Origin of the sequence: Niastella vici (assembly GCF_002077945.1) — a bacterium.
Classification (GTDB): domain Bacteria; phylum Bacteroidota; class Bacteroidia; order Chitinophagales; family Chitinophagaceae; genus Niastella; species Niastella vici.
In genome coordinates this window covers 1-44,156 of record NZ_LVYD01000084.1, presented here as the reverse complement: position 1 = coordinate 44,156, position 44,156 = coordinate 1, and the positions used below count along the sequence as shown (strand labels likewise).

General features: G+C 44.6%; 35 protein-coding genes. 19 read left to right on the top strand and 16 right to left on the bottom strand.

The window, feature by feature from the left end; genetic code table 11:
• Nucleotides 1-257: 257 nt before the first annotated feature.
• Entirely contained in the window at nucleotides 258-719 is a 462-nt protein-coding gene (locus A3860_RS33440; RefSeq protein WP_081154877.1) for an FKBP-type peptidyl-prolyl cis-trans isomerase, read from the bottom strand.
• Nucleotides 720-868: 149 nt separating this feature from the next.
• On the opposite strand from A3860_RS33440, the gene A3860_RS33435 reads away from it, so the two are divergent.
• Entirely contained in the window at nucleotides 869-1,306 is a 438-nt protein-coding gene (locus A3860_RS33435; RefSeq protein ID WP_245843686.1) for a Crp/Fnr family transcriptional regulator, read from the top strand.
• 381 nt (nucleotides 1,307-1,687) lie between these two features.
• Nucleotides 1,688-2,107 carry a nuclear transport factor 2 family protein gene (locus tag A3860_RS33430; RefSeq protein WP_081154876.1) on the top strand — a complete coding sequence of 140 codons (420 nt, stop codon included), beginning with the start codon at nucleotides 1,688-1,690 and terminating at the stop codon, nucleotides 2,105-2,107.
• 1,094 nt (nucleotides 2,108-3,201) lie between these two features.
• On the opposite strand, the gene A3860_RS33425 is transcribed toward A3860_RS33430, so the two are convergent.
• Nucleotides 3,202-3,732 (bottom strand): hypothetical protein, encoded by a 531-nt coding sequence (locus A3860_RS33425; protein ID WP_143774393.1) that lies wholly within the window; start codon nucleotides 3,730-3,732, stop codon nucleotides 3,202-3,204.
• Nucleotides 3,733-3,961: 229 nt separating this feature from the next.
• On the opposite strand from A3860_RS33425, the gene A3860_RS33420 reads away from it, so the two are divergent.
• The 6 genes from A3860_RS33420 (at nucleotide 3,962) to A3860_RS33395 (ending at nucleotide 10,917) form a co-directional block, all read left to right on the top strand.
• Nucleotides 3,962-5,047, top strand: coding sequence for a cobalamin-independent methionine synthase II family protein (locus A3860_RS33420; protein ID WP_081154874.1), 1,086 nt, complete (start codon nucleotides 3,962-3,964; stop codon nucleotides 5,045-5,047).
• Nucleotides 5,044-6,228, top strand: coding sequence for a DUF3179 domain-containing (seleno)protein (locus A3860_RS33415; RefSeq protein WP_081154873.1), 1,185 nt, complete (start codon nucleotides 5,044-5,046; stop codon nucleotides 6,226-6,228). Before A3860_RS33420 ends, A3860_RS33415 begins: the two co-directional genes overlap by 4 nt.
• A gap of 157 nt (nucleotides 6,229-6,385) precedes the next feature.
• Nucleotides 6,386-6,961 carry a hypothetical protein gene (locus A3860_RS33410; protein ID WP_081154872.1) on the top strand — a complete coding sequence of 192 codons (576 nt, stop codon included), beginning with the start codon at nucleotides 6,386-6,388 and terminating at the stop codon, nucleotides 6,959-6,961.
• Nucleotides 6,962-7,056: 95 nt separating this feature from the next.
• Nucleotides 7,057-8,895: a glycoside hydrolase family 15 protein gene (locus A3860_RS33405; protein WP_081154878.1), complete on the top strand. Its 1,839-nt coding sequence runs from the start codon at nucleotides 7,057-7,059 to the stop codon at nucleotides 8,893-8,895.
• A complete protein-coding gene (locus A3860_RS33400) occupies nucleotides 8,892-10,004 on the top strand; it encodes a glucose 1-dehydrogenase (protein ID WP_081154871.1) in 1,113 nt (370 codons plus the stop codon). Before A3860_RS33405 ends, A3860_RS33400 begins: the two co-directional genes overlap by 4 nt.
• 124 nt (nucleotides 10,005-10,128) lie before the next feature.
• Entirely contained in the window at nucleotides 10,129-10,917 is a 789-nt protein-coding gene (locus tag A3860_RS33395) for a hypothetical protein (RefSeq protein WP_081154870.1), read from the top strand.
• 173 nt (nucleotides 10,918-11,090) lie between these two features.
• Here the strand turns inward: A3860_RS33395 and A3860_RS41350 are convergent, their stop codons facing one another.
• The gene (locus tag A3860_RS41350; RefSeq protein WP_158085441.1) at nucleotides 11,091-11,234 is read right to left on the bottom strand and encodes a hypothetical protein; all 144 of its coding nucleotides are present in this window, start codon (nucleotides 11,232-11,234) and stop codon (nucleotides 11,091-11,093) included.
• A gap of 280 nt (nucleotides 11,235-11,514) precedes the next feature.
• Complete coding sequence (locus A3860_RS33385) at nucleotides 11,515-12,186, bottom strand: class I SAM-dependent methyltransferase (protein ID WP_081154868.1); 672 nt, start codon at nucleotides 12,184-12,186, stop codon at nucleotides 11,515-11,517.
• Between the two features lie 69 nt (nucleotides 12,187-12,255).
• On the opposite strand from A3860_RS33385, the gene A3860_RS33380 reads away from it, so the two are divergent.
• Nucleotides 12,256-13,182: a polysaccharide deacetylase family protein gene (locus A3860_RS33380; RefSeq protein ID WP_081154867.1), complete on the top strand. Its 927-nt coding sequence runs from the start codon at nucleotides 12,256-12,258 to the stop codon at nucleotides 13,180-13,182.
• Here the strand turns inward: A3860_RS33380 and A3860_RS33375 are convergent.
• The 3 genes from A3860_RS33375 to A3860_RS33365 form a co-directional block, all read right to left on the bottom strand.
• Nucleotides 13,173-13,598, bottom strand: coding sequence for a hypothetical protein (locus tag A3860_RS33375; protein ID WP_081154866.1), 426 nt, complete (start codon nucleotides 13,596-13,598; stop codon nucleotides 13,173-13,175). The genes A3860_RS33380 and A3860_RS33375 overlap by 10 nt on opposite strands.
• A 27-nt stretch (nucleotides 13,599-13,625) precedes the next feature.
• On the bottom strand, nucleotides 13,626-14,078 hold the full coding sequence (locus A3860_RS33370; protein WP_081154865.1) for a GNAT family N-acetyltransferase: 453 nt from the start codon (nucleotides 14,076-14,078) through the stop codon (nucleotides 13,626-13,628).
• Nucleotides 14,079-14,183: 105 nt separating this feature from the next.
• Nucleotides 14,184-18,338: a sugar-binding protein gene (locus tag A3860_RS33365; protein WP_081154864.1), complete on the bottom strand. Its 4,155-nt coding sequence runs from the start codon at nucleotides 18,336-18,338 to the stop codon at nucleotides 14,184-14,186.
• 678 nt (nucleotides 18,339-19,016) lie between these two features.
• On the opposite strand from A3860_RS33365, the gene A3860_RS33360 reads away from it, so the two are divergent.
• From A3860_RS33360 to A3860_RS33350, 3 genes are read left to right on the top strand one after another with little or no spacing between them, the layout of a single operon-like run.
• A complete protein-coding gene (locus A3860_RS33360) occupies nucleotides 19,017-19,577 on the top strand; it encodes a hypothetical protein (RefSeq protein WP_143774392.1) in 561 nt (186 codons plus the stop codon).
• Between the two features lie 46 nt (nucleotides 19,578-19,623).
• Complete coding sequence (locus A3860_RS33355) at nucleotides 19,624-20,817, top strand: FecR family protein (RefSeq protein WP_081154862.1); 1,194 nt, start codon at nucleotides 19,624-19,626, stop codon at nucleotides 20,815-20,817.
• A gap of 13 nt (nucleotides 20,818-20,830) precedes the next feature.
• On the top strand, nucleotides 20,831-23,905 hold the full coding sequence (locus A3860_RS33350; protein WP_081154861.1) for a SusC/RagA family TonB-linked outer membrane protein: 3,075 nt from the start codon (nucleotides 20,831-20,833) through the stop codon (nucleotides 23,903-23,905).
• A 9-nt stretch (nucleotides 23,906-23,914) separates the two neighbouring features.
• Here A3860_RS33350 and A3860_RS33345 read toward each other — a convergent pair whose 3' ends face one another.
• A complete protein-coding gene (locus A3860_RS33345) occupies nucleotides 23,915-24,238 on the bottom strand; it encodes a hypothetical protein (RefSeq protein ID WP_081154860.1) in 324 nt (107 codons plus the stop codon).
• Between the two features lie 340 nt (nucleotides 24,239-24,578).
• Between A3860_RS33345 and A3860_RS33335 the strand changes: the two genes are divergently transcribed.
• From A3860_RS33335 to A3860_RS33320, 4 genes are all read left to right on the top strand, one after another.
• Entirely contained in the window at nucleotides 24,579-26,210 is a 1,632-nt protein-coding gene (locus A3860_RS33335) for a DUF6377 domain-containing protein (protein ID WP_216823568.1), read from the top strand.
• A gap of 233 nt (nucleotides 26,211-26,443) precedes the next feature.
• Nucleotides 26,444-29,593 carry a SusC/RagA family TonB-linked outer membrane protein gene (locus tag A3860_RS33330; protein WP_081154857.1) on the top strand — a complete coding sequence of 1,050 codons (3,150 nt, stop codon included), beginning with the start codon at nucleotides 26,444-26,446 and terminating at the stop codon, nucleotides 29,591-29,593.
• A gap of 23 nt (nucleotides 29,594-29,616) precedes the next feature.
• Nucleotides 29,617-31,419, top strand: a complete 1,803-nt coding sequence (locus A3860_RS33325; RefSeq protein WP_081154856.1) for a RagB/SusD family nutrient uptake outer membrane protein — start codon at nucleotides 29,617-29,619, stop codon at nucleotides 31,417-31,419.
• A gap of 153 nt (nucleotides 31,420-31,572) precedes the next feature.
• Nucleotides 31,573-33,681, top strand: a complete 2,109-nt coding sequence (locus A3860_RS33320; protein ID WP_081154855.1) for a glycoside hydrolase family 97 protein — start codon at nucleotides 31,573-31,575, stop codon at nucleotides 33,679-33,681.
• A 164-nt stretch (nucleotides 33,682-33,845) separates the two neighbouring features.
• Here the strand turns inward: A3860_RS33320 and A3860_RS33315 are convergent, their stop codons facing one another.
• The gene (locus A3860_RS33315) at nucleotides 33,846-34,424 is read right to left on the bottom strand and encodes a hypothetical protein (protein WP_081154854.1); all 579 of its coding nucleotides are present in this window, start codon (nucleotides 34,422-34,424) and stop codon (nucleotides 33,846-33,848) included.
• A 171-nt stretch (nucleotides 34,425-34,595) separates the two neighbouring features.
• Nucleotides 34,596-36,125 carry an aldehyde dehydrogenase family protein gene (locus A3860_RS33310; RefSeq protein WP_081154853.1) on the bottom strand — a complete coding sequence of 510 codons (1,530 nt, stop codon included), beginning with the start codon at nucleotides 36,123-36,125 and terminating at the stop codon, nucleotides 34,596-34,598.
• Between the two features lie 160 nt (nucleotides 36,126-36,285).
• On the opposite strand from A3860_RS33310, the gene A3860_RS33305 reads away from it, so the two are divergent.
• On the top strand, nucleotides 36,286-37,224 hold the full coding sequence (locus A3860_RS33305; RefSeq protein WP_081154852.1) for an AraC family transcriptional regulator N-terminal domain-containing protein: 939 nt from the start codon (nucleotides 36,286-36,288) through the stop codon (nucleotides 37,222-37,224).
• A 58-nt stretch (nucleotides 37,225-37,282) separates the two neighbouring features.
• Here the strand turns inward: A3860_RS33305 and A3860_RS33300 are convergent, their stop codons facing one another.
• A complete protein-coding gene (locus A3860_RS33300; protein WP_081154851.1) occupies nucleotides 37,283-37,678 on the bottom strand; it encodes a DoxX family protein in 396 nt (131 codons plus the stop codon).
• Between the two features lie 161 nt (nucleotides 37,679-37,839).
• Here A3860_RS33300 and A3860_RS33295 point away from each other — a divergent pair, with 161 nt between their 5' ends.
• Complete coding sequence (locus tag A3860_RS33295) at nucleotides 37,840-38,109, top strand: hypothetical protein (protein ID WP_216823567.1); 270 nt, start codon at nucleotides 37,840-37,842, stop codon at nucleotides 38,107-38,109.
• An 18-nt stretch (nucleotides 38,110-38,127) separates the two neighbouring features.
• On the opposite strand, the gene A3860_RS33290 is transcribed toward A3860_RS33295, so the two are convergent.
• From A3860_RS33290 to A3860_RS33270, 5 genes are all read right to left on the bottom strand, one after another.
• Nucleotides 38,128-40,875 (bottom strand): carboxypeptidase-like regulatory domain-containing protein, encoded by a 2,748-nt coding sequence (locus tag A3860_RS33290; RefSeq protein ID WP_143774391.1) that lies wholly within the window; start codon nucleotides 40,873-40,875, stop codon nucleotides 38,128-38,130.
• 74 nt (nucleotides 40,876-40,949) lie between these two features.
• Entirely contained in the window at nucleotides 40,950-41,438 is a 489-nt protein-coding gene (locus A3860_RS33285) for a hypothetical protein (protein ID WP_143774390.1), read from the bottom strand.
• Nucleotides 41,439-41,780: 342 nt separating this feature from the next.
• Nucleotides 41,781-42,089 (bottom strand): hypothetical protein, encoded by a 309-nt coding sequence (locus A3860_RS33280; RefSeq protein ID WP_081154847.1) that lies wholly within the window; start codon nucleotides 42,087-42,089, stop codon nucleotides 41,781-41,783.
• Nucleotides 42,090-42,181: 92 nt separating this feature from the next.
• Nucleotides 42,182-42,691: a hypothetical protein gene (locus tag A3860_RS33275; protein WP_081154846.1), complete on the bottom strand. Its 510-nt coding sequence runs from the start codon at nucleotides 42,689-42,691 to the stop codon at nucleotides 42,182-42,184.
• 2 nt (nucleotides 42,692-42,693) lie between these two features.
• Entirely contained in the window at nucleotides 42,694-43,155 is a 462-nt protein-coding gene (locus tag A3860_RS33270; RefSeq protein WP_143774389.1) for a hypothetical protein, read from the bottom strand.
• A 117-nt stretch (nucleotides 43,156-43,272) separates the two neighbouring features.
• Here A3860_RS33270 and A3860_RS33265 point away from each other — a divergent pair, with 117 nt between their 5' ends.
• On the top strand, nucleotides 43,273-44,076 hold the full coding sequence (locus A3860_RS33265) for a hypothetical protein (RefSeq protein WP_081154844.1): 804 nt from the start codon (nucleotides 43,273-43,275) through the stop codon (nucleotides 44,074-44,076).
• Nucleotides 44,077-44,156 lie beyond the last annotated feature (80 nt).

Genomic DNA, 44,156 nt, shown 5'->3' with positions numbered 1-44,156 from the left:
AATCCCCCAAAATTTCAACCTGATCCCTTTTGCCATGGATGAATTTAAATTGGCGACTCTATATTTGTTTATACCGAAATGCACCCAGCGAAAGCGGATGCATACAAGCGTGAGCGAGAAATAAAAGGCTGGAAAAGTCGTAAAAAGATAGAGCAGTTAATCGCAAGTCAAAAAGAAATTTAGCTCAGTTGGTTCAGCGCATCCCGACTTACGGTCGGGAGGGGCGGTCAGCCTGCATTTTGGGTCTCCCTGTTGATTTACCTGACTTCCAGTAATTCTACATCGAATATCAATACGGAATTGCCTGGAATACTCATGTAATCATTACATCCATAAGCCAGGTAAGGTGGAATGATCAATTTTACCTTTCCGCCCTGCTTGATAAGCGGGATACCTATTTGCCAGCCCTCAATTACACCTGTCAACGGAAAACTTGCCACTCCTCCATCGAAGGAAGTGTTGTTTGTGAATTTACCTGTATAGTTTGCTTTTACAGTTGAATTAATTGTGGGAGTAGCACCGCTGCCCGGCTCAATGATCTGGTAATAAATTCCACTGGCATGTTTGGTAGCTGTAATGCCATTGGCACTAATATAATTCTGCATTTTGGCATCATCTTCTGCCGCTGTGGTGCATCTGTTATCTTTATCCTTTTTACTACTACATCCCGTCAGCACCAGGGTCAATATCATACTAAAAACAAGATTAATTAAACGCATGTATATTATAAGTTTAGGGGGCAAATATAACGTGGAGTTAGGTATTTTTCACCAATTTAAGTCCATACAGAATGGTAATTGTATGCAACTATGAGTGAATATGAATTGCTTGCACTTTGTTTTATTAGTAGTTTTTGTAACATTGTAATATGTTCGAATTCTTCCGCAAATATCTCGAAGATAAGGTTAGTCTTACTGAGGCTGATTATGAGCTGATTGAGCCTGTCTGTATTATTAAAAAACTTCGGAAGCATCAATTTCTTCTGACCGAAGGAGATGTTTGTTCCTATAGCGGTTTTGTATGCAAAGGGTTTCTGCGCAAGTATAGTGTAAATGATAAAGGTATTGAGCATACTGTATATTTTGCGACTGAAAACTGGTGGATATCCGACCGGCAAAGCTTAATGGATGGTAAGCCTTCCAGATACAATATTGACGCAGTTGAAAATAGTGTAGTGCTGCTTATTAGCAAATCTAACTTTGAAATGCTGAATGAAAGGATCCCTGCATTTAAGGATACGGTCAACCTGGTCTTACAACGCAGTTTAAATGCTACTCAGGAACGAATCAATGAAACCTTACAATAAACAGCGGAAGAAAAATATTACTACTTTTTAAAAACCTTTCCCAACCTGGCCAACCGGGCGCCCCGGCATATGGTCGCTTCTTACCTGGGTATTACACCCGAAACCTTAAGTCGAATCCGAAAACAGATCTCCTCTAAATAATCTGCTTCTCTTGATATTTATCAAGAATTTTTGAATCAAATATCAAATTTATCCTCAATGGTATGGCTGAGCTTTGCATTAAAGCTTAAAGGTCATGTAAAAAATAATTTTAATACAGGCACCAGTCCGGGCTCCGGTAGGCTAACCGCCACCACGCTTGTTGCAGCGAGGACCAGGATCAAAATATAATGGGCCGCCAAATACGACTTCGGTATCTAATTACAAGTCAACTTAAATAAAATGGAATTATCAACGCAAAGCCAGGAAACCCAGCAGGTGCTGAACGGTTTTTTCCAGGGCACAGGTAACAACGACACAGAAGCTATTGCAGTTTTTTTAGCAGAGGACATAAACTTCTATATAGCGGAGTCCCCGTATATGCCCTGGACAGGGAAGAAAAACGGCAAGCAGCAAGTTATAACCGCTTTACAACAACTGATCGCAGCTCATCACACTAAAGAGGATGATTTTGAAATGGATCACATATTTATTGATGGCACAGAAGCTGCTGTTTTTGGAAAGGCCGGCAGAACGGTAAAGGCAACGGGCAAAAAATTTAAAGAGCCCTTTGTTATGCGGTTCACTGTTAAAGATCGATTAATTACCAAACTCTTGATGCTGGAAGATTCACATCAGATAGAAAAAGCTTTTATAAAATAATATCAACAACATGAATTGCAAAATAGTAAAACAATAGGGGGCTGCTGTCTCTGAGTAGTTTACAACAGGCATCAGCACAGGCTCCAGGTGTTTTGGGGTTGGAACATGTAGGGTTTAACGTTCCGATCCCTACTTCATTCCAGTAAATGATTGCTAATTAATTATTTAAGATGATAGACGCGTTAAAAGAAACCTTTATATGGTTCGCCCGGTTGGTTAAACCCTATCTACTCCCACCGCACTCGCCGAACCTTTAGCAAAGGCAGGCAAAAAATATGGAAGGTCTCCGATATATCGGTGGCCTTTTTTATTGGTTTAATTAAATGCGAGGTATAAGTAATTAATTATGAGACTTCTATGGCTAATTGCGCGGCATAAATAACCCAGGATGTCGCGTCTCTGCTCAATTTTCTACCATTGCTCGCAGGCATTACACCATTACTCGTTAACTATGCACCATTACATAGCGACAATGTTCTATTACTCGCTAACAATGCATCATAACTAGCTGACTTTGGTCTTTATCTCCGGTACTTTTGATTAGAAGTACGTGACTTCTCGGCTAAAGTCAGCGACTTTGGCCATGAAGTCACGTAGCTGTGATTCAATGTTGCTGAGCATTGCTCCAATGTTGTTGAGTAACGTACCGTTGTTGGCGAGCAACATACCATTGTTAGCGAGCAACGCATCAATGTTGGCGAGCAATGCGCCATTGCAAGTTACTTACTATGCAAAGTCAGTGACTTTTGAACCATTGTCAATGACTTTCGATCCAAAGTCAGCGAGCAACGCATCAATGTCAGCGAGTAACGCACCATTGTCAGCGAGCAACGCACCAATGTTTGTGAGTAATGCAGCAATGTTGCTGAGCAACACACTATTGTTAGCGAGCATTGATCCATTGCAGGTAACTTATGTTGCAAAGTCGGTGACATACGAGCCAAAGTTGATGACTTGCCTTTCAGTGTCGTGTAGGGATAACATCTGGTTAGCAACTTGCGCAGCAGAGGGGGAGCGGCTTATGGAAGAATGGGGAACAAATATTCCTGTCCCACGTATTTGAGGGAATTGTCAATAATGGGAAGAAGCGTTTATCAGTAGTTCAGTTTATTATTCCGCACCATAGGAGAATTGCCCGGCGCATAAAAGGGGGAATGGCCATAATAGCTGCTAACGCCAATGCTACCGGAAATCGAAAATGTTCTGTCGCTATTGATATACATCAGGCCCATATGTGCAGAAGAATAGGCGCCGAAGTTATTGGAATTCATGAAATTATTGTTCTTGTTGACCCCCGGTTGATAAAACGCGCCGTTAAAATTGAAAATGGAAGGCGCCACAGAAACGCCCGCAAAGGCATATACGTTGTCATTCAATCGCCGGTAAAGCTGGATCCCCACGGGAGCCGATAAAAAGCTGCCACTTCCACCTTTAAAAGCCATAAAACCAGTGGATATACCGGCATATTTCGAAACAAACCATTTCTTTTGACCGGTATTGCTGTCGCCCACCTGGCGAAAATGTTGAAAGGCAGGTTGATTCATAGAACCAAAGGTCAAAGGCATCTGTGCCTTCGCCACCACAGTGGATATCAGTATCGCGGCAAAAAGGATTGTCCGTTTCATCTCCATAAAGATAAGGTTCCTTTTTTATAATACTATAGCCCTTAACAATTTAACATCCTGGCCTTTTTCCTCTCCCGAATAAAATTTTTGATCCCGATCCCGAAATTTTTTAAATTCAGGAAATTTCCCACCGGGAACATCTGTTTGATTACTGTTTATTCTCTCTTTTTAACTACACGCTTCAGCATGTGGTTCCATCCTTATTTTACTCATTTGTAAATTATGTTATATGAAAATTCAAACAGAGCCCATCGGCAGTATTCCCCGTCCGCAATATTTGATCGAAGGCATGACCGCCTTTGCAAAAAACGAATTACCCCTGGATGAATTGAGCAAACTTTTTGAGATTGCCCTGACCGAAACGATCCGTCAGTTCGAAAAAACCGGTTCGCCCGTCATTACCGATGGCGAACAAACAAAACCCAGCTTTGCTACGTACCCGGTGCATGGGTTACAAACCCTGGCGCCGGATGGCGTTATTATTCCTTTTGCGGATGGCCATACCCGGCAATTACCTAAACTAACGGCAGGGCCGTTCAGGTATCAAACCTATGCGGGTAGTTATGTACAGAAAGCCAGATCGCTTACACAGCTACCGGTAAAGCAGGCGGTCATTTCGGCCTCTGCGCTCAGTTTGCTGTATCCACAGGAAGGGATCAGCGGGTATTCCCGGGAACAATTTATCAATGACCTGTTAAACGAAGCGGAAAAAGATATCAGGAGTTGCTTTGATAACGGCGCCTGGTGTGTGCAGATCGATTTTACCGAAGCCCGGCTGGCTGTAAAGTTAGACCCATCGAAAGGCTTATTACAATCGTTTATTGATTTAAATAACCAGGTGTTGAACCGGTTCACTGCCGAAGAAAGAAAGAGAATAGGGGTGCATTCCTGCCCGGGCGGCGATCACGACTCAACCCATAGCGCCGATATAAATTATGCCGAATTACTGCCTTATCTTTTTCAATTGAATGCGGGCAGCTTTTACCTTGAATATGCTGCAGAAAAAGACAAACAGGCCGTGTTACAAAAGATCAAAGAAACAATACAGCCATCGCAACGGGTTTTCATCGGGGTTACCAATGTGCTTGACCCCCGGGTTGAAACAGCTGAAGAAATAAGGGACCTGATATTGGAGGCTGCAGAAGTAATACCTGTTGAACAATTAGGCACCACAGATGATTGTGGTTTTTCTCCATTTGCCGATGATACCTCTACTTCCAGGGAAACTGCTTTTGCAAAAATAAGCGCCAGGGTTGCAGGCACTGCGCTGGCTGAAGAAGTGTTGAACAATTCATATATTACGAGCAATACATGAGAACGTCTTTATTAATTACCGGACTGCTACTGCTGCTGGCAATTGAAATATTGCATATATACTTTATTATGCCCTTTCCCGGCAGCCAGCATAACAATACCATTGATTTCGCTTATTGGTTAGATAATAACATCTGGTGGATCAGGATTGTTATACTGGCTGTGCTGGTTTATCCTGTTGTGCGGGTTTTCAGGTATTCATTCGTTTGGAAGAAAGTGCTGTTGCTTGTTGGTTTGTTACTATATGCAGTGGTTTTTTACTTTTTTAATTTTCGGTTCAAAGCTGATAAAATGTTTTATCAACCGGTGCATAGAAGTTTTGCTGCTGCGGCAACCAATACAATGCCCGGCAATAAATTAATTATAGGGGTGGCAATAAATGGCGAGGCTAAAGCTTATCCCGTTCAGTTGATAGGCTATCACCATCAGGTACGCGATACGGTTGGTAATATGCCGGTAATGGTTACCTATTGCACTGTTTGCAGAACCGGCAGGGTATTTAGTCCGGTAATTAATGGTAAAAATGAAACGTTCAGGTTAGTAGGCATGGATCATTTTAATGCTATGTTTGAAGATAAGACTACCAAAAGCTGGTGGCAACAAGCTACAGGGGTGGCTGTTGCCGGTCCCTTAAAGGGCGCCTCCCTGCAGGAATTGCCTGCTGAGCAATCAACACTGGCTGTTTGGTTACGCCGGTATCCTTCTTCATTGATCCTTCAGCCCGACACGCCTTTTGCAAAACAATATAAAGACCTGGCCAATTTTGATAATGGGACCATTAAAAGCAGCCTTGAAAAAAGAGATTCGGGGTCGTGGCAATTTAAATCGTGGGTCATTGGCGTTGCTTATAACAAGGTGGCCAAAGCTTATGACTGGAATAAACTCATAAGCGCCGGAATGATCCAGGATTCATTGCCCGGGTTGCCAATTGTATTGGTGCTTGAAAAAGACAGCGCTTCCTTTCATGTTTGGGACCGGCTGGTGAATGGCCATGCGCTGCAGTTTGTTCATGACCGTTTATCTGGTGAGTTGAAAGATGTTAATACAGGATCAACCTGGAATATGAATGGCCAATGTATTGAAGGACTACTTACGGGTTCGCAACTGAAACCGGTGCGGGCATCACAGGAGTTCTGGCATTCGTGGCGAACTTTTCATCCGGGAACTGTAATGTACCGGTGAATAACAGGTGATATTCATTGGGAACGATCGCCTTTCCGGACAATTGCCTTTCACACTTATCGCTAAAATTTGCACGCTTTTTGTCCAAAACTGCACACTTATCAATTAACAATGTTAAACCCTCTTTTGATGTAAACAACTCTTTTTAAATTCCCTTATGAAATGGGGAATTTTTATTACGCTCTTATTGTTCGGTACATCATCCTATGCGCAAAAAAATATCCTTTATTACAAAAAGGGAAGAAAAACGGTTTCCAGTTATTTTGTGGGCTCTACCATATCCTTCCTGTTAAAAGACAGGGAATGGGAAAAAGGCGTCATTAAAAAGATCACCAGCGATTCTATCTATATTCAGCCTTCCCTGTTTAATTATTACCTGATGGGTACAGATACCGTTACATTTAATACTATAGGCTTTCCAATAAACGACATATACGCTATGCCTAGGCGGGGTTATTTAATAGATTATAAAAATGGGCGTTTTCAGATAAACGGGGCAGGGGGGCATCAACACTTTTACTGGATAAAGAGCGGTTGGTTGTTCAGGTGGGGCGCGGCTGCCTATTTGGGCGTGGCGGTGTTTAACGGGCTTACCAGTAAGAATAACAAAGTAACGGGTGAAGATGTGGCTTATAGCGCCGGTGTATTTGCTTTCGGCTGCCTGTTAAAATATACCTATAAGCCCTGGCATAAAATAGGGAAAAAATATCATTTTAAAGTGCTGAGTTATTGAATGGAATACCTGGTATGAAAATGGTATCTTTATAGTATAGCTTCTTACCTGAAAAAGGTTAAATGCCTGCCGTAGCGATCCCCAAATGAATGGTTATGGCATACCTACCAATAGAAAATTACGGAATAATCGGTGATCTCAATACCGTGGCATTAGTTGGTCTTAATGGCTCCGTTGATTTCATGTGCTTCCCTAATTTTGATTCTCCTTCTATTTTTGCAGCCTTGCTCGATGACAAAAAAGGTGGTTATTTTCAAATAAGCCCCGTGTTTTCAGAAGTGAAAACCAAACAATTGTATTTGCCCGATACCAATGTGCTGCTGACCCGCTTTCTGTCACCCGACGGTGTAGCCGAAATTGCCGATTTTATGCCCGTTGAAGAATTGCAAAATGGCAGGGAACTGGTGCGGCGGGTAACTACCGTACGCGGCGATGTACAGTATAAAATGCATTGCCTGCCCGCCTTCGATTATGGCCAAAGCGAACACCGGGTAAATATAATTTCTGATAAGGAGATCATTTTGGAAAGTACCGGGGCCAACAAAACCGTATTACGGCTTATGTCAACGGTGCCAATGGAAATAGATAGTGATAAGGGAATGATAACAGCCCTCTTTAAACTGTCGCCTAACCAAACCGCCGATTTTTTGTTGAAGCATATTGATAAAAAGCATGAAGACAAAATAGAGCTTAAAACATTTGTAACGAAAAGCCTTTTTGAGACTGTTAACTACTGGAAAGATTGGGTAGCCCAATCTACTTATAACGGGCGGTGGATGGAAATTGTGAACCGTTCGGCCCTGTTGCTTAAATTACTCACTTCTTACCACTATGGATCAATAGTAGCGGCGCCTACTTTCAGCTTACCAGAAAGCATTGGTGGCGAACGGAATTGGGATTACCGCTATACCTGGATAAGAGACGCTGCATTTACCACGTATGCCTTATTACGGCTTGGCTACAAAAAAGAAACCGGCGCTTTTATTAACTGGGTCGAAAAGCTTTGCCAGGATATAAAAGGACACGACAGGCTGGGTAACATGTATTCAATTGATGGCGGAAGACAGTTAAAAGAAGGGGTGATCAAAAATTTTGAAGGCTATAAACTATCTTCCCCCGTTAGGGTGGGTAATAATGGGTACAGACAATTACAGCTCGATATTTATGGCGAGCTGCTTGACTCAGTATACCTGTACAACAAGTATGGGGAACCCATTTCCTATGATTTCTGGAAAGACCTGGAACTGCAGATCAACTGGCTTGCAAAAAACTGGGACCAGCCCGACGAAGGCATTTGGGAAGTAAGGGGTGGAAAACGAAAATTTTTATACTCCCGCTTGTTATGTTGGGTGGCCTTTGACCGGGCTATAAAAATTGCAAAAAGAAGATCGTTCCCACTCAATAGCGCCTGGCGAACAGAACGGGATAAGATCTACAGCAGTATCTACAGTGAATTTTGGGATAGCAGTAAAAAGGCATTTGTTCAGTATCCCAAAGCGCCTACCGTTGATGCTTCTACCTTATTAATGCCATTGGTGCGGTTCATCAGCCCAAAAGATCCCCGCTGGTTGTCTACTTTAGCATGTATAGAAAATGAGCTGGTGTCCGATTCATTGGTTTACCGTTACCGGCCCGAGCTGGCGGCGCCCGATGGGTTGGTAAGTCATGAAGGAACCTTTTCCATGTGCACCTTCTGGTATGTAGAATGTCTTTCCCGTTCGGGCCAGTTGGAAAAAGCACGATTCTATTTTGAAAAAATGCTGGGCTACGCCAACCACCTCGGTTTATATTCAGAACAGTTGGGTTTTACCGGAGAGCATCTCGGCAACTTTCCCCAGGCATTCACCCATTTAGGATTGATCAGTGCAGCTATCAATCTCGATAAGCAATTAAACGATAGCAGGAACAAGAACGTAAATCAACTCTTTATATGAAAGCAGTGTCGTTAGTGCCGCATACAACTAATATTTCTCTGAAGGATATTGATGAACCACAAATTAGTTCACCCAACGACATCAAAATAAAAGTATTGCAGGGGGGTATCTGTGGAACCGACAGGGAAGAGGCTGAAGGCGGCCGTGCCGACGCGCCTGCAGGAAAACATGAGCTGGTGATAGGACATGAAATGTTCGGAGTGGTGGTGGAGACGGGAAGCGAGGTAAAGGCTGTCAGCCCCGGCGATTACGGACTTTTTACCGTTCGTCGGGGTTGTGGTGCGTGTGAAGCCTGTTTAAAAGACAGGCCCGATATGTGTTTCAGTGGCCGGTATACAGAACGGGGGATCAGAGGGGCCGATGGATTTCAAACCGAATTTGTTGTTGATCAGGAAAGGTATTTTATAAAAGTGCCCGGCGAAATAAAACACCTTGGGGTATTGACCGAGCCCATGTCGGTAGCCGCCAAAGCTATTGATGAAGCGTTGATCATTCAGCAGGCAAGGCTGCATGGCATTATACCCGCAGAAAACTGGTTAAAAGGCAGAAAGGCGCTTGTTGCCGGGCTTGGACCCATTGGGCTGCTGGCGGCCTTTGCACTCCGCTTACAGGGCGCCAATGTCATTGGTTTGGATATAGTGGATGAAAATTCTTTACGGGCGAACATCCTGAAAGAAATAGGAGGCATATATATCGATGGCAGAGTGGTGAAAACCACTGATGTCGATGACGCCTGTGGTGAAGTTGATTTTGTATTTGAAGCAACCGGAATAACCCAATTGCAGCTGCAGCTGATCGATACGCTGGCTGTTAACGGAATTTATGTGGCAACCGGAATTCCGGCCGGCGACAGGCCTTTAACCATTATGGCCGGTGAAATTTTACAGCAGTTGGTGCTTAAAAACCAGATCCTGCTGGGAAGCGTAAATGCGAGCATGCTGCATTATAGGATGGCCGTTGACTATTTGCAGAAAAGCAGGGAAACCTGGCCTGGCGTTATAGAAAAGGTTATAACTAACAAGATCCCATACAGCCGTTTTCAGGAGGCGATATTTTCTCATACGACCAACGAGATAAGAGTGGTAGTTGATTGGGCAGATGGAATGTGAACTTCTTTAATATGTACTGAAATACCGTGATTTTTCATTTTTTAACACCAATTATTTCATTCAGGAAGGAGAGTGGTATAACTTTATAGAGGTATTCTATTCGTGTTAGCCAAATACTACTGTTATGAAAATAATATCTACACTCTTCATCAGTTGTTTATTGTACTTCACCGCCACCAGTCAGCCAGTTAAATTATTCGGTAATTATAGCCTGAGTTTACCGCAGCAGCAAATGGCCTCAAATATTCAGGCTATTCATAGTTTGCATATAGGTGGCTTATACCAGTTGCCGGGTCAGTTAAAGAACCTGAATGTTGGGCTTGAATTTGGCATTGGGATGTATGCGCATAAAAAGATCGATCAAACTTTTAACTTCGATGCCAATACCTCCACCGTGGTGCCGGTTAATTACAACAGCAATGTGTTTAACTTCAACCTGCAAACAAGGTATATGTTCCTTGATGAAACAAAACATTTGATCGTGCCGTATTTCACTGCAAAAGCGGGCGTATATGATTTCTTCAGCAACATCTATATTGAAGATCCCAGCGATCCCGACGGTTGCCACCCGCTTGATAAGAAAAATTTGATCAGCGATAAAGCCTTGTACTGGGGCGCAGGCGTTGGTTTTCAGGTAGACCCCTCGTTGTTCTCAAAACATAAAAAAGATCTACCCGTTAAGTTTGATGTCAGCGTAAACACCATTCGCGGCGGCAAGCTTGATTATATCAATACCAAAGACCTGAAAGATGAACAGGATGTTCCTTCAACGAACGGCAAGCCGCTGTTGGTGAAATTCATCAATGTAGGTACGCAGGATATTCATGAGCATAAGGTGGCGCAGGTATATACTTCACCGCTAAGACTAATAGAGATAAAAGCAGGGCTTTTATTCAGGTTAGGGAATTGGTAGGATGACAATAACATTATTTGTACGAACCCCGGCTATTTGGTCGGGGTTTTCTTATTGCTATCAAACTACCCAACCTGATCGCTATAATCAGTTCATGGTAGTAAACTGTTATAACGCCCAGGCCGGAGGATATACTTATAGGTTATGTCTGTTTGGTAAAGAGCAGGAACAAATTAGCAAATAGCAGCTATATACTCTTGCAGCGTGATCTTTCCGCTGATCAATTGTACATATAATACATTGCTGTCGAGCTCTGATTCTTTGATCTTGTTAACTAATTCTTTGTCAAAAAACAGGGAACTAATAAAAGTAGTCATAATTGTATGTTTTTAAGTTTGTTATACTTCCTTTAGCTGGAACTATAAATTCGTTTGTGAGGCTAAACAATCAGGTAGTAGCTGTTGAATCGGGGGATATATCCTTTGTTTGACAGTACAAAGATAGCACCCCTTTTGTAAGCGTTTAATCAACTTAAGCGGCTTTCTATTATCCCAAAAAGCGGGTATTTTTCGTGAAACGCCTGCTGCTGCTGTGTTTCACGGATTTTAGCCATTGACGCCCAAGCCCTGATCAGCCACTATTTATTGTGTCAGGTATTTATATCTTAAACAAATCCTGTTTCAATACATAAATACTAACGCCGGTTTCATCAATGTGCACGTTTTCCTGTTGTATACACCTGGGCATCAGCCGGCTGATGAATGGTTTGGCCATCAATCGTTGTGGCGTGCTTAAGATAATAAGGGTGCCTTTTTGTAAGAAGTTGGTGAGTATCCCGAAGAGGATCTCAAACTCAATGGGGTCATAATTGATATCGCTTAGCAATAATACATCGGGGTGTAAATCGTTGGGCAGTTGATGCCAGTTGAGCCGGCGGCTTTCCAGATTGTTAAAGCGGTTATGGTTGATGGCCTGTTGCAATACCTGTACGGCCTCTTCAGCATGATCGCTCACGCAAATTTTTTTAGCGCCTGCTGCCGCTGCTACCAGCGATGGCAAACCGAGCCCTGCCGCCAGTTCCAGGATCTCTTTATCGATAATATAATCGTTGTGATCGTCTAAAAAATTGCTGAGTGCAATAGCAGCCGGCCATATCTGCGCCCAGTAGGGAAAAGATACGGCATACCCTTGCTGCAGCAGCCGTTCGTAATTTGCTTTCAGTACTGCCGGTTCAGGTATTAACAACGCCAGGCTGCCGCTTTTGAATGTGCGATGATGCACTTCGAGTGGGGCGTTGATAAATGGTATGTTCTCAGCAGGTGTTTGCATACAATGGGCATGGTTACCTGGCGGCAATTTAGCCAGTAAATTGAATATCTTTGCTTCTCAAACCTTCATATGAAAAAAATAATGCTGCTTGCCACGGCAGCCCTCCAGCTGACCATTGCCTGCGCTCAGGAAAAAACGATTGCCGAACGGCTCGGGTATCCAAAGAATACAAAGCTATTGATCCTGCATGCAGACGATCTGGGCGTTTCGCACTCCGAAAATGAGGCCTCCATCAACATCATGGAAAAAGGCTGTGTTAATTCTGCGAGCATTATGGTGCCCTGTCCATGGTTTACCGAGATCGCTGCCTACGCCCGCGAGCACCCCGGTAAAGACTTTGGTTTACATATTACGCTTACCAGCGAATGGACGAATTACAAGTGGGGACCGGTAACCTCGTCGCAGGTTGTACCAACGTTGATCAATAAACAGGGCTATTTATATGCAAGTGTCGACAGTGTACTGCAGTTTGCCAGTGCTGCCCAGGTAGAGGTAGAGATTAGGAACCAGGTTAAAAGGGCCATCCAGTTCGGCATCGATCCCACGCATCTCGACACGCATATGGGTACCGTTGCCAGAAAGCTTGATTTTCTAAAAGCTTACATTAAAGTTGGCCGGGAATTCAAAATACCTGTTTTTGTTCCCCGTCAAATAGAAAGCGGTTTGAACATACGATTGGATACGTTAATGTCAAAAGGGGAGGTGGTTGTTGAATCACTGGTAACGATCTTGCCCCAACAGATGCAATCGAATGCGGTCGATTTTTATACCAACGCGCTCCGCAATTTGCCATCCGGTCTCACTTATTTTATTATACATACTGCTTACGATACAGAGGAAATGAAGGCCGTTACCAAAGGATTCGTTGATTGGGGATCGGCCTGGCGGCAGACTGATTACAATTTTTTCTCGAGCCCGCAATGTGCGAAACTCCTGAAAGAAAATAACATTCAGCTGGTAACCTGGCGCGAGATCAGGGATAAGCTTTACCGGTGATCCTGGTTATTCGTAGCTTCCTTAAATGTAAGTTTGTTGTAAGCTGTTAAAACAAGCCGGTATATTACCCATAACACAGAGTAGGCAATCAATCCTCTGAGGTTGTATTTCACGTCTTCAGGATCATAACGGCCGTGTATTCGTACATGAAAGTACCTGTTTGAATATTCCTGTGCATACTCAATTGAAATACTAAAAAAGTACAGCAGGGCAAAAATGATAATGTGCCTGCTGAGCTTTCCATTGGTGACGAGTATATTCAGGAAAGCTGCTGCGAGAAAATAAAAGGCGGCGTGCAGCTCCTTGTCATAATGCCTGAAGCCGGAGGGAAGTTTAACCAGAAATCCAATAACGGATGCTATTAACCAGATAATGATCAGGAATGCTTTTGTCCAGTTATTCAATTTTAATTGCATGGGTTGTCGCAGGTAATTAGATCACAATCATACGATTTCTTTCATCATGCACACACTATTTTCAACGTTTTCGTACTGACCGAAATTTTTGATGAGTTTATACCCTGCTTTTTGGTACAACCTGATGGCTTCGGGTTGTCTTTTACCGGTTTCCAGCACCGTACTCGAATAGTTTAATTCGGCGGCCCATTTTTCCAGTTCTGTCAAAATGACCAGGCCAATTCCGTTGCCCCTGTATTCCGGTTTAACATACATGCGTTTTACTTCAACCTTATCCTGTTCAAACTCCTTGAAGGCGCCACAACCGATCGGCTGCCCGTTTGCGTAGCAAACAACCACGTGTTTGATGTTTACGATCTTATTGTATTGCGCATAGAACGAATGTTCATCCCCATCGCGTTTAGCGAGGTCTGCATCCAGCAGCCTTACAAGGTCCTGAAAGTCGGAATTGTCGGATGTTGTTCTTTGAAGGGTTGTCATAACAATTAAAAATACAAAATATTTTCTGTTCGAACCCCGGCATAATGTAAAAACTGCGTCCCGCAAACCGGGACGCAGTTGTAAATGACAGGTCCGTTCTTCTGCCTATTGGATCAATAGTTTTTTGTTGATCAGCAGGCTGCCGCTTTCGTATTGCACCAAATACATTCCTTTAGGCAATGCCTGTACGGGCAATGGTATCCTTGACCCACCTTTGGTGGTATAAACCAGGTGGCCGGTCAAATCAAACACTTTCACTGTTCCTGTTGGGGAGGTGCCCCATACTATTACTGTTGCGTTTCCATTGCTAACCGGGTTGGGTACTACCTGTATGCCGTTTTCATGCATGGCTGTACGCAGGTGCTCCTCGATCTCGTTGCTCACCCGCGCCGTTGACGTGCTTTCAAGCACCAGGGTGCCGAAGGCCGACGTGTTCGTATAATTGTTAATGGTTCCCTGCCATACTGCCTGGGCATCGCGGTCACCGCCATTATCGTCATCATCGTTGCCCATATCGAACCCTATTTGCAAGCCCGCTGCGGGCGTTAGGCCCAGTTGCGACCAGGGAATGCTTAATTCCACCGTATAGCCGCCGCTGATGGCTGCCCAGGCATGCTGTACGCCGCTAACGGCCAATTTGCTGAAGAGACTGCTGTTGTTCCAGCCCTTTATAAACTGGTTATCCCTTCCATCGTAAGTCGCCAGCTTATTGTTATTGGCATCAATGAACACTTCAATACCATCGTTGTTCCAGCCATCGGGTGAGTCGTTGTTGAGGGTAGCATCCAGCACTTTGGCGGCTATGTACAAATTGTTATTATCCCATAGTACACCAAAGGTGACCGTATTATTTGCTGTGCCGATCACATTTTTGGTAACGGTGCAATTCAGTTTCCAGGCAGTTTCGTTTAGCGCGCCATCAATAGTGATGGTACCGCCGGCGGGGTAACCATGTACTACACCCGCTGCCGAAAGCACGCTTACCGTTACATCGTCTGTTGCGGTTAAGGTACCATCGCTTACTGTTAACCGGAATATACAGGTATTGCCATCGGCTAAACCTGAGATGGCCGGATTAGCCGTAGTAGCGCCGGAAATGGTTACGGCAGGGCCACTCACTTGCGTCCAGCTATAGGTAATGGCATTGCCTTCAGGGTCATTACCGGTTCCATGTAACGTAACACTTGTTGTGCCTGCATTCAGCGAAACATCGGCGCCGGCATTGGCAACAGGCGGCTGGTTACCGCTTCCACTACAGGTGGTCATATACACAGTGCCAAATACCGATGGGTTCTGGAAGGCTGTGGTATTGGTAGCGAAACTGGTTGTTTGCGCATCACGTGTGCCGCCATTATCATCATCATCAATTTGTACATCCAGGCCAATGGCTTTACCGATAGCCGGCGTGGTGCCGATGGTTGTCCAGGGAATGGCAATTTCTGCAGTATAGCCCGAAGCGGTGGCATACATATTGAAATTGATGCCGCTGGTATTGGCCACTGAATTGCCGCCGGTATGTACGGTATTGTCGTTCCAGCGGAAACCAAACTGAAAATCGTTTGTACCATCGTAGCTGGTACCCTTGCTGTTATTACCATCGATAAATACTTCCACTACATCGTCTTCCCACCAGTTGCCGCCCGAGTCGTTGATGCGGGTGGCGTCACTCACTTCTACCAGCAGGTAGAGGTAATTGTTATCGTACAGGGCGCGCCATTTTCCACTGTAATCGGCAGGGCGGCTTCCCAAAACCACATTGTCTATGCTTTTTGCTGGCGCCGGCGCCCAAACGCTTTCTATATTCTGATCAATGACAGGTGCGGTACCGTTCACCAATGCAATAACAGGTGATGAACAGGGTGGATTGTCGTTATCGGCAATGCTGATCACCGCTACTGTATCGGGGCCCAGTTTAAAACCGCTGCCCGGTAACAGGGTAAGCCGTATGGTTTCGGTTCCTTCAAATATAGCGTCGTTAACCGGGGTTATGGTAATGGTTTGCGAAAGCTGTGAAGGCGTAAGTGTTACAGAACCGCTCAGGGCCGGACTGGCCGTATAATCGGCCGGGGTAGCCGTACCACTAACGGTGTAGGGTATAGTAACCGGCTGCGTAATGCCTGCTGTGCTAATGGTGAAGGTACCCGTATTGCCATCTTCACCGGCCGTTTCATCGGTAGCTTTTATATTTACGGCTGCATTTACAGCTATGTTTTTTGTACCTGTTTTATTGCCGTCGGCAGTGGTGACTGTAATAGTTGCTGAGCCTGTGCCCACGGCTGTTACTTTACCCGAAGCATCAATGGTAAGCACCCCGGTATTGCTACTGCTCCAGCTTACCGTTTTATTGGTGGCATCGGCCGGTACAATTACCGGTGTTAATTGAATGGTTTGGTTCAGGGCAATGGCAGTATCGCCGGCCGGACTAATACTTACACCAGTAACGGGTACGTTCACATTCTGGAATATAAGCTGGAACCCGGAATTGCGATTGATGTAAGTGCCCGATTCTGCGTCGGTAACGGAAAGATTGTTGAAGGTCATGCTTTGCGAACTGGCATCGCAGTAAATGCCAAAACCGCCGTATACGTCTGCCGGGATGTCCCTGGTTACCGGATCTTTACCGGTGCCATTGATAGTGGTATTGGTAAATACGATATGGTGCAGGTTGTTGCCGCTGATGCGAATGGCATCGCGTTGCGAATTAAGGATGGTGGTATTGTCGAACTGCATATTGAAGATGCCGGAACCTGCAAAAAATTCTATAGCGCCCCGCATCTGGTTCCACAGGTCGTAGCTTGTGCCGCAATTCTCAACGGTGTTTTCATAGAAATGAATAACGTCGCCGGGATATTCAAACCCAAAGCCGCTGAAATCGTTGGTAAAGCGAATGCCGGAACCCGCTACGCCATCTTTAATATAATTATGATGTACCTGGTGACCGGTTCCGCCAAAAATAGCCATGCTGCCGGCCCGCCAGTTGTTCTCAATGGTATTATTGCTGAAGGTATTGTTGCGTTCCTGAACCGATCCCGATACATCGCTCGCCGGCCACATGGCCAGCGCATCGTCGCCATTGTTGCGCAGGCTGCACTGGGTTACGGTAGAACCGGAAGTGCCCTCGCAAAAATTAACGCCGTCGGCATAGTTATTACGGATCCGGCAGTTCGAGATCACCAGGTTGCGGGTAACATCAACGGGGTAGGGCGCATCGTAACCAGCGATCCAGAAGCCGCATTCAAAATGTTCAACCCAAATATCATGAATACTCGAATTGTTGCCATAGGTGCCCATGAAGCCTTTGTATATCTTGTATTTCTGCCCGTCGCGTGGGTTGGCTTCATCATATTTTAACCGGTCGTTATTGGCGGTGCCCAATGTAAAGTTGGAAATTTCCACCCCGGTACTGCGGGCCAGAAAGCCACCGTAAAACTGTTTATCAGTTGAAAAATATACCTGCGTGTACCAGATGCCCGCACCGGTTATTTTCATATTGGTTACGTTCAGCATTATTTTATCGCTTAGTAAAAAGCGGCCGGCTGGTATGTACACATTTTTTCCCTGTGCGGTGGCAGCAGCAATACAATTATTAAAAGCCGCATAATCGTCGTTGGCGTCATTGGCTACCGCGCCATAATCTGTGATCGACAAATAGCCGGCAGGTTGAGCAATGGCCGCCGGCACGGGTTCCAGCTCTATAAAGTCGACCCCATAAGTGATACCATCGTTGTTCACTTTCTGTATTTTAATGCTGTCGCCGGCATTGATGGTATTGGTAAGGGCAAAATGCACTTCATCGAACCGCATAAAAGTTTTTGTATGGGGTGTTTGATAAGGATCGCCTTCTCCACCCACATCAAAATACTGGTAGGCCCAGTAAGAGCTAAGGTCAATGGTTTTTACCAGTGTGTTGTTGACGTACAGGTTTAATGAGCCGGTAAGCCCGGTGCCGGAGGTGTTATCGGGCATGGTAAAGCGAAGGTTAACGCCCCGGCCTGCGGCCGTGGTTCTCCACTGTACGTAAGAGCCGGCCGAAGGCAGGCTCACATATTTTTGGTTGCTGGCTTCGGCGGCAATGTCTGTTTGAACAAACTGTACTGAAGATTGCAGAGAAGCGCCGCCGCTGTAAATGCCGTTTTCCGATTCATACCGGGTATACGGCATATTGCTCGCTCCTCTTGGCAAGCCATCGCTTTGCGCCTGAATGCACAGGGGCGCATAACAGGCGAACAGTAAAACAAACCGTGATACAATTTTTTTCATATTTGATGGACTTTGGTTTTATGGCCGGCGGGTTACCGCATAGGGGTAACCTTTCACCAGCCTGGTGTTTAATTATATGGCAATGATCATTTGATCAGGCAGCTAAACGCGTTTTTAGCAACCTGCCTGGGTGAAGAAGGTGTTGTGATAAATAATAGAGGTATACGGGGTGAGCGCAAAATGCAAAATGCGAAACGCATTAAACGTTAGGTGTGTAAACTAATCAAGTGGCAGGCTAAAGCCAAAAAGTATAATAGGAATCTATTGAATTGGGGAAAAAATGCGTTTTTTATAAGAATAATCTGGTGTAAATCAGGAACCTTGTTATATAGTTGATTTTTTAAAATATAACCAGGTTATGCTGGATATGCAGTCGTAAATCTATTTGAATTGTGTTGAAATGACATTATTTATGCCGCTTCTTATCCAATGTTAATAACTGCTGCGCCAAAAAAAGTTTAAAAATTTTTTCTATTTCCCAAGCCTTCTGCAGCCTGTTCTGGTGACGCATTTCTTCCTTTTTTTCGCCTGTGTTTATGCCCTGTGGAAAGATTTATTATGCAATTCTGTGTAGTAATTTTTTGCACCTAAGTTGTTTTAAGAGAAACAGGTATTTGATATACGTGTGGAATAGATCAAAAAAATTTGTAGCCAAAAAGTGCCCTGCAATTTATGCATATGCAACAGAACACTCAAAAATTATTCGAACAGCTTTACATCCCGATCGTATCCTTTATTGAAGAGATTATCGAAGATCATGAGAAAGCCAGGGATATTGCTATTGAAGTATTCAGGCAAAACCTGACAGAATTGGAAGGCTATGATAGCTCAGGTGATTTAACGGAAGTAATACGGTTCCTGCAAACAAAAGCGCTCATTGAAAGTTTTTGTTATCTCCGGGAGCGAAATCAAAACCTGGAAGAAGCAGAGGAAGCTGCGGTGGTAGCATTGGAAAGGTATACAGATTTCATAGAAAGCGTAGAACAAACGCTTATTGCAAAAGAATTGGATCAACGGATGAAAAGCGTGGAGGATAAGCTATCGAAAGGCGAAAGATTATTTACGCGGCTTTTTTTTTTAGACGTTCGAAGCAAAGACGCCGTTGAGATAATGATGATCACTGAACCTACTTATCGCGTCTTCAAACACAAAGTGTTCAAAAAGTACAGACTGACCCTCAAGGCTGGCGGTTTTTTAATAATTGTAATAATTGTAACTCTCAGCGCTAATGCCCGGTGAGCTATTAGGAGCCCTAATGTATAAACCTTTAAATAAGTTGTAAATTTTGGAAACACATAAAACAATTGCTGAGTATATTTTAAAATATCAAACCAACAGCCTGAATGAGCAGGAGTGGCAAGCATTACAGGAATGGATAAACCGTTCTGAAAGGAACCGGAAGTTATTTAAACGGTTATCCGATAAAGCATATTGGGAAAAAGTAAGGAAGATAGATCTGGAAAAGGAATGGCAAAAAGTAATAGATACTTATCCTGCAAAACAGATATATAAATTATCCGGGAAATCAGCATATATATATATCGCCGCTGCATGTATATTATTGTTGGTTGGTGCCGGCTACCTTTTTTTATATAAAAGTAAGAATACAATGCCTCAAGCCATGCATAACAACAGTGCAACAAACCCTTATTTGCAATTAGCAGGCGGCTCAACCATGGAATTAAACGGTTCTGTTACCGGGCCGGTGGCCTGCATTAATGGGCAGGAAGTGAGGAACAAAAACAGGCAAATAAGATTTGATCCTACTTCGAACAGTGATCGTTTGGGGTGCAATAATTTCTATGCTGACTTTTTATACAATACCCTCAATGTGATCATTACCCCAAAAGGAAGCATTTATTTCATTACACTTCCCGATGGAACCGAAGTAACGCTTAATGAGGGCTCTGTTCTAAAGTTTCCATCGGTGTTTAATCCTTACAAACGGGTTGTTGAGTTGTCGGGAGAGGCGTATTTCGATGTGAAGCATTGTTACAGCAAAGTAACCGGAAAAAAAGTTCCGTTTATTGTTGAAATGCATGCAATGGAGGTAGGCGTGCTGGGAACCCAGTTTGATGTTAAAAGTTTTAACGGCGGTGATTCCATCAAAACCACGCTGGTGAAAGGCTCGGTAAGGCTAAAGGCTAATTCCAGGGAATGCCTGCTTGAACCCGGTAAAGCAGTTGTATTAAATAATAATGGAGAATTTTCCCGGCAAACAACAGCAAACCTTGATGAGGTGAATGCCTGGCGGGCTTCGGCCAGGTTTGACAATGCACCCATAGAAGAAATAATGGAGCATATTAGCCGGGTTTTTGGCATAACCGTAACTTATAAGAACAAGACATCACGACGGTTCAGTACGTATATTCCTGCAACCAGTTCGTTAACCGTTGCGCTGGGTTATGTTGAATTGGCACGGGGACTAAAATTCAGAACAGTTGGAAAAAATGTAGTTGTCGAATTTGTAAATCAATAACGCTGCTTTTATAATGAAGTTTATTGTGATGCTTTTCCTGGCCGGCTGTTTGGAAGCGAATGGCCAACAATTGAATAAAACGGTTACCCTGCATTTGACAAATGTTGAATTTACAGTTGTACTTAAAGCAATAACCGAACAAACGGGAGTTCCATTTGCGTATAATTCAGATGTCCCGCAAATTGTTGGAAAAGTCACCGTGCATGCGGACAATAAAAAAGTGAAAAAGGTGCTTGATCATTGTTTGAAAGGCCTTCCCCTGGTTTATGAACAGAAGGGAATTGTTTTGGGAATACATAAGGAGGAGGAAAAAGTACCTGCTGCCGTTGATGCAAAAAGGGAAGAAAAAAAGGTGAAGGTGCCTGATGCACGTAGTGACTCGTTATCTGAATCAGGAATACCCAAAGAAAGTTTCCTGGAAGAAGTGCTGGTGATTGCCTATGGCAGCACTGGTCGAAGGACTTCCACCGGCGATATTGGTAAAATTCCCAATAAGGTATTAGTGAATGATCGAACCGCTGATCTTTCTGCTTTATTATCAGGACGTATACCCCGGTTGCTAATTACACAAACAAACGGGTTACCGGAATCTTATTACAAATTTCAATTAGACGGACAGGCTGCTGTAGGTACAAAAGCGGGAAGATTGCCCTTTACCGATCCGCTGTTTATTGTTGATGGGGTCCCTTATGCACTTAATAACAATTCAATACAGATAACTGGTTCCGGAACTGCACTGGGCTCTTACGGAAGAAGTGCCATGGCTTTCCTTGACCCTAATAATATAGATCATATTGAAGTGCTGAAAGATGCCGATGCAACCGCCATTTATGGCAGCCGGGGAGCCAGAGGAGTTATATTGATCACCACCAAACAAGGAGGCGCTGGCAAATTACAGGCCATGGCAGATTTACGATTTGGGATTAGAATGCCTACCAGGCTTCCCGAAATGTTAAAAACGGAGCAATATATGCAAATGAGGCATGAAGCCTTACAAAATGATTCGGCCAGCCCTTCGTTAGATATAGATAAGGACCTGCTGTTATACGACACTACCCGCTACCTTGATTTAAAAAAGGAGTTATTAGGCAGGCACGCTAAAAGTAAAGATATTGTTTACTCTTTTTCAGGCAGCAAATACAATCTCAGGTATTATTTTGGTACAAACTATCATGAAGAAACAACTGTTTTTCCCGGCAGCATGGGCAGCATGCGGTCCAACCTTTTCCTCCACCTCAACTATGCATCTCCCGATCAGAAATTAACCACTTCTTTAACGGCGAATTATTTAAACGATCTGTACAGTTTAAATAGCACAGATCTTACCACAAGCCTGTTGTGGTCACCAAACAGCCCGCCATTGCGTAATGTTGAGAATAAGACAAACTGGGCCGACCCGAAAATGGGGTATATTAATCCTTTGGCTTTTCTTGACCAAAAATATAATTCCAAAACTGAATACAGCCTGGTAAGCTTTGGCTGTAATTACCAGCTTTATAAAAAATGGCGATTAAAGATGACCATGGGTCATAACAGTATATGGTCTTCAGAAAAGAGTGTTATACCTATTGTTTCATTAAACCCTTTTGCAGTTTCACGCCCGGAAGGGCAGGCTTTTTTCGGAGCAAATTCTTATAAAAGTTTTATTGCAGAGCCACAAATTGAATACACTGATAACATAGGACAAGGGCAGGTAACAGTGCTGGCCGGTAATTCCTGGCAGCGTATTACAAATGAAAACAGTAAGATCAACGCTTTTGGTTATACAACTGATAACAATTATTCAGATACTCTTGGCGCCACGACGGTGACAAAATCTGGTCCACCAAAAAGTATTTACAATTACCAGGGGTTGTTTGGCCGAATAAATTATAATTGGGCAAATAAATATATCGTTAATCTTAATGGTAGAATGGACTGGTCGAGCCGGGATGGTGCAATCCGGATACGTAAAAATATTGCGGCTGTTGGCGCTGCCTGGATTTTTTCAAAGGAATCTTTTTTTAAAAAGGTCAGTTTTATAAGCTTTGGTAAAATACGTGCCAGTTATGGTATTACCGGCAATGACCCCATTGGCGATATGCAATACTTTGACGCCGGGAGGCGTAACAATTCATATATTTATCTGTCGCAACTTGCCAATAGTGAATTAAGTACTGAACTAACCCATAAGTTAAATATTGGAATAGACCTTGCGTTCCTGCACGATCAGTTGTTCCTCTCCATGACCTGGTTCAATAACAGGACCAGCAATTTGGTTATTTCGCCAGATACCTCAATTAAATTGGAGAACTGGCCGGTAAAAATTCAAAATGCTGGATTTGATTTTACTGTTCGGTACGAAAGCAAGCCAAAGAAAAAATTGAGCTGGTCAATCGAAGCTACACTCACCATCCCCTCCAATAAACTGCTATCGTTCCCTGGCCTTGCCAATTCACCCTATGCAGAAATTTTTCAGGAAGGCAAATCGCTCACTTTGCAAAAAGCGTATCACTTTCTGGACGTTAATCCCAAAAACGGCATATTCCGTTTTAAAGATCTGAACTATGACAGTGTCATTGACAACCGGGATCTGGAGTTGGCGGGCAATCTGGATCCCAAAGTGTATGGTGGGTTAAATTTTGATATGGCTTACAGGAACTGGCATTTCGGTTTTTTTATTGAAGGCAGAGTTCAAACAGGGTACAGCTATCTTAACTCCATTCTTGCTGAAGTAACACCTGGATTTGCTATGATAAACCAACCAGTTGAAGTGCTTGACCGATGGCAGAAACCGGGCGACAAAGCAACCTTTCAACGCTTTACAACAGGCCGCAATTCAGACGTGTTGAATGCAAACAGTATCTTTATGCAATCTGATGGCCGCTATGCCAATGCTTCTTTCTTACGAACAAAAAACATCTATCTTACCGCCGGTTTCCCTTCCGCCTGGTTAGCCAAATTGCATTTAAAACAAGGCAGTATCCATTTTCAGGCTAATAATACCTTTACATTCACACACTGCCAGGTGCTTGATCCTGAAACGCAGACATTTACGACTTTACCGCCATTGAAGACTTTTCTGGTTGGTTTAAATTTCGGCTTTTGAATCATTAGGCTAGGGATGAGAGTAAAGCCGCTTTGCAGGAAGGAAAGGCAAAATTGGCACTGGTGGGTCGCCTATTACACCGGCAGGTGTATACCCTCGTTCTCTTACCGTGTAGGGGGCATATTGAAATTCGTCATAACCCGTGAGTTGAATTTCATCATCAACTATATTTTGCCGTAAGTAAGTGCCGCTGGAATTGAACCAGTAGTAGTCCGTCCAGTCTGTTCTGGGTTTTTTGTTAATACTGCGATGTGTGAATGCCAGTGTTGAAATAATGCCGGCAAGAAGAAGTGTGATGGCAATCAAAGAAGAAGGTTTTTGAAATCTTTCCATAATGCTGCCTTGCTTTTAAACTCAAAAGCAGGAAAATTCTACGGTTATTAATAATTGATCTATTAATATTTGAATATTGTTGCAGAAAGCGTTTTGAAGGGATAGGAAGTTATAGATAGATACAGATAGAATTGTTTATAATGTAAAACAAACAGCAATAGCGAATTGACAAAAGGTTTAAAAATCTTGACTCAGGTTAAGAAACGATAATAGAATAAAGGTTGGGTAAAATCTGGGTTTTGATGTGCAAATGATGACTCTGGGTACCGGATCGTTCAGATTTGGTTTTCACTTCTTTCTGCTTTAGTTTTGATAAAAGCCCTGTTATTTGAACGATCATATGAAGCGCTTCTTTCTTGCAATTGCTTGCTTGTTCCTGCTCAGTAACCAGTATGCTCAAACGGATACCCTGGCCCGTTCCCTGGGCCAAATGAATGACATGTTGCAGCGTGTGCGCGACTTTGACCAACAGAAGCAGACAGGTATAGATGCATTAAAACAACAACTGGCCACCACGCCTAAAAACGATCTGGCTGCATTTTTCAAAGGATACGAAAACCTGTATAGCGCCTACAAAGTATTTCAATACGACTCTTCGTACAATTACGCTAAAAAAATGTTAGCAGTGGCGCTTCGCCTTAACGACCCTTCCCTCATCAATTATGCCCGCATAAAAATGGGCTTTTCGCTTTTGTCGTCGGGCATGTATAAAGAAACGCTCGATTCCCTGTCGGCTATTCAGATCAGCGCTGTGCCCGACAGTTGCCGGGCAGAATATTATGCCCTGATGGGAAGATACTATTACGACCTCGGCGATTATGATAAAGACCAGTACCACACACCCCGGTACAATGAAAAGGGCGCGCAATACATCGATTCGGCCCTGGCATTCTGGCGTAAAGATTCTTACGACTATATTTATTTTACCGGTTTAAAACAATTGAGATCGGGCAACCGGACCAATGCCAAACAGAATTTTGATCTGTTGCTGGCACGTACCAATCTTACCCCGCACCAGGTGGCGATCACCGCTTCCACCTTAAGCGACCTGTATATTCAAACCGGGGATCATAACACCGCTATTTTGTTGCTCATTAAGGCCATGATCGCCGATATGCAGTCGAGCACCAAGGAAACCTCTGCAGCTTTTATTCTTTCTACCTTATTATATAAGAAGGCCGATATCAAAAATGCTTCGGTATGTATAAACCAGGCATTTTCCGACGCGGTGTTCTTTGGCGCCCGGCAACGGAAAGTACAGGTGGGCGATGTGTTGCCCCTCATTGAAGCGCAGAAATATGCCATCGTAGAACAGCAAAAAACAAAACTGCTGTGGTATGCCGGGCTCGTTACCTTTTTGTTGTTGCTGGTAGTGGCCCTTACCATCATTGTGTTGAAGCAATTGAAGGAAGGAAAACGCAAGCAGCTGGTCATTATGGAGGCGCATCGCAATACCCAGGAGGCGAACCGGCGCCTGTCAGAGACCAATGAAAAGTTGAATGACGCCAATAAGATCAAAGAAGAGTATATCGGGTATTTCTTTAATGTTAATTCAGAATTCTTCGACAAGATCGAACGGTTCAAAAAATCGGTCGATCAAAAATTAACCGACCGCAAGTACGACGAGATCCGGTTCCTGGTAAACAATATCAACCTGAAAAGGGAAAAGGAAGACCTGCTGAAACATTTTGACCGGGCCTTTCTGAAACTGTTTCCCAATTTTGTGGCCGAATTCAATGACCTGTTCAGGCTGGAAGACCGGATAGAACTGGCCGATAATGAATTGCTCAATACCGATCTCCGCATCTTTGCCCTTGCCCGCATGGGTATTCATGAAAATGAAAAGATCGCGCATATTCTGCAGTATTCCGTCAATACCATCAATACCTACAAAACCAGGATCAGGAACAAATCGATAGTCCCCAATGAAGAGTTTGAAAAAAGGATCATGCAAATAAAGACTATTGATTAACCTATCCGGATCGCTTTTAATTCTGCTCAAAACCGCCTTACTCGGCAATATATTTTTGTGAAGTATATATGTTCATAACCCATTGCCGGTAAATTACTTACGATACCGGTTACCCGCATTCCGGCTAATATTTCCTATACTTTAGCTATATAATTTGCTGTGGCCCCCTGCATGTGGTTTTTTTGCCTTGCTTACTGGTTCATTTATTTCTACCAATCAAAAATTAACCGTTTATGCAAAGAAGGCGATTGCTTCCACACCTGTGGTGGAGCTTTGTGTTATTACTGATTTTCCAGATCAGTTATGCCCAACCCAGGTCTGTTACCGGTACGGTAACAGATGAAAAAGGCGCTCCTTTAACGGGCGCCACCCTTATGGCAAAGGGTGCAAAGATCAATGCGACCACCAATGCTTCAGGAAAATTTGACCTGATGGTGCCCGCCGGCGTGAATACCCTCGTGGTTTCTTATGTTGGCTATGAAACAAAAGAAGTATCCATTCCCGGCTCCAACCTGGTAAACATTATTCTGAAGCCTGCCGATGCCAATCTGGAATCTGTTGTAGTGGTTGGTTATGGCACGCAGAAAAAGCAGGACGTAACGGGCGCCGTAGGCTCTGTAAAAGGAGAAACTATCCGCAACATGCCGGTTACCAATGTTACCGATGCGTTGCAGGGCAGGGTAGCGGGGGTAGAAGTTATTAAATCTTCAGGCAGTCCCGATGCCGGTTCCACCATCATCATTCGCGGGCTTTCTTCCTTACACCAGCCAACACCATTGTATATTGTCGATGGTGTTCGTACCAATGGCGACAACCTCAACGTACAGGATATTGCCTCCATCGATATTCTTAAAGACGCCAGCGCCGCCGCTATTTACGGTTCCGCTGCTGCCGGCGGGGTCATTGTGATCACTACCAAAAAAGGCGCTTCCACAAAACCGGTTATTAATGTCAATGCGCGTTATGGCGTTACCAAACCGAAGTTGATCTCACTGCTCAATAAAGACCAGTACATCAGGTTGCAGAACATTTTGCATCCTACCTTTTTTGCCGGCGCCACGCATACCGATACGCTGGCCAATACCGACTGGACGGATGCGCTGTACCGCGATGCTTCGGAAGCCAACTATAATTTGTCGATCGCCGGTTCTTCGCCCGTGGTGAATTATCTGTTGTCGGGATTTTACAATAAGCAAAAGGGCATTTATATAAAGAACTATTCCAATATTGGTGGGGCAAGGGTAAATACCGAATACAAGCTGACGCCCTTTTTAAAGATCGGCGAACAGCTGGCTTTATCGCAACGGAAAACCGCGCCACCCGTGGGTACCGAAGCCCAGTTGCATAATGCGCCATTCAGAACCCTGCCTATTATTCCTATTAAAAATGCCAATGGCGGCTGGGGAACCGTACCACCCGGTTATGGCGGATTGCAGTTCGGCGGTCCCAACCCGATAGGCGCTGTTGAATCGGCCGATGCTATCAACTTCAAAAATAACCTGCAGGGAAATATTTATGCTGAAGTAAAGCTGCCCCTGCACCTGAGCTTCAGAACCAATGTAAGCTATTCGTATTACGAAGAGTCGCAGGATTATTACCAGGCGGCCTTTGATTTTGGCCCGGTGGTGAACAACGTGAATTCGCTCACCCGCACATCTGTTAAAAGCAGCCAGGTATTAACCAACTACGTGCTTACGTATGAGCAGGCTTTCGGCGGCCATTCCATTAATGCGATTGCCGGCTTTGAACAGATCACTTCAAAATATCGTAATATCGGCGCCTATCAGAGTTATGTAGGATTGCCCGGTTACTCCTTTATTCAAACCTCACAATCTACCGCCACCGTAAGTGGTAAAAATGATGACAATGGGTTGATAAAATCATTTTTCGGCCGTATCAATTATAATTACAAAAACCGGTATTACCTCACCGGTTCCATACGGCAGGATGCCAATTTCACGGTGTTCGGGCCCAATAAGCAACGGGGCGTTTTTGGCGCTTTTTCCGCCGGCTGGAATGTTAGCGAGGAGAATTTCTTTAGTGGGTTAAGAAATACCGTGAGTCGCTTAAAGCTGCGCGGTAGTTATGGTACGCTGGGCAACAGCAATATTCCGCCTTATACTTATGTAGCATCGTACAGTGCATTTGCCGGCCCTAATGGATTGGGTTCGCTGGCCGGCGTGAACTTTACGCCCGGCGGCCCGCTCGATATTGGCAATACCATCAATGCCATTCCCAATCCCAACCTGCATTGGGAAACCATTTATGAAACCAATCTGGGGGTAGATGGGGAAGCGTTGAACGGGAAAGTTTATTTCACTGTTGAATACTATAACCGCGACACCAAAGATATGTTGTATGCCCTGCCGGTTGCCCTGAGCTCGGGTTACACCGTACCTTATTTTACCAATATCGGTAAGGTGAACAGCAAGGGTGTTGATGTGTTGCTGGGTTACAGGGGTAAAGTGGCCAACCTGGGCTTCGACGTTAGTGTGAATGGCGGCTTCAACAAGAATAAAGTGATCGATCTCAGCGGTATTGCCAATGATAAGTTGTTCGATGGGTATAATTATTATTCCAATGGCGATGCCGGTTTCAGTGTTATGAGTAACCAGCCCATTACTATTACCAAAGCCGGTTTACCCTTCGGCTCCTTTTACGGCTACAAGGCGATCGGGATGTTTAAAACAGATGCCGAAGCGGCAGCCAGCGCGCAACCCAATGCAAAGGCCGGCGACCTCATTTTTGTGCATGACGATAAGAATGGTAAAACGTTGTCGCCCGACGACCGGCAGGTGATCGGCAACCCCAACCCGAAATTTGTATATGGCGCCGCCATCAGGCTTAACTATAAAGGGTTCGATGCTTCCTTATTGTTCAATGGCGTGGCTGGGGTTGATATTTTCAATGGAGTAAAGGCCTATGAAATGTATCCGTTTGCCGATGGCAATACCACCAGCGAAATATTTGGCGCTTCTTTTCTCGGCGATAACCAGCTTACCGGTCAGCCCCGGTTGGGTATAAAGAATGCCGATGGTTCTTTCACGCTCGATCCCAATAAGAATTACACTTCGGTGAACAGTTATTTTGTGGAGAAGGGCAGTTACCTGAAGTTGAAGAACCTGCAGGTGGGCTACACATTCAATGCAGCGCTGCTGAAAAAAGCAGGTGTAAATACCGCCCGCCTGTTTGTAATGGCCAATAACCTGTTTACCATCACCAATTATTCGGGACTCGATCCGGAACTGGGCAGTGCTTTCTCGGCCGCTGCTATGAGTGGCTTTGTAGGCAATGGCGTAGGTGTTACCACCCGCGGGTTGAATGCCGTGTCGCAATACCCGCAGGTAAGACTGTATTCCGCAGGCATCGATCTCAATTTCTAAACCATTGATTAAATCGTATTAACATGTTCTCAAAAAACTATCTCCTCCTGATAGGGCTTGTAGCAGGGACGGCCTGTAAAAAAGATCCCAGCCTGGTGGGCCCTTCCGATAGCTATTCAACGGCCAACTATCCCGCTACCTTAAACGATTTGAACAGTGTGCTGGCGCCCTGTTATTCCAATTTGCGTGATGCGAATTTGTTTGGTTTTCATTTGTGGCCAAAGGCCCTGTCGAACGCCACGCATACCGCCAATAGCATTTACAATGGCGATCCTTCTTGGAATGAAATGGCGGCAACCAATTTAAGTATCACGAATCAATATGTGCAGGAAGCCTGGACCAGTTTTTATACCGGGGTTAAGAATTGCAATGTGGCCTTGCAGGGCGCTGATTTTTTCATGAAGCGTTATGGCAAACCGCAGGACCAGTCGTATGTTGACCTGGTAAAAGGACAGGCGTATTTTTTACGGGCTTACTATTATTTTAACCTGGAATGTTTGTTTGGCGAAAGCTATATCACTACAGCAGGCGGTGGCGATAAAAAAGGCGTACCCATTTTCAGTGAGCTGCCAACTGGTTTGGAAGGAACGCAAAAAGAACGCAGTACGGTGAAAGAAGTGTGGGACCTTATTGTAAGCGATCTAAAAAACTCGGCGCAGTTGCTGAAGGGAAAAACCTGGTCGGGCAATGATAAGGGAAGGATCAGTGAATGGGCGGCCAAATCAATGCTGGGGAAAACGTACGTGTTCATGCAAAACTGGAATGATGCAAAGACTGTGTTGAAAGACGTGATCGACAACAGTGGCGCTTCCTTAATGCCTTATGCAAAATACCGCGATGCCTTTATTGGCATTCCCGCCAATGAATTCAATGAAGAATCCATCTTTGAGCTCAATATTGACCAGGATTCAAAAGGCAACTATGGGGTTTATGGCAACACGCCCAATGCCACCACCATCAATGGGTTGATCTGGTGTCCCTGGGCGCTGGGCTGGGATGGAACCGAAGGCGCTTCGAACCCGTTGGGTTATGGCAATGAGATCTTTCACGACAAAAACGTATCGCGGTTCGGGTTTAACCTGGGCGCCTATACGCTCGTGAGCAATCCCAATTTCGATGGCAGTAAGGCGGCCAGTTATACCAATCCGCAGAAAGTAATGGACCCGGCCTACAAACAACAGTCATTGCTGGCCAGGACCAATAAAACCTGCGACCCGCGGTTGTTTGTGAATGCGCTGCAACCCTGGGTTGATTCGGTGAAATTTGATGGCGAGCACTGGTTCCCCGTTTCCATGCCAAATTTCTGGGCCGGGCAGCCGGGGAAATATGGCTGGAGTTTTAGAAAATATGCACCCATCTTCAATAATATCAATAATACCGGTCCGGCCGATGCATGGAATTATTATTTGATGCGCCTGGCAGAAGTGTATTTGTTATATGCAGAAGCAGCAAAAGGGACCAATGATAATACTACCGCGCTTGAATACCTGAACAAAACAAAACGCCGGGCTTATGGTTACCCGGTAAATGCCGCCTCGCCGGTTGACTATGCGGGTTTAACAGCTACTACCGTTGCTATTGGCGATCCGGTGTTAGGCAATAACCCGTTGTATTATGAACGGTTTGCCGAATTGTTCAACGAAGGCGGCTGGTGGTTCGATGTTTGCCGCTGGCACATTGGGGCATCTGAAGCGGCTTATTATCAAACGGCCCTGAATGTAAATGGAAGCCTGGCCTGGAACGATAAAACCTATAGCTGGCCTATTCCGCAGGCAGAGTTTAATTCGAACCCGAAGATTGTCGGACAACAAAATCGAGGTTACTAATTGTAGTTAAATGAGATAATAGGGAAATGAAGTAGGAAATAGGAAGTAGGAAGCTCGCGAATTTTCTTTCTTCCTACTTCTTACCTCTTACTTCTGCCTCATATTTAGCGACACAAATTCAAAAATATTGATTATTAAACTGATGCTTAATTCATGATGAAGCCTGTTAAAACCGGTACAATAGCATTACTCCTATTCCTTTCCCTGATTGTAAGGGCAAAACCCCCATTGGAAATAAGCAGGGGCCCGGTGAGCCTGCAGTTCTCCATAACTGAAGATGGAAAACCGGTGTATGCCATTTTGTATAATGGCCGTGATGTGGTAAAGCCATCTACCTTGGGTTTTATGCTGGAATCGGATTCGCTTTTCTATAAAGGATTCTCCCTGATTTCGGCCGACCGCAAAACCGTAGATGAAACCTGGGTACCGGTGTGGGGTGAATATAGTTCTATTCGCAACAACTATGAACAGCTCACTGCTCACCTGAAGCATCGTTCGGGTAAACTGCTAGATATTGTATTTCGCGTTTTTGCCGATGGGGTAGGGTTCCGCTATGAATTTCCCAAACAAACCGGCCTCACTTATTTTGTGGTGAAAGACGAATGCACGCAATTTCAATTAACCGGCAATCACAAGGCATTCTGGATCCCCGGCGATTTTGATACCAATGAATACGCGTATACCACGTCTTTATTAAGCGAGGTGAATAATGCGCCGGTTGTAAGGGCGGCCACTGATATTGCCGTGCGTACAGTGACCGATTCGCTGGCGGTGCAAACGCCGCTGATGCTAAAAACTGCCGATGGACTGTACATCAATATTCATGAAGCAGCTTTGTTGAATTACCCGGCCATGCAATTGCATATTGATAAGAGCGGGTTCAAATTATCATCGAACCTGGTGCCCGATGCATATAATAATAAAGCGTATCTGCATGCACCCGAGCATACGCCCTGGCGAACTGTCCTCATTAGTGATAAAGCCACGGAGATACTGGCATCCAAAACGATCCTGAATCTGAATGATCCGCCGGCATCGACCGACCTGTCGTGGATAAAACCGATGAAATTCGTGGGGGTGTGGTGGGAAATGCAAACCGGCAAAGGCACCTGGAATTATTCAGACTACCCCGACAGTACCGACGCGCACGGGCAATTGATCCCCAATGGCCGGCACAGCGCCAATACGGCCAATGTAAAACGCTACATTGATTTCGCCGCGCAGCACGGGATCGGCGGCGTGTTGGTAGAAGGGTGGAACCGCGGCTGGGAAGACTGGTTTGGCAACTGGAAAGAAAACGTGTTTGATTTTGTTAGGCCTTATCCTGATTTTGATATAAAGGAAATCACCAGTTATGCCCGGTCAAAAGGCGTGCAGATGATCATGCATAATGAAACTTCGGGTTCGGCTACCAGTTATGAACGCCAGCTCGATACGGCTTTCCGGTTCATGCAGCAATTCGGTTACCCGGCAGTGAAAACAGGGTACGTGGGGCGCATTGTTCCCCGGGGTGAACACCACGACGGACAGTGGATGGTAAGCCATTACGAAAGAGTGCTGCAACAGGGGATGAAGTATCACATTATGGTTGATGCGCATGAGCCCGCGCGGCCTACCGGACTGCAACGCACTTATCCAAATTTCATGGCCTGTGAAGCGGCCAGGGGCAATGAATACCATGCCTTCAGCAATGGCAACCAGCCCGATCATGAAACCATTCTGCCGTTTACCCGGTTGATGGGCGGCCCCATGGATTATACCCCCGGTATTTTTAAACTGAAGGGGTATGCGCCCTGGGCGCCTGACAGGTCGGTGCATAGTACGCTGGCCAAACAACTGGCGCTGTATGTAACTATATACAGTCCGGTTGAAATGGTAGCCGACCTGCCAGAAAATTATGAAGCTAAACCCGATGCATTTCAATTTATAAAAGACGTGCCGGTTGATTGGGATGATACTAAAATCCTGGAAGCCGAGCCCGGCGATTACGTCACCATTGCCCGCAAAGAAAAGGGAAAGAACAACTGGTTCATTGGCGCCATTACTGATGAAAATGCCCGCACTGCAGGCATTCAACTTAACTTTCTGCAAAAAGGAAAAAAGTACAAAGCGGTTATTTATGAAGATGCGAAAAGCGCCCACTGGAAAACCAATCCCGAAGCCTATGCCATCAGATCAATGACGGTTGATAGCAATACAAAGCTGTTGCTTTCGCTGGCGCCCGGTGGTGGTGCGGCTATTAGTATTATGCAAAGCGAATAATTCTTTTCTAAAACGGGTAGCCTTGTGGGCCCGAAAGGGCCTGCAAGGCTTTACTATTATCTTTTGCTACCTTATCGTTCGTTCAATATCCGTTCGAGCATGATGCAGAACACGTCTGCGTTTTGTTTCATTTGTAAAGTGGGGCTTTTGCCGGTGTCTTTCGCTTACACCCGCTTCCACGAAACCCCGTTCAGATCTATGATCTCAATAAAACCCGCGCCCTGGTCGTACCAGGCTTTGTCCCACCTCGTCCAGGGATTTACCTGGTCGCTCTCCGGAATAGCCGGCGTTACCGTAGTGTAGGTGATACCGTTCACGGTTTTATAGTTAAAGGAAGCGTTGTATTCAAGTGCCGCCAGTTTAACGAATTGCCCTCTCATGGTAGTCCAGAGGATAGTGTGCTTCATTTTATCTGAATCCCTGAACTGAGAGTATTCTTTATAAAAGTAAAGTCTGATGGAATCAATGTCAGACGTCAATTGCACCAGATATGATTCGGTGTAAGCCTCGATAGCCCAGGTGGTGTCTTTATACTGCGGGGTAACGCTGCTCTCTGCCATCGATGTTACCCTGTAAACAAGGCTGTCGCCTTTGTCGTTTTTAAACTTTAGTTGTTGCCCAATCCCATAAGTGAACCACTTTTTATCCTCCGGTGAAAATTTAAGATGAGGGATGGGATCGTAGTATTCTTTTTTACAGGCAAACAGGATAACTATAAAGGTTATAGGTAGTAAATGTTTCATATGACCAGGTTTCTTACTAAATTAAACCTAAGTCATTGCAATGTTGAGCGCGTGTTGTTAAAATTCGTGTATACGAATTGTTATAATTTCCTTACTTCCCGTATGCAATGATCATAAAACCCTTTTGCCGGAAAGAGTTTTATGATCATTATGATTTGCAAAGGTGCTGAATTAAAAAAATCCCAGTTTCGATTTGCTGTAAGAGATCAGCATATTTTTGTTTTGCCGGTAGTGGTTCAGCATCATTTTATGTGTTTCTCTGCCAAAACCTGATTTTTTATACCCGCCGAATGGCGCATGCGCCGGGTAAGCGTGATAGCAGTTTACCCAAACACGGCCGGCCTGTATAGCTCTTGGCACCTGGTATAATTCATGTGCATCTCTTGTCCACACACCGGCGCCCAAACCATATGCCGTATCATTGGCAATAGTAATGGCTTCCTCAGTCGTTTTAAAAGTTGTGACACAAAGTACGGGACCGAAAATTTCTTCCTGGAACACCCGCATTTTATTGTGGCCTTTGATAATGGTAGGCGTTATATAATAACCGTGTTCCAATCCGCTGTTTTGGTGAAAGGCCTCGCCGCCTGTAAGCACCTGCCCGCCCTCTTCTTTTCCAATAGCGATATAGGAAAGGATCTTTTCATATTGTTCGCGGCTGGCTTGGGCGCCGATCATTACAGTGGGATCAAGCGGATTGCCCTGTTTGATGGCCCTGGTCCTTGCGATCACTTTTTCTATAAATTTTTCATAGATACTTTCATGCACCAGCAAACGCGACGGGCAGGTACATACTTCGCCCTGGTTAAGCGCGAATAGCACGGCGCCTTCTATACATTTATCGAGGTAATCATCGTCGGCATCCATAACGCTCGGGAAAAATATATTGGGACTTTTGCCGCCTAATTCCATGGTCAATGGAATTAAATTTTCCGAAGCGTATTGCATAATTAATTTGCCGGTTGTTGTTTCTCCGGTGAAGGCAATTTTGGCGATCCTGGTTGACGTGGCCAGTGGTTTGCCGGCTTCCAGGCCAAAACCGGTAACAACGTTGAGTACACCGGCCGGAAGAATACCATCGATCAACTCCATCAAACACATAATGCTGGTAGGTGTTTGTTCAGCAGGCTTTACTACCACACAACAGCCTGCGGCCAGCGCAGGCGCTATTTTCCAGGCTGCCATTAATAAAGGAAAATTCCAGGGAATAATTTGTCCGACGACACCGATGGGTTCGTGTATATTAATGCTTACTGTTGTTTCATCAAGCTCAGCTACAGAGCCTTCTTCGCTGCGCAGGACGCCGGCAAAATAACGGAAATGATCTATCGCCAATGGAAGGTCGGCAGCCTTTGTTTCGCGAACCGGTTTTCCATTGTCAACAGTTTCAATGGTAGCCAGCAGGTCGAGATTTTTTTCCATGATATCTGCGATCTTCAGCAAAAGATTGCTTCTTGTAGCCGGGGCGGTTTTGCTCCAGGCGGGAAAAGCTGCATGGGCCGCATCCAACGCCAGTTCAATATCTTCTTTTGTTGACCGGGCGGCGCGGGTAAAGGGATTGCCATCAAGCGGCGAAATATTATCAAAATATTCCCTGTTTGTGGGCGCTACCCATTTGCCACCGATATAGTTGTCATAATAAGGCTTGAAAGCGGGCCGGGCCACGCCCTTTGCGGGCGCTTTAAGAGTTGTATTTGACATAACAATCGTTTTTGTAATCGCAAATTACTTTCCGAACCGGTGGAAGGTGGTATGGATAGGATCAGAAAATGTAACTATTGTATCAAGTTTAGTAGAATGGCTGACGAAAATCATCTTAATGATCGCGGAAAAGAGTAATTTTTAAGTAGAAAATGAAAACATGCCAACATTGCTGCCGTACACACTTGCATCGCGGGACCGGTCATCTCTAAATAAACTGGATACCCTTGTGGAGAACCGGAAGGTATTTACGCTTGAAAAGTGCGAATTGAATATTTATGAAACCTTTCAGGCGGCAGAAAGCGTTCCGTTAAAATTTAATGACCTGGTTATTACCAGCATGTTGCGGGGTAAAAAAAGAATGCATGCCCGGGATAACAGTTTGTTTGATTATGTGCCGGGCGAGTCATTGTTATGGCAGGCCAACGAATGGATGGTGATTGATTTTCCGGAAGCAACGGCGGAAGCCCCAACGCAGTGTGTGGCGCTTACGATCAGTTCCGGAGAAATTGAGGAAACCCTGCAGTTCCTGAACAGGCGGTTCCCGAAAGTGGACGAAAGTGGCGAATGGAATATAAGCATGGAAGAATTTTACCTGCTCAATTCAACCGATCTGGCCGGCGCCATTGAAAAGATCATCAGGGTGTCTGTTGAAGAAAGTCGCATGAAAGATATGTTTGCTGAGCTGGCTTTACGGGAGTTATTGTTGAAATTAATGCAAACCCAGGCAAGGCAACTGATAGAGAAGCATTATAAACAAATGTCGGCCCATCATCGTTTTGCCACGGTGATACAATACATCAAAGAGAACAGGCATCAAAAAATACTGGTCGATGACCTATGCCGGAAAGTATATATGAGCCGGCCGAATTTCTTCCGCATTTTTAAGCGTGAATTTGGGATTACCCCGGTTGATTATATTCTGAAAGAAAAAATACAACTGGCTAAGGAATTACTCGAAAACCCTGCTGCCAACATCAGTACGGTCTGCTATCAGAGTGGGTTCAACAGTATCAATCACTTCATCAGGATCTTTCGCCAGTTCGAAAATTGCACCCCGCTAAAATATAAACACCGGCATATGGGTAAGGGGCATTAAAACAAAAAAGGAAACTGTGTTACCAATTTCCTTCTTTGCTTTACTTTTTGATCTTATACTATTGGGCAACCAGGGCTTGTGTTTTCATCTTCTTCTTCCAAAAAATATACGACAATATTCCCGGTACAATCCATATGAGCATACCGAGCATCCTGGGGTCAAATGTTGAGGATACTGCAATACCTGAATATACAGCGCCGGCAAGATCGAAAAACAAACCGGCATAAGCCCATTCTTTAACGGTTTTTAATCCCGGAATTAAAATGGCAATGGAACCTAACAGCTTGGCAAAGCCTGTAAACGGAATAAAATATACCGGGAACCCAAGTTGATCATGTATCAGCTTTTTGGCATCATCGTTTACAATGATGCTGCCGTAGGAAGCGAATAGCATGAGTAAGACAAATAAAATGGTGAATACCCAGTAAAGGATGTTGATGGTTTTCGGTTTCATAATCGTTAGTGTGGTTTGTTATTGGTTAGCCTTTCCCCACTGATCTGTAGTAGACGAATTTATATAAAACCCCACACTTTTTTGGGGTTTGAGTTGGGTATGAGCCGCACCTCAGTCGTACCAGGCTTTGGATTTCTTCGCAAATTTGCGAAGCAGCCCCGGTGAAGCCCAAAAGGATTCCCGAAGGATTCCCGAACAAAGGCTGGCAAGGTATTCATTGTCAATGCTGTATGTCGCCTGTTGTGATGATCTCCTGTGTTGGGGAAGTGCCTACGGCCGTAGAGACAAAAGCAAGTGTGCAGCTTTTTGCATCAACCCTGATTGCCGGTAAAGTTTTAACTATCAATGCGCCTGTGATGGAGGGCGGTAATTTTGCAAAGGCCAGTTATATGGTAAATGATCTGATGGAATCGCTGATAATAAAGCGTTAAACCGGGTTGCCAGCGATCCTATTCCCGCCTGATATTCATCGTCCGCTTCTTTTGCCTGATCTCAAACTGCAGGTGCAGCTGCTGGTTGTTGATGAGGTCGGCAGCTTTGCTGGCTTCTGCCACCCGGAAGTTGTCATCAAATATTGCCTGGTTAACACTTACGATGTAATTGCCGGCCGGCAGGTTAAAGGAATATTCTCCATTGCTATTGGTGAGTGTATTGAAAACGGCTCCGTTCGATGTTACGGCAGTTACCCGAATGCCATCGAGCTGCATGGTTTGCGAGCTTTGCTCGTCGCGCAACAGCAACAGGTTGCCGCTTATGACATTGCTTCGGGTAAAGGGAATGTAATACAGTTTTTGCACTTTATCGGGTCTGAAAACCTGCCTGAACCCCTGTTTGGGCATCCAGCCCTGTAGCCCGGCCACCTGGCTAAAGTCAATAATGAATTCCTTGTCGTCGGTATTCGTAAATGCCAGCTCGCCTTTGTTGTTGCTTTGCAGCAAGTCGTCGTTTACCAGCACGCGGGCTTGTGTTACCCGTTCTTCGCCTTCATCGGGCCAGCCATTGTTGTTTTTGTCGAGGAATAGGATGGTCCTGAATGATCGCGAAGTTTCATTTTTTATAACAGGCAGTTGCAGCCGTTTGCGAATGGTGAGGTTCACAAATGGATCTTCTTTGCGGCTTACATTCACTTGTGTTGTAAGTCCGATGTCGATGCCTGTTTTGGGCGATGAATATTGAATATTGTTGTACACCAAAAAGAAGGAGGTGCCTGTTTGTTGCTCGCGGAGGTAATTGGCCTGCAGGCGGCAAAAAATGTTTTTCCGGGCCCAGGGCAATTCTACAAAGGGAGAGATCTGTAAACGATCATACATTACCGGTGATTTCAGGTACTGGCTGATCTCATAATAATACCAGGGGCCTTTATCATCCCGTACCTGTATTCCAAAACGGTTGTTCTGGATATTTATAAAGTTGGTGAAGCTGGTGATGGGCGCCATGGTGGGAATAGTTACCCGGCCGGCATTGGAGAAGGCCGATAACCACCAGCGATCGTTTATTTGCCAGTTAATGTTTGCCGTGAGCTTATACATATGCGACTGTAACGCACTGGCACTGTCCTGCACCTGTTTTAAAATGCCAGGCGATAATACCAGGGAGAACCGTTTGCGTTGCCAGCCAAACCGCATTCCATATTCCCGGTTATTAATATTGAACAGGAAATTCACCAACGAATCGCCGGTATTGTTATATGCCCTTTTATTGAGCTCAAAGTAAAGGCCGGTAAAAAAGTTATTTATTAATAACCGCGCTTCATGCAACTGGTAATGGAATCCTTTGTTAAAGCCGGGAAAGTTTTGGGAATAGCGGCAGATGGTAGAGTTGAGCTGGTAATGCTTTTTTTGCATTTCAAAATGATACCCTGCCTGCCAGGCTAATAATGAAGTATCAAGCTTTGACCGGGTTATTTTTTCCAGGCCGCTTCCGCCTTCTATAGATAAACGGGTGTCTTTATCAATGTTCCAATCCAGTTTATTTAAGAGCAGCGAACTTGTTTGCTTTTTCACTGCATCGCGGTTTACAAATGCATTGGCATGCCAGGTTACTGCTTTACAAATGGGTTCACTGAACTTTACATTAAATTGCTGGGTGTTGCCAATACGGCTTTGGGCGCCCATTACTTCAATGGCTTTGTTGTTGAGGCCTGAATATTGTACGCGCAAACCTGTGCCGTCAATCAGGAAGTTATTGAAGTCGATGATACTGCCTGCCGTAAGCCGCCAGGGCCCATGAATATAATCTACTGTAGCCTTTTGCGTATTGGCCACAGCATTTTTGTAATAGTTATTGGTTTGCAACAATACATTCACCTGTTGATCATTCTTTAGTTTCAGATAACCGCGAATGTTTAAAAATGCAAAGGGCTGTGCACTGGCCATGTTCTGCAGGTTCAATTCAAGGGCCAGCGGCATTTTGTTGTAGCTGTAATTATCGCCACTGTATATATAGCCGAGGCGGTTTATTTGCTGGTTCAGCATGCGGGTTTCGCCCTGCGAGTTCTTTATGAAGATGGTTATTTCTTCTTTTTTCAGTTGTTGAATGTCTTTGGGTGATAATAATACCTGTGGGGTAATGGTGCGGGCTTCGCCGGGCTGCAGGGTGATCGCATAATTCTTTTTGGCAATGTTCAGGGCGAGGTCGGTCCTGAAATCAAATGTATAGGTGTCGGGGCTATTCCCGGTATTCTCCAGGTATATGGAAAAGGCAACCTGTTTGTCTGCTTCCATAAAAGCAACAACTGGTTGTTTTAGTATTGCCTTCCATTTTATATTAGCTGCTGGCCTGATGTAAAATTGTGCATGTATAACCTGGTTTAATTCTTTGATCCGGATCTCAACGGTAAAAGGGCGCCACGTTAAAGCCGGTATTTTTTGGGCCAATGTAAAGCGGAGCGGGATGGCTTGTTCTTCCCCTTTCCTTATTTCAGTTTCTACAATATTGCTGGTGAGCAGGGAGGCAATTTCAGGTGCGGTAATAACCAGTTGAATATGTAATGACTGGTTGCTGTTGTTTGAAATGCTGACATTGTTAAAAGCAAAACTGTTTTCTTCTACGGGCACAGAATCATTCAAAAAATGAAAATGTACCAATGGCGGCTGGTTATTGGTTGGTTGGGCAACCAGGGCAGTTATGCCGGTGAGCAACAGCATCGTTATTATAAGCAGGGCACGGGAAAAGCAATATGTAGAAATTGTTTTCAATTCTTTTGCTTTTGTAGCTGGTTAGTAAGCAAAAGCCCTTGCGGGCTTTTGCGTATACTGAGTTGAGTAAAGACTTATTGTTGTGTAGCTGTGTATACTACAGAGAGGGTGTAAGTACCGGCATCATAGCTGAAACCAGGGTTGGCATTGTAATCAACGCTAAAGCTGCTGGTGCCTCTTGAACCGCTGGTAAGTGATTGCGCAGTGGTTGACAGGGCGCCGTAAGAAGAACCACCATTTAAGCGAACGCCTAAAACCGATGCGGGCATGGCAGGGGAGGGGGAAGCCGGGCCGCTGAAGTTAGCGCTGGCAGAACCTACAGTTACAGCCCAGGGACGGTTCGATTTCACCTGCAGGGTCGATGCGTTCACATTGCTAAGTCCGTTCTGATAATCGGTTGTGTTGGCAAACGTAAAACTGGTACCGGTAGCGGCAGTGAATGCGATGTCGATAGAATTCGATAAATTCAATGTCACTGTTTGACTGGCGTTAGCTGTAGACTGAGCTTTAGTAGCAGTAATTCCAGCGATGAGGGCAGCGGCGATCAAAGTAATTCTTTTCATGTTTTTGTTTTTTTGTTTGTTAAAGAGGTGTTTTTTAAAATCGTTCACGGTAGTATAATGCCAATCGACGTGCCATTTCAGTAATAGATTGAAAATCAGATGCCGTTAGTTTGGCATGGGGCGTTTCTATTCCACAGGTTGGAAAGTATTTCCGGGAAATGATTTGTTGGGAAATTATTTAAATGCAGAGGCGCATACGTTAATTAATAGAAGTGCTTATTTGTAGTAATAGATCGTTGCAGGGGTGCATACAGGTTAGTATGTATTGAAGGATTGCTACTGTAAACAAAAAGCCTCCCGGTGTTTCGGGAGGCTGGTATTATAGAAGGTGAATTATATAAATTACAAAGAAGAGACAGTAGTTAGAACAGCGTTTTTCTTTCCTGAGTTGCTCTTGTCATCGCTAACGGCTTCAACCACCTGCGTAGTTACAACTACATCCTGGCTCTGGGCTAATACAACTTTATCCTGGGCCGCTGTTTGGTTCTTATCCTTTCCAAGGGCCTTACCATTGTTGGTTTTAGGAAGATGTACCGAACCTGCCACCAATAAATTCATGGTTATAACCTGCTGAGCCTTATTCGCTGGCTTTTGAGCGTGGGCAAGAAATTGACCAAAAACAAGAATTGGTAATAAAATAAGCTTTTTCACCGTAAGTACTGTTTTCTGTCATTAAGTTCGGTATTATAAATAGTAAATGCAAGCCGGGTAGGGCCTGAAACAAAAATGGTAAATAGAAATACTTATTGCGCGGTCAGGGTGTAAACGATCGAAAGGGTATAGATGCCGGGGCCATAATTATAACCGGGATTGGCTTTGAAGTCCATATTAAAGGAGTTGCCCGTTGTGCTGGTGTTGCCGCGGTTGCCCGTTGCTAATGTTTGGTCGGTTGTAGTTAGCTGTACGTAAGGCGTTTGTCCGTTTTTGACAACCCCTATCACCGATGCCGGCATATTGGAAGAAGAATAGGTGCCACTGGCCGAAAAATTAGCGGTGGCAGCCGAAACACTTAATTTCCAGGGTTGGTTGCTTTTGATCGCAAATGAATTGAAGTTACTGATCGTGTACCCGGTACTATATTGTGTATTGGTAAAATTTAAAGTAGGTGAGCCGTTATTGGTCAAAGTGAACGCCATCACCGGTTGAATGCTTACCGTAGGATTGATAGTTCCACTGAAAGAATACGTTTGCCCCAGACCCTTTATTGAACCAAGGCACAGCAGCGCTATCATATAAATGCCTGTCTTTTTCATATTTATGGTTGCGTGAGGGTAAATAATATGGTGAGGTTATAATTGCCCGGTGCATAGTCGTAGCCCACCGGGCCGGCCAGCAGGTCGTAATACAAGGTCAGGAAATTATTGGTGTTCCAGAATTGGGTGGTCGTTGTGATCTGTTGTATTGTTTGGTCGGTTGTACTAAGGGTGAACGTGTTGGTATTAGCGGTGACCGTTGGGTTAGTGGAGTTTAAACGCAAAGCCAGCATCGATGCCGGTAAGGGAGTGCCCGTGCTGCTTGTAGAGGAAGATACTTTTGCCTTTACGCTGAACGTGTTGTTTGCTTTTGACGCCAGTTCAATTTGAAAGGCATTTGTTTTAACCTGCTGCGTTTCAAGCAGTGAAGTGCTGGTTAAACTATAGCTGGTGTTGTTGGCGGTGAGTGAAATGTAATTATTTTTATTTTGGCCCCGGGCAGTTGTTATACAAATTAGTAACATAATAACGTTACTGATGAATAACCGAAGTAGGTTTGTTCCTGTATTGCACATACGAAACAAGGATTTTATGAAGAGCAATATATTTTCTTTTTTGCACCGGTCAAAAAACAAAAAGCCATGAAATACTATTTGTGTACTTTGTCTGCATTGTTGTTGGTATCGCTAAGTGTTTCTGCACAAAAGGTAGGGATACAACCATCTATTCTTGAATTTCATGTAGTGCCCGGCGTTACCGAATCGCAGGTGATCAGGATCAGTAATATGTCTGAGGCGAAAGTAAGTTTTCAGGCATACCTGGCCGATTGGCTGCGCGATTCAACGGGGGCACATCATTATTATAAACCTGATACGCTTAGCCGATCCTGTGCATCGTGGGTGGCCATCGATAAAAATTTTATTGAAGTGGAGCCGGGTAAAACCGAAGAACTGGTGGTTCGCTTGCAGGCTCCCCTCGACACAAAATTGTTTAAGCAAATGAAATGGGCCATGTTGTTCCTGCAAAGCGCCGAAGAACAGGACAGCGCCGATCGCAAGAACAAACAGTTCAACACCAAAATAAAGGAGCTTCTACGCGTAGGCGTTCATATTTACCAAACTCCGCCGGCGGTTACCCAAATGAGCGCCAAAGCAGTTACCCTGAAACCGGTGGATGGTGAAAAGAATGCCTATGATCTTTATATGGTCAATACCGGCGAAACCATGCTGCAATGCAAGGCGCATTTAGAGGTGACCAATGTTGCAACCGGCGCGGCATTCAAGTTGGATAAAATAGAATTCCCCGTTTTCCCCGATGGCAAAAGAACGGTACGCCTGGTGATCCCCGACACGGTGCCAAAGGGTAAATATTCGGCCCTGGCCATTTTAGACATTGGGGAAGATGCTTCGCTGGAAGCTATTGAACGCACAATTGAAGTGAAGTAAGCGGCGGTGGTTACATTTGTATTCGATGTTTATGCAGCATAATTGTTAAGCAGGAAGGCGTCTCAAAAGTAAGAGGCGCC

Excerpts from the sequence above, each read along its gene's own strand:
- A3860_RS33325 (WP_081154856.1), top strand. The coding sequence starts at position 29,617 with ATGTTCTCAAAAAACTATCTCCTCCTGATAGGGCTTGTAGCAGGGACG.
- A3860_RS33420 (WP_081154874.1), top strand. The coding sequence starts at position 3,962 with ATGAAAATTCAAACAGAGCCCATCGGCAGTATTCCCCGTCCGCAATAT.
- A3860_RS33285 (WP_143774390.1), bottom strand. The coding sequence starts at position 41,438 with ATGAAAAGAATTACTTTGATCGCCGCTGCCCTCATCGCTGGAATTACT.
- A3860_RS33380 (WP_081154867.1), top strand. The coding sequence starts at position 12,256 with ATGAAAAAAATAATGCTGCTTGCCACGGCAGCCCTCCAGCTGACCATT.
- A3860_RS33410 (WP_081154872.1), top strand. The coding sequence starts at position 6,386 with ATGAAATGGGGAATTTTTATTACGCTCTTATTGTTCGGTACATCATCC.
- A3860_RS33430 (WP_081154876.1), top strand. The coding sequence starts at position 1,688 with ATGGAATTATCAACGCAAAGCCAGGAAACCCAGCAGGTGCTGAACGGT.
- A3860_RS33395 (WP_081154870.1), top strand. The coding sequence starts at position 10,129 with ATGAAAATAATATCTACACTCTTCATCAGTTGTTTATTGTACTTCACC.
- A3860_RS33310 (WP_081154853.1), bottom strand. The coding sequence starts at position 36,125 with ATGTCAAATACAACTCTTAAAGCGCCCGCAAAGGGCGTGGCCCGGCCC.
- A3860_RS33400 (WP_081154871.1), top strand. The coding sequence starts at position 8,892 with ATGAAAGCAGTGTCGTTAGTGCCGCATACAACTAATATTTCTCTGAAG.
- A3860_RS33350 (WP_081154861.1), top strand. The coding sequence starts at position 20,831 with ATGAAGTTTATTGTGATGCTTTTCCTGGCCGGCTGTTTGGAAGCGAAT.
- A3860_RS33375 (WP_081154866.1), bottom strand. The coding sequence starts at position 13,598 with ATGCAATTAAAATTGAATAACTGGACAAAAGCATTCCTGATCATTATC.
- A3860_RS33440 (WP_081154877.1), bottom strand. The coding sequence starts at position 719 with ATGCGTTTAATTAATCTTGTTTTTAGTATGATATTGACCCTGGTGCTG.
- A3860_RS33275 (WP_081154846.1), bottom strand. The coding sequence starts at position 42,691 with ATGAAAAAGACAGGCATTTATATGATAGCGCTGCTGTGCCTTGGTTCA.
- A3860_RS33335 (WP_216823568.1), top strand. The coding sequence starts at position 24,579 with ATGAAGCGCTTCTTTCTTGCAATTGCTTGCTTGTTCCTGCTCAGTAAC.
- A3860_RS33360 (WP_143774392.1), top strand. The coding sequence starts at position 19,017 with ATGCAACAGAACACTCAAAAATTATTCGAACAGCTTTACATCCCGATC.
- A3860_RS33405 (WP_081154878.1), top strand. The coding sequence starts at position 7,057 with ATGGCATACCTACCAATAGAAAATTACGGAATAATCGGTGATCTCAAT.
- A3860_RS41350 (WP_158085441.1), bottom strand. The coding sequence starts at position 11,234 with ATGACTACTTTTATTAGTTCCCTGTTTTTTGACAAAGAATTAGTTAAC.
- A3860_RS33270 (WP_143774389.1), bottom strand. The coding sequence starts at position 43,155 with ATGTTACTAATTTGTATAACAACTGCCCGGGGCCAAAATAAAAATAAT.
- A3860_RS33415 (WP_081154873.1), top strand. The coding sequence starts at position 5,044 with ATGAGAACGTCTTTATTAATTACCGGACTGCTACTGCTGCTGGCAATT.
- A3860_RS33300 (WP_081154851.1), bottom strand. The coding sequence starts at position 37,678 with ATGAAACCGAAAACCATCAACATCCTTTACTGGGTATTCACCATTTTA.
- A3860_RS33365 (WP_081154864.1), bottom strand. The coding sequence starts at position 18,338 with ATGAAAAAAATTGTATCACGGTTTGTTTTACTGTTCGCCTGTTATGCG.
- A3860_RS33345 (WP_081154860.1), bottom strand. The coding sequence starts at position 24,238 with ATGGAAAGATTTCAAAAACCTTCTTCTTTGATTGCCATCACACTTCTT.
- A3860_RS33315 (WP_081154854.1), bottom strand. The coding sequence starts at position 34,424 with ATGAAACATTTACTACCTATAACCTTTATAGTTATCCTGTTTGCCTGT.
- A3860_RS33435 (WP_245843686.1), top strand. The coding sequence starts at position 869 with ATGTTCGAATTCTTCCGCAAATATCTCGAAGATAAGGTTAGTCTTACT.
- A3860_RS33330 (WP_081154857.1), top strand. The coding sequence starts at position 26,444 with ATGCAAAGAAGGCGATTGCTTCCACACCTGTGGTGGAGCTTTGTGTTA.
- A3860_RS33320 (WP_081154855.1), top strand. The coding sequence starts at position 31,573 with ATGATGAAGCCTGTTAAAACCGGTACAATAGCATTACTCCTATTCCTT.
- A3860_RS33265 (WP_081154844.1), top strand. The coding sequence starts at position 43,273 with ATGAAATACTATTTGTGTACTTTGTCTGCATTGTTGTTGGTATCGCTA.
- A3860_RS33425 (WP_143774393.1), bottom strand. The coding sequence starts at position 3,732 with ATGAAACGGACAATCCTTTTTGCCGCGATACTGATATCCACTGTGGTG.
- A3860_RS33305 (WP_081154852.1), top strand. The coding sequence starts at position 36,286 with ATGCCAACATTGCTGCCGTACACACTTGCATCGCGGGACCGGTCATCT.
- A3860_RS33370 (WP_081154865.1), bottom strand. The coding sequence starts at position 14,078 with ATGACAACCCTTCAAAGAACAACATCCGACAATTCCGACTTTCAGGAC.
- A3860_RS33385 (WP_081154868.1), bottom strand. The coding sequence starts at position 12,186 with ATGCAAACACCTGCTGAGAACATACCATTTATCAACGCCCCACTCGAA.